Origin of the sequence: Paraburkholderia bryophila (assembly GCF_013409255.1) — a bacterium.
Lineage (GTDB): Bacteria > Pseudomonadota > Gammaproteobacteria > Burkholderiales > Burkholderiaceae > Paraburkholderia.
The window spans coordinates 744,158-800,609 of the sequence record NZ_JACCAS010000002.1 but is presented as its reverse complement, the minus strand read 5'-3'; the positions used below and the strand labels follow the sequence as shown (position 1 = coordinate 800,609).

The window sequence follows — 56,452 nt, the reverse complement described above, 5'->3', positions numbered from 1 at the left end:
TTGCCCGCGCAACTGCCGGTCGATCTGCTCGGCCGCCGTCCCGACATCGTGGCGGCACGGTTGCGGGCCGAAGCGGCGCTCGCGAATACCGACGCGACGCGCGCGCAGTTTTATCCCGATGTGAATCTGGTGGCGTTTGCCGGCCTAACTGCGTTGACGCCGGCCGCGCTGTTCTCGCGTGCCGCGTTGACCGGTTCGGTGGGGCCGGCCATTTCGCTGCCGATCTTCGACAGAACGCGGTTGCGCGCGCAACTAGGCGGCGACTACGCCAATGTCGACGCGGCCGTCGGCCTCTACAACAAGACCATCGACCAGGCGCTCGGCGAGGTCGCGCAGCAGCTCACCTCGCTGCGCACCGTCGACACGCTCACGCTCGAACAGGCGCACGCGGTGGACGCGGCCTCGCGCATCGTCGCGATTGCCGAGGAGCGGCACCGGCGCGGTATCGGCATGCAGAAAGACGTGACGCTCGCGGATCTGTCGCTGCTCGACGAGCGCGCGCAGCAGGTCGATCTGCAAGGCCGCCGCCGCTTGTTGCAAGTGGCGCTGGTCGGCGCGCTCGGCGGCGGTTTCGACGAACGCAACGTGGCCGGTGCACCGATCGCGCATTCGCAGCCGGCCTTTTTCTCCCACGCACGCATCATGGACACGCACTTCGATTGAATGCACAACGATAAACAGGCACAGCATGCCGCCGGCTGGACGCAGGAACAGCCCGACGCGGCCAGCATGGCGGACCACGCTGACACGCTGCACGACCGCAAACGCGCAGCACGGCGGCGCCGTTTCGCCATTTTCTTCGGCGTGGTGGCGCTCGGCGGCGCGGTGTGGCTCACGTACTGGGGATTAAGCACTCGCTTCTACGAAGAGACCGATGACGCCTACGTGGCCGGCAACATCGTGCAGATCGCGGCGCAAATACCGGGCACGGTCACGGATATTCTGGTGGACAACACGCGCCAGGTGCGAGCCGGTCAGCCGCTCGTCAAGCTCGACGATACCGAGGCCGCTGCCGCGTTCGCGCAGGCTCGCGCGCAACTGACGCTGGCCGTGCGCCAGGTGGCGAACGCGACGATCTCGCGCAAGCTGTACGTGCAATCCATCGACGCGCGCCGTGCCGAACTCGCTTTGGCGCAACGCGCGCTGGCGGCGCGCGACCATGCGTCGGTGGAAGTCGTGTCGCCGGAAGAACTGGCGCGTGCCAAAGAGACGGTGGCGGTCGCGCAGGCGAATCTTGCGTCCGCGCAGGTTCAGCTCGACGCCGCGCGTGCGTTAGGCGGCAAATTCCCGATCGAATCGAGTCCGACGGTTTTGCAGGCTGCCGCGCAATTGCGGCTCGCGTACCGCAATTTTCAGCGTACGACCGTGGTGTCGCCGGTGGACGGCACGGTCGGCCAGCGTTCGGTGCAGATCGGGCAGCAGGTTGGGCCCGGGCTCGCACTGATGTCGATCATTCCGCTCGAACGTTTGTGGGTCGAGGCCAACTTCAAGGAAGGACAGATTCGCAGCATGCGGGTGGGGCAGCCGGTGCGTATCGTGTCGGATGTGTATGGTTCGCAAGTGGTGTATCGGGGCCATGTGGAAGGTTTTTCGGCGGGTACGGGTAGCGCGTTTTCAATGTTGCCGTCGCAGAACGCGGCCGGCAACTGGATCAAGGTCGTGCAGCGCGTGCCGATTGTGATTTCGCTGGATGCGGCGGAATTGGCCGCGCATCCGTTGCGGCTGGGTTTGTCGATGCAGGTGTCGGTGGATACGCACCAGCGCGGCGGTCATCTGATCGGCAACGACACACCGGCGGCGGCACAGACGACCCGGGTGCACGACAACGTCTCGCGTGATGCCGACGCATTGATCGCGCGAATCATCGGGGAGAATAGCGACCGCGGTGGCGCAGCGGATTAGTTAATTGCACGCGCTGGATAAGTAGGCTTCGACGCTCGATGCGAAGACTAAGTCTTCGTTGCGACTCTGTGTCGGCGCAGTGAGCAGCGTTCTGGCGCGCTGAAACGCGCTGGCGAAGCCGCGCAGTTCCTGCGTGACCGGGCGATCATCGAGCCGGCGGCGCAGCAACGCTTGCGCGATGCGGCGATCGATCAACGCGAGTTGACTGTCGATATAGTCGAGACACCACTCACGGCAGCGCACGGACGCGCCGGCTACGGCCAACAGCGCCGGCACGATCGAAATCGTCAGAAAACCGCCTGCGGGAATGCGGGCCAACGCGGCGGGCGACTCGAACAGATCGTTACGCAGCGATTCGAATACGGCGCGACCCCACATCGCCTTTTCCTGTTCGAGCGCGTGGCGGCGACGCGCCAACGCGTGTTGAGCGTTCGCGTCTTCGATGCGGCCCTCGGCGACCAGCAGCGTCGCATCGGCGCGTGGTCCTTCCTGAATGCAATCGGTGCCGAGATAGAGCGCGCTTTGATTGCGCCCAGCCAGCACCAGATGTTGCAGCGTGTCCGGCACGAGCGGATCGAGCGGGACCACTTCGCAAGTGACGGGTTTGCCCTTCAGGTGGATGCCGCAGCGTCCGTCGTCTTCGAGCGCAGGGCAGCGGGCGAGAGACGGGTAGTCGTAGCCCTGCGTGACGATGCTGAAGGTATCGCCGGCACCATGCAGCAGCGTATCTGCGAGTGATGCAAATGCGGCGGCATCCGTTTCGTCGAGTACGCTTTCATGCTGACCCGCACGCAGCCGCTCGCCGGCCCGCCTGTGCGGCACGCGGCCAATCGCCAGACAGCCGATGAACAGATCGCGATGCCGGAACAACTCGGGCAACGTCATCGCTGGTGGACTATTGCAGCATTTGCCGCACGCCGAGCACGCGAACGAGAAGGTGTTTACCACGGTCGGCGCACCGAGTCCTGATAACGCGTCAGGATGAAATGCGCGACGTCGTTCGAGTGATACGCGGCGACCAGTTGCGAAACCCACGGCTGCGTGCGGTCGGGGTCGCGCACCGTTAGCACGTTCGCGTAGGGCGAGCGCGCGTCTTCGATGCCGAGACCGTCGCGTGCCGGATAAAGACCTGCGCGCGCGGCGTCGTCGCTATCGATCACGGCGAAGGCCACGCTATTCAACGTATCGAACAGATGCGCTCGCGGCACGCGACGAATCTTCAGATTCAGCCGGTTGCTGGTGATATCGCTGAGCTTGGCATGCAGGCCGGCGCTGTCCCTGAAGGTCAGCAGCGTGAAGTTCTGCAGCAGGATCAGTGCGCGCGAGGTGCCGTCGGCGTCGTCGGGAATGGCGATCGTCGCGCCGCGTTGCAACTGGCCGAGGTTGGTCAGCGTGCGCGAGTACAGCGCGATCGGAAACGTCACGGTCGTCGTGACGCGGGTCAGCGGATAGCCGTGCTGTTTGCGTTGCGCGTCGAGACTCGGGCCGTCTTCGAAACTCGCCGCGTCGATTTCTTTCGCAGCGAGCGCCGCATCGATGCGCTCGGGTTGATCGAACACGACGACGTCGAGCGTGAGTCCCTGGCTGGCTGCTACACGGCGTACTTCGTCCATGATTTGCGCCTGTGCGCCGGGAATCACGCCGATCCTGATGACCTGCGATTCTGCTGCTTCCGCATGCGGAAGCAAAAATGCCGCGCCCAGCAGCAGCGCGGTTGCAAATTTAAGGAGCTTCATGACGCGTCCCTCGACACAGTGCGAAAGCCGATATGCGAGGCCGGCAAATCCGCTTCCTGCTGTTCACGCGACGCCGCCCGATAACGCACGCAATAGTCGCGCGAGCACAGGAACGAGCCGCCTTTGATCACCATCGGCGTATCGTGCTTGCGGCCGAGCGGCGCGACCGCGGCCGTATCGCCATTGGTGTGCGATTGGTGCGGACCCGTGTAGACGTCACGCGTCCATTCCCATGCGTTGCCGATCATGTCGTAGAGCCTGAAATCGTTAGCGGCATAGCAGCCGACTGGCGCGAGTCCGACGTGGCCGTCTTCATTCGTGTTCAAGACGGGAAACACGCCTTGCCAGTAATTCGCGCTCGGCTTGCCGTGTTCGTCGCGCGGCGCGGTATCGAGGTCCGCGCCTTCGTGACCGGCTTTGCCCGCGAATTCCCATTCGGCTTCGGTCGGCAGATCGCGGCCGAGCCAATGTGCGTAGGCGAGCGCGTCGGCTTGCGTGACCATCGTGACGGGCTGGTTCAGGCGGCCGTCGAGCGTGCTGCCGGGCCCGCTCGGATGATTCCACGCCGCGCCCTTCACCCACGTCCACCACGCCAGATCGCGTGCGTTCATCTCGTCGCGCGTCGGCGTGTGAAACACCACGGCGCCGCCCTGGCGTTCGGAATCGCTGACATAGCCGGTCGCTTTGACGAAGGCCGCGAACTGCGCGTTCGTCACGTCGGTCTGATCGATCCAGAAACCGGCGACATGTGTTTTACCGCCGCCGGCAGGGCGCTCGTCTTCGTAGCCGAGTTTGCTGCCGAACACGAAGTCGCCGCCACGCAGATGCACCATGCCGGCTCGCGGATCGTCGCGCCAGCGCGCGGGCAAACCGCCGTAGCGCTCGCATTGCGATTCGGAGCCGAGTGAGACCAGCGGGCGCGAGCGATTGAGGTCGTCGAACGCGCTCGTCTTGCCGCTGCCGAATGCCGCCGAAGCGGCCATGGCAGCGGTAAAAGCGGCGGCGAACGCGGCCACGGCGATCGCGGCGTAAGTGCCGTAAAGCGCCGTGGCGCGCTTCAGCCTGAAACGTACTGTCATGGCGCGCTCGTGACTCAATAGTAGCCACGCGGGCGCAACGGCTCGACACCGCCGACGCTGCTCATATAGCTGTTCCATTGCTGAATGAGACCGTCGATCACCGAGGGATTCTGCGTCGACACGTCCTGCGTTTCGCCGCGGTCGGCGCTCATGTCATACAGTTGCCAGTGACCATCCACGGGACCGAGCGGCGGCTCCGTCCACAGTGCTTTCCAGCGACCGTCGGCGCTGCGCAGATAGCCGCGCCCGTACGCTTCGTCGCCGAACGACGCGCTGTGTACCGCCGCCGTGCTCTGATCGTTCAGCAGCGGCAGCAGCGACTGCCCGGTGATCGGATACACATAACGATTGTTGTAGACCACCTTGCCCTTGTTCTGATCGACGCCGGTCAGCGTGTTGATCAGCGGCGGCGCGGCTTGCGTGGGCGGCGAAATCTGCGCGACGGCGAGGAACGTGGCGGTGTTATCGGTCACGTGCGTGAAATCGCGCAGCGTCGGTTTCTGCGTGGTCTGGCCAGGCAGATGCACGACCAACGGCGTGGACACGCCGCCTTCGCCCGAATAGCCCTTGGTCAGCCGGAACGGTGTCGCGCTCACTTCGGCCCAGCGCAAACCGTATTGCAGACGTTGCGCGTTCTGCTTGCCGTTGTCGGTGCCGAGTTGCGAGTAGACCGGGTCGGCGGCATTGGCGGTGTCGGTGGCGGTCGGGTCGGCGCCGGAGTCGATCGGCCAGCCTTCCGCGCCATTGTCCGACTGGAACATGATGAAGGTGTTGTCGTACTCGCCAATGTCCTTCAGATGCTGGATCAGCAGGCCGATGTTGTGATCGAGGTTCTCGACCATGCCCGCGTAGATTTCCATGTAACGGGCCTGCGCTTTCTTTTCGGCCGGCGAGAGGCTCGCCCACGTTTTGTTCACCGTGCCCGGGCCGTAGTCGGTATAGCCTTGCACCGCGCTATGCACCGCGCTCACATACTTCGCGTTGACCGTGCCGTTGTTCGGCGTGGCCGCGCTCGTAACGAGCGTTTCCGATGCACCGCCGTACGGCACGAAGTCGCTCGGAATGATGCCGAGCGCTTTTTGCCGTGCAATGCGCGCGTTGCGAATCACGTCGTAGCCGGCGTCGTAATGGCCGACGTAGTTGTGCAGATAGGGATCGGGCACCTGCAAAGGCCAATGCGGCGACGTATAAGCCGCGTAGGCGAAGAACGGTTTGCCGTCGCCCTTGTTCGAATCGATGTACGAGATCAGGCGTTGCGTGTAGAAGTCGGTCGAGTAGAACACGGCGGGGCTGCCGCCCGCACCGCCCGGTTGTCCGGGTTGGCCGGGCTGAACGTACTTGCCGTCTTCGGTGTAGTTCTGCGAGTTCGCCAGTTCATGCGCGAAGTGATTGGTCGCGGCGCCGCCGAGCAGCGCATAGCTGTGCTCGAAGCCCCATTGATCCGGCGTCTGCCCGCCGCCCGTCGCGCTGCCGACAATGCCGGAACCGATGTGCCACTTACCGGCCATATACGTGTGATAGCCGCCGTCCTTCAGCAGTTGTGCGACCGACAACGCGCGGTCGTTCAGATAACCCTCGTAGCCGGGCAGTCCTTTGCGTTCATCGGTCGGCACGCCCATGGTGCCTTCGCCGACCAGATGGTGATCGGTGCCGGAGATCAGCATGGAGCGCGTAATCGCGCAGACCGTGCCGGTGTGATGATTGGTCAGAATGCGGCCCGATTGCACCAGCGCGTCGAGGTTCGGCGTGTTGATTTCGCCGCCGAATGCGTGGATGTCGGAGTAGCCGAGATCGTCGGCCATGATGTACAGAATGTTCGGGCGCTTCTGCGCGACGACGGGTGGGGTCGCGCCGCCGGGCACGTTGTTGTCGCCGCATGAAGCAAGGACGACGAGGCTGGCGACGGCTGCGCCGATGATGCCGAGACGCAGAACAGGGCGTTGCGATCGATGTGTTGTCATTGTTGTGGTGACCGAGTGTGTCGGGTCGCCGATGTTAGCAATGACGTCAGGACGGCCAAAGATCGATTTCTGCGTTGCTATGTTCGATTGCCGATATAGGTGTTGCAGCGAAATAGTGGGTATGGCGCGTACGGTGTTTTCGCGTGTATTAACTTTTGTTAGTTACCGGGATCGAGCACGGGCTTGTCCGGATCCGCGAGCGTTTTGTATGGCAGTTGTGCGGCATTCGGGTTGTTAGTGGTGTCGTCGATCACGCGCTCGACGTCCGCGGTTTTGCCGAGTTCGGTGAGAAAGGCCTGCTTGTCGAAGCCGGGTGCCACGCAGCCTTGCACGTAGATAAAGCGGCGTTGCAGCGTGAGCCACAAGGTCGACTGTTCGCGCCAGTGCGTCGCGTAATTGATATTGGTGAGGCGCCGCTGCACGGCGTCGGCAATTTCCGTGTCGTAGAGATAGCCGTTCGATAAACGGCAGCGTCCCTCTATCCAGCAACTATTGCCGCGCTCGATCCGGTAATGGCTGTCGTCGAGCCATTCCTGCTCGGTTTCGAGCGGACCTAACGGGATCGGGCAATGATCGATTGCTTTGGAAATCTGAAAGAACGGGTCGTGCCCGCGATTGATGCGAACCGGCTCCGCATGGGCGTGAAGGGTTGCGGCAAAGAACATCAGACTGGCGAGCCGCACTGCGATCCGACGGGTCATCCTCATACGCTCACCTCCGTTTACCTCTTGGTGCGCCGGTTCTCCACCGCGAACTTGATCAACTCCGCCTGCCCTTCGATATCGAGCTTGCGCTTCAGATTCAACCGATGCGTCTCCACCGTTCGCACCGACAGGTCGTTGCGTTGCGCGATCTGTTTGCTCGACAGACCTTCCGCGAGCGCGTCGAGAATATCGCGTTCGCGCGGCGTGAGCCGTTCAACCGGCGACTGGTTGGCCGACGCCTGAATCAAACGCGCGCCGAGGCCGGCGCTGAAAAACTGTTTGCCGTCGAGCACCACACCGATCGCCTGAATGATCTCGGTGGCCGGCGAATCCTTGAGCACGTAGCCGCTGGCGCCCGCGCGCACGGCTTGCGTCACGTATTCGAGGTTGTCGTGCATGGACAGCATCAGCACCCGAATCGCCGGAAAGCGCTCATGGAACATGCCGGCCAGCGCGATGCCGTTCATCCCGTTCATGCCCACGTCCATCAGCACGAGATGAGGCGTTGCTTCGGCCGCGAGCGCGAGTGCTTCCTGCGCATTGCCGGCTTCGCCGACTACTTCGAAATTGCCGCCTGCTTCGAGCCGGGCGCGCAAACCGTCGCGCACCAGCGGGTGATCGTCGACGAGCAGCAAACGGGCGATAGCGGATGAGGAGTCGGTCATGACGTGATTAACTTTCCTGCAAGTCGGGCGCGTGACGCACCGGCGTGTCGAGCGGCACGCGCGCGGTCACGAGCGTATGGCCGGTTTGCGAACTGAGCGACAGCTTGCCGCCCAAAGCTTCCAGCCGTTCGCGCATATTACGCAAACCCACGCCCGAGCGTCGGCCGACGAAGGCATAGGCGGTGTCGAAACCGCGTCCATTGTCGGCGATCGTCAGCGTGACGGCGTCGTGCGAGACTTCCAGCGTGAGCGCCGCGCTCGACGCTTGCGCGTGGCGCACGATATTCGTCAGCGCTTCCTGGGCGATCCGGAACAGCACGGTGTTGACCGCGTCCGGCAACACCGCGGCGTGGGTGTGCATGATCTGCGTGAAGCCGATCTCGATCGCCGATTGCTCGCCGAGTTCGCGCGTGAGTTGCTCCAACGCAGCGGCTACACCGAGGTCGTCGAGCATCGACGGACGCAGCGCATGCGAAATGCGCCGCACTTCGCGCAACGTATCGCCGAGTCGCGTCAAGCTGGTGGTGAGCGCGGCCTCCGCGGCAGGCACCCGCACTTCGCTGCGCTCGAAGCGCGCCAGCGCGGATTCGAGCAGCAGCTTCACGGACACCATCATCTGACTAATGCCGTCGTGCAATTCACGCGACAGGCGCGCCCGTTCGTTTTCCTGCGACTCGACCACCTGTTGCGCGAGCCGCTTCAGTTTCGCGTCGGCGCTGCGGTATTCGGTGACGTTGAGCACGAGCGCGCACAGCGCGATCACCGCGAGTCCGGCCATCGCGATCGCGTCGATCCATTTCATCGTACGGTCGATATTCGCCGCCGCGCGCGCGTCGATATCCGCGAGCGCCGCATCCACGTCGTCGAGATAGATGCCGGTGCCGATCATCCAGCCCCAGCGTTCGAGCGGCACCACGTAGCCGAGTTTCGACGCGAGCTTGCCGGTGGACGGCCGATGCCACACGTAGCGCACATAGCCGCCGCCTCGCGCGGACGCCGCGAGCAGTTGCTGGATGGTCAGAATGCCCTGCGGATCGCGCAGTTCCCACAGATCGCGCCCAACCAGATCGGGTTCGCGCGGATGCATCAACGAGCGGCCATGCGTGTCGTAGACGAAGAAGTAACCGTCCTTGCCGTAGTCCATTTTTCGCAGCACGTCGAGCGCGCGGGTGCGCAGCATCGCGTCGTCGCGCGCATTCTCCTGGCCGGCGTTATACAGCGGCGCGATCGCCGTGGAGGCGAGCTCGACGTAGTGCTTGAGTTCGAGTTGCTTGCTGGCCAGGTAGGCGGCCTGCGTGGTCGCGTGCTGCGACTCGGCAAGCGCCATGGCTTCCTGGCGCACGCCGATTTCGATGCTGGCGATAGCGGCCAGAAAGGGCACGATGGCCAGCAGAACAAGCTTCGCTTTGAGTTTCATGGTTGAAGAGACCGCAACGCACTGTGCGAGGCCGGCTACGTGGTATTACGTAGCCGGCGTACGTAGTCGCGCGCTTGTGAGGACGCTGACGAAGGCGAATACTACATCCCCGCGGCGAGCGGCGGCTCGCGGGCCGCCGCGCCGGCTGCAAACTCCGGGTTTGCCGTCTAATATCAGGTAACCGGTTTCCGCGTGCCGGGCCACGAGTCGTGGCGCGCGGTTTCAATAATAGACTTAGGAGAAGTGTGTGGAGACCTCCCCAACCGCCGGCCGTTCATGGCTCTGGCTCATTCTGTTGATCCCGTATATCGCGTTGTTATGGCTGCCGTTCTATAACGACACACGTCCGTCGTTCGCGGGCTTTCCGTTCTTCTACTGGTATCAGTTCTTGTGGGTGCCGTTGACCTCGCTCCTGATTTACGTCGTGTACCGAGGTGTCAAATGAGCGATGCGAACCCCGTGAATCCGGTTGCGATGACCGTCTTTATCGCATTCTTCGTGCTCGTCACCGTGATCGGCTTTTTCGCCGCACGCTGGAAGCGCGGCGACCTGACCCAATTGCACGAATGGGGTCTCGGCGGCCGCCAGTTCGGCACGGTGATTTCGTGGTTCCTCGTGGGCGGCGACTTCTATACCGCCTATACGGTGATCGCGGTGCCCGCGCTGGTTTATTCGGTGGGCGCATATGGCTTCTTTGCGTTGCCTTACACCATCATCGTTTATCCGTTCGTGTTCGCCGTGATGCCGAAGCTGTGGAAAATCGCGCATGCGAAAAACCACATCACGGCGGCGGATTACGTGCAGGGCGAATACGGCGGCAAGTGGTTTCCGGCTGCCATTGCGATCACCGGTATCGTCGCGACCATGCCGTATATCGCGCTGCAACTGGTGGGCATGCAGGTCGTGATCAAGGGGCTCGGTGTGACCGGCGAAATGCCGTTGATCGTGGCCTTCGTGATTCTGGCGCTCTACACGTATGCAAGCGGCCTGCGGGCGCCGGCCATGATCGCGTTCGTCAAGGACATCATGATCTATATCGTCGTGATCGCGGCGGTGTGGCTGATTCCGGCGAAGCTCGGCGGCTATGCGCACGTGTTCGACGCGGCCGATACCTACTTCAAGGCCAAGGGCGGCGCGACCGGCATCATTTTGAAGCCGACGCAGTTCACCGCTTACGCTTCGCTCGCGTTGGGCTCGGCACTGGCTGCGTTCATGTATCCGCATACGATGACGGCGGTGCTGTCGTCCGCGTCGGCGAACACGGTGCGCAAGAACGCGATTTTCCTGCCGGCCTACACGTTGTTGCTCGGCTTGATCGCGCTGCTCGGCTATATGGCGATTGCGGCCGGCGTGCATGTGAAGTCGGCGTCGGACATGGTGCCGGCGTTGTTCAACTCGATCTTCCCGTCGTGGTTCGTGGGCTTCGCGGCGGCGGCGATTGCGATCAGCGCGCTGGTGCCGGCCGCGATCATGTCGATCGGTGCGGCCAATCTGTTCACGCGCAATTTGTGGCGTCCGCTGGTGTCGCCGAATATCTCGCCTGAAGGCGAAGCCTCTACGGCAAAGATCGTGTCGCTGGTCGTGAAGTTCGGCGCGCTGCTGTTCATCGTGTTCCTGCCGACGCAGTACGCGATCGATCTGCAACTGCTGGGCGGCGTGTGGATTCTGCAGATTTTCCCGGCTATCGTGTTCTCGCTGTACACGCGCCGGTTGAATACGCCGGGTCTGTTCCTCGGCTGGCTGGTGGGCATTGTGATCGGGACGAGCCTTGCGATCATTCAAGGGCTCAAGCCGGTGTACGCGCTGCATCTGGGCGATGCGGTCTATCCGGTGTATATCGGTCTGATCGCGCTGACGGCGAATATCGTCGTGAGCTTTGTGGTGTCGGTCGTGTCGCCGCGTAGGGTAGTGGCGGCTGCGTGATGGGTCGTTGTTAAAGGCGTTGGTGGGCTAAGGCCGATTCGCTGAAATCCCCCGAAACGTTACGTTTCGGGGGATTTTCTTTTGGCGGTAATGTTTGCGGAGACGGAGACGGAGACGTCGACGAATCAGAGCAGGTTCGGGTTCACTTTCGGCACTTCGCGAGCGAGCCCGCGCAAACGCGTCGCCTGGACGCAGGCGAAATCAGAAATCCGCTTGACATGTGCGCGTTCGTCTTCTGAGTAAACAGCGGAGGCCGCCTGCTCTGGCGCGTGCCGGAGAATGGCATCCGCCATGCGCACTATCTCGCGTGCGAGTGTCGCGGGCGGCGTATTCGTACGCTTTGCGAAATCGGCGAGTGCGTACGGTGTGATGTCCTCCAGAACGAAAACATCGCCGTAGGCCATCGCCATGTCAGCCTCCACGTCGCGGCCATAGACGTTGACCGAGACGATGTCATACATGGGCGCGGGCGTGAGTCCCGCGGGACCCGCAAAGAATGAGATGTTTTTTCCGTGCGCGTCGCTGTTGCCTAGCATCAGTTGAAGCAAGGCCCATCGGAGCAGGAAAGGACGCGCGGTCGCCGGGGTCACCATTTGGTCGAGCAGCGTGAAGAGCCGCTCGAAACTCACGCCTTCGCGGATGTTGCGAACGTTTTCGCCGGCGCCGAGGTTGCGCTCGTATTTGAAATCGCGCGGCAAATCGAGTGCCTGGCACGAGTCGATCACGTGCAGACGATGAACCTGGTCAACCTGCCCATCCCGCCATTTCACCTCGCGGTCGAAGCGCTCGATGAGCAGAATCGGCTCCGGAATCCGGCGAATGGCGACCGGGGCAACTGGCATGCGTAAACGCGCGGCGACGCTCATGCAGAAGTGCTCGTTGGCCACCATGAAGGGCATGCGCGGATTGAGGCTTTCCGGCTTGAGAAGGTGCGTCGAGCTGAGCGAGCCGTCGGCCAGCGAGAGCTGCGAATCTTCAACGAGAACCTGGAGCTTGTCCTGATATCCCGCGAGTGACAGGCGAACCTTGCGGTCCCAAACCGGGAAGGGGATCGCGTCGCGCTCGCGGATGCGCTGACTCAATTCCTCATCGGGCAGCGGTCGGCGGATGGGTTCAAGCAACTGCTCGCGCATGATGCGCGCGGCCTTCTCCTCACTCGCGTCTAATGCGACGAAACTGAATGCGCCGACGGGTTCCTTTCCCAGCACGTTGATCAGGGCGAACGTATTGCCCTTCGACACCTGGTTGAAGACGGAGGCAATATCGAGCGCACGCCCTTCGGGCAGCAGGTTTTCCAGAAACCGCTGCACGGCCCCGGGGCTTTCAGGTTCCCGGTGTAACGGAATGGCTGGCGAGAGATAGAACGACTGGTGCGCCGCCGCCCATGCGTCGGCATACTGGAAGCTGTAGCGGCCTGCCTGGGCGTCGTGACTGAGTTTCCCGACCGGCAGGGTTTCCGTGAAGGCATAAAGCGAATGTTCGCTCATGGTTTATGCCCCTTGTCGTTATCGAGCCCGACGGAAGTCGGCAAGCTGTCGTCGCCGGATTGCTCCGGCATGTACCGCAGCGCCTGTTCCTTACCGGTGATGAGCATTGCGAGCCCAAGTCCGGAGAGCACCAGAAGAAGGCGGTCGACTCCTACGGAATTGCCGTTCTCCAACCGTGAGAGGACATTGGCCGCCACCCCGCAGGCGTGTGCAGCATCGTCGATGCGCAGCGCCAGTGCCAGGCGACGGTGACGAACGAGCTCGCCCAAGGTGCCGAGGTCGAGCACCTGTGGGCCGGGTTGAGAGCTTGGGGTTTCGAGAGAGCGAGCCATAGTTTCCCATATTGGAAATAATCAAAGATTCGCGGAGTGTCTTTACCTATGTTTCCAATATGAGAAACAATAACAGAAATCTTTCGCGTGACCTAATTATTTCCCATATGGGAAACTATGACTGTCGAGGAAGACGACTAGCCGATGAGGCCAGCGTTCCGGCAGTTGCCGGCGCTTTTGCCTCCCACCCCCTCACGCATCCGCCCAACGCCGCAGCAGATTGTGATAAACGCCGGTCAGGCTGATCACCGTCGCATCGTTCGAGCCTTTCTCGGTCGTGAGACGCTGCACGTCGTTGTCGAGCTGGAACAGCAGTGCGCGCTCGCCGTCGTCGCGTACCATGCTTTGAATCCAGAAGAACGACGCGACCCGCACGCCGCGCGTGACGGCGCTGACGTGGTGCAGGCTCGACGCGGGGTAGAGCACCATGTCGCCGGCCGGCAGTTTGGCGCGATGCACGCCATACGTATCTTCAATGCAGAGTTCACCGCCGTCGTACGACTCCGGCTCGGCGAGAAAAAGCGTGGCCGACAGATCGCTGCGAATCCGGAAGTCGGTGCCGCGCAACTGGCGGATCGCGTTGTCCACGTGCGTGCCGAAACCATCGCCGCCGGCGTAGCGGTTGAAGAGCGGCGGAAATACTTTGAGCGGCAACGCAGCGGAAAAGAAGCGCGCATGGCGCCCGAGCGCGTCCTGAATCGCATCGCCCACCGCGCGTGCGGCGGGCGAGCCTTCCGCTAGCTGCTGGTTGCGTTTCGCTTGCGCCGACTGCGCGCCGGACGTCGCGTTACCGTCGATCCAATCCGCCGCATCGAGAACGTCGCGGCATTGCGCGACCTGCTCTTTGCTGAGCACGCCGGGAAGATGGAGCATCATGCGCGCGACTCCCGTGTCAGGTTCATCGTGGTAGCGAACGTTGCCAGGCTGCCCGCGTGGCTTTCCGTATTGAAGTCGTCCGCCAGGGCCTGAAACGCCTTCACCGGCGAAGCGGCCAGCCACGTCCGCATCTTCGCGACGAACGCCGCGGTGCCCGTTTGCGGCACCCGCCGCAGCCAGTGCAACGCGCTTTCGATCTCACCGCGCGCGGCCAGCAGTCGCGCGTAATTGAACTGTCCGCGAAAATCACCGCCTTCCGCCGCGCGGCGGTAGTAGTCGAACGCGATGCTTGCGTCCGCATCGACTTCCCAGCCGTCCTCGTAAAAGCTGCCGATAAAGTTGAGCGACTTCACATGGCCGAGTTCGGCGGCACGCTGAAACCACTGCAACGCCTGCGCCCGATCGGCTTCAACGCCATGGCCGAGCGTCAACGCCGACGCATAGTTGTACATGCCCCAATCGAGTCCGGCTCGCGCAGCGAGCCGGTACCAATACACGGCGACCGGCGCGCAGGCGGCGGTGCCCCAGCCGTGCTCGTAGCAGCGGCCGAGCATGTTCATCGCCATCGGATGATCCCGGCGCGCCGCGTGGGTGAACCACGTGAAGGCTTCGCCGGCATCGCGCGCCACGCCGTGTCCGTCGAGCAGATACTGACCGTACACGGCCTGCGCCTCGAGAATGCCGTTATGCGCCGCCGCCGCGACCCACGCAGCGGCCTGCGCGGGCGGGCCGGCGAGGATCGCGGCGAGTTCGTCATGCGACACGCTCGCCAACGCCTTCACGCTCACCTGTTCCATCGCGCCACTGCCTAGTAATGCGCGTTGAGCGTCAGGAACGCCGAACGCCCGGCCGCGATCGACGCATAGTGCGCCGGATACGCCTGGTCGTAATACGTACGGTTGAAGATGTTCTGCACGTTCAGTTGCAGATCGACCTTCTTGTTGATCCGGTACGTCGCCACGCCGTCGAAGCGCCAGTAAGACGGCACCGCGCGCAGGTTCGCCGTGTCGCCGTACACCTGCGACATATAGAACGCGCCGCCGCCGATCGTGAACTTCGGCAACACGTCGTAGCTGGTCCACAAACTGATGCTGTTCTTCGGCGTGTTCGGGAACTGATGGCCGTTGTCCGACGTGGTCTTGCCGTTGTCGCGCAACTCGCTCTTCATGTACGTGTAGCCGCCGAACACTTGCCACTTGTTCGTCAATTGACCGGCCACGCCGAATTCGACACCTTGCACGCGCTTGTTGCCCACCATCGCGTATTCGTTGTTCGGCAGCGTGACGCGCGCATTGGTCGTGTCGATCTGGAACAGCGCGCCGGTCAGCGAGAGCTTGTTGTTCAGCACGTTCCACTTGGTGCCGAGTTCGATGCTGCGGTTCTTTTCCGGCACGAGCTGGGCGGCGTTTGCGCCTACCCCGCCGCGGCCCGGCGTCAAGGACTGCGTTTCGCTGCCCTGGCCGAGCAAGGCGCCGGCCGGCGTCGACGACGTCGCGATCGACGCATAGACACTGCCGTTCGTGGCCGGTTTGAAGACGAGGCCGAACTGGTAGTTGAACAGCGTGTCGTCGCGCGAAACGCGATTGCCGCCGTTGGCCACCGTGTTACGCAGATCGGTCGAGTAATCGTCGACGCGCAGGCCGACGTTCGCTTGCCAGCGCTTCGTCAATTCGATCGTGTCGAACGCGTACACCGATTTGGTGACGGTGCGCTGTTCGCTCGGGTCGTTGGTCTGACGCACGGAACCGGCCCACGGGTCGTTCGGATTCGGCGACCACAGGCTCGTGCAGTTATAGCCCGACGCCGCGCCAATGCCCTTGGTCTTGCAGATCGCGCCGGTCGCCGCGGCCACGGTGTACGAATCGTTCACGCTGGTTTCGCGCGACACTTCGAGGCCGGTGGTGAAGCTGTGCTTGAGGAAACCCGTCTTGAACTCGCCGAACAACTCAGTCTGATTCGCGAGACTGTAGACGTCGCTCGCCCGCGTATTCGCGCGGCGCCACACCATGCCGTTCAGCACGTTGCCCTGGCTGTCGTCGGGCTGGGTCCAGATGTAGTCCTGGGTCGCCTTCGTATAGCGCGTGGTGTTGCGGATCGTCAGATTGCTGTTGATGTCGTGCTCAATACGCACCGTGCCGATGTCCGAAGTCGTCTTGCGAAAATCGCGGTCGATCAGGCCGTAGAAGTTGTGACGGTCCACGTTGGCCGGAAAGATCGTGCCGACGTTGGCCGGCTTGTTGGTGGTCGTGTAGAAATACGGAATGCCGCTGTCCGGCAGGTCGTCGGTGGCGAGGTGGTAGTAGCTCGCGGTGACGCGGGTCGGCGTGCCGAGCCCGTAGGTGAACGACGGCGCGATGCCCCAGCGCTCGTTGTTGACCGAGTCGCGGCCCGGCACGTCGTTGTTGTGGCTCATCACGTTCAGGCGGAACGCCGCGTGATCGGCCATTTGCCAGTTGCCGTCCGCGGTGAAGCGGCGGTAACGGTCGGTGCCGAGGCCCGCGCTGCCGTCGGCGGAATTGCCCAGATGCGGCGCCTTGGTGATCAGGTTGATGCTGCCGCCCGCGCCGCCACGGCCGCCGTAGGCGCCGTCCGAACCCTTTGTGACTTCGACGCTTTCGATGTTGAACACTTCGTGGGTGGTCGCGCCAACGTCGCGCATGCCGTCGATGAACGTGCTGCCCTGGGCGTCGTAGCCGCGAATGAACGGCCGGTCGCCGAGCGGATTGCCGCCTTCGCCGGCGCCGAAGGTGATGCCCGGCACGGTGCGCAGCGCTTCGGTCAGCGTTGCGGCGCCGGTGCTTTTGATCAGTTCCTGCGGAATCACGGTCACCGACTTCGGCGTGTCGACGAGCGGCGCGGTGAATTTGTCCGACGCCGAGCGATCGGTCTTGAAGCCGTGGTCCGCCTGACCCTGCACGGCGATCGGCGCGAGCTGACTCTCCTTGTCGGGCGGCGCCGTGCCGGCGGTGCCCTGTGCCAGAGCAGGGCCGGCGGCCAGCATGCCGCACAGTGTCGTGCTGATTTTCCCGAGCTTAGGTTCGTCGGACCGCAACTTCATTTTTTTCCCCGTCGAGTGCTGGCGACCTGGGATGTTGTTTCATCAACCTTACCCGGCCATTCCATGTTTATTACAAAGTGTTTTCGGCGTGCATTCTATGCAATGTAGTTGTAATTGAGAAGCGTTCTCAACGAAAAACGTGCGGGGAGGACGGGGAATGGGGGATTTGATTCGGCGTATTAATTCGACGATGGCCGAATTTGAGCGAGGAAGGGCGAGATTTGATACGGTCTGTAAGGCGCGTGGCACCGTCTGCTTGTCTAAATATCTGGTGTGGTTTTTTGCCACCCGCCACCCGCCACCCGCCACGCTTTCAACGCGGCCTAAGCCTAAGCCCGCGTCGGGAATCTAGAACCGCTCCACCCTGAACGGCCGCGGATCCACTACCGTCTCCTCGCCCGTCATCATTTCGGCGATCAGGCGACCCGTGATCGGGCCAAGCGTCAACCCGTGATGCGCGTGACCCAACGCGAGCCACAAGTCCCGATGATTTCGCGCGGGCCCGATGATCGGCATCATGTCGGGCGTGCAGGGACGGCGACCCATCCACGGTTCGTCGTCCAGTCGCTCGCCTAGCGGGAACAGCTTGCGTGCAACCGGTTCGACCGCGGCGAGTTGCGCCGGCGTTTTGGGCGCATCGTACAAGGCGATTTCCGCACCGGTGGTCAGGCGGATGCCGCGCGCCATCGGCGCGAGCACGTAGCCGGTCTCGGCATCCAGCACCGGATGATTCAAACGGGCCGCTCCTTGCGGCGCGTAGTGCATGTGATATCCGCGTTTGACGGCGAGGGGCAGGCGGTAACCCAGTCGTGAGGTCAGCGGATCCGACCACGGTCCCAACGCGACGACCGCCGATTGCGCCGCGATCGTTCCCGCTTGCGTATCGACCTCCCAACCCTCGCGAAGCGTGTCCGCATCGCCGATAAAAAAGCGGCCGCCCAGCGCTTCGAAATATTTCGTGTAGGCGGTGACGAGCGCATGCGGATCGCTCACCGAATCGGACTCCGGATAGCGCACCGCGCCGAGCAGGGTCCCGTCGAGATCGGGTTCCATCTGCTGCAGACGAGCGGCGTCGAGCGCGTCGAACTCGACACCGTACTCGGCGTGCCAGCGTTCGGCGACGCGGATTTCCTTGTCGTGAGCCGCTGCGCTGCGAAACACCTTCATCCAGCCGATCGGACGCAACAACGCGCTTGCGTCGGCCGCGGCGGCCAGCGCACGGTGCTCGCTCACGCTGCGCTCGATCAGCGTCGAATACGACTTGGCGATCGCCGCGTGCGTGGCGGGGTGCGAATTGCGCCAGTATTGCCACAGGAACGGCGCCACCTTGAACAGCGCGGCGGCATGGTAACGAACGTCCGGCGACTGGTTGCGCGCGTAGCGAAGCAAGGTGTCCAGGTCGCGCGGAAACGCGTACGGATAGACGCCTTCGCGCTGGATCAACCCGGCGTTGCCGAACGACGTCTCATTGCCCGGCAGCTTGCGATCGACCAGTGCGACCTGGCGGCCGCGCTTCTGCAGATGCACGGCGACGCACACGCCGACAATGCCCGCGCCGAGTACCACGGTGTCGAATGGAATGCGGTTCATTGGCCTCGCCCCAAGTCGCTGTGTTCGAACAATTCCACGACCCACTCCACGAACGCCCGGGTCGCGCCGCTCGCGTTGCGGCCATCCGGATAGACGATAGAAACCGGCACCGGCGAGCTCCTCGCGTCGGCCAGCACTTCCTTCAAACGGCCCGATTGAAGATACGGCAACGCGACGAACTCCGACAGCTGGATCAACCCCAATCCTTCGAGACCGCACTGTAGATAGGCCTCGGTTTCGTTGACGGCGAAGCGGCTCGGCATGCTCAGCGTGAGCTGCTCGCCATGAACGTGAAAGCGCCAGTCGAGCGGCCGGCCGGTCGCGTTCGAGATGTAGTTGACCGCACGGTGATCCACCAGCGAGGCCACGGTATCGGGTTCGCCGTGCTCCTTCAGATAGCGCGGCGACGCGCAGGTGATCCAGTTCAACTGCCCGACGCGACGGCCGGTCAGCGTTGAATCCGCCAGCGCGCCGGTGCGAATCACGCAGTCGATGCCGTCGTAGATTAGGTCCGCGGGGCGATCGCTCAGACCGAGCACGAGTTCGATGCCGGGAAAGCGCTGCTCGAAATCCTTGAGCCGCGGCAACACCAGGCCGCGGCCGATCACGCCCGGCATGTCCGCTCGCACGCGTCCGCGCGGCGCGGTGGCGTCGGTCGACAGTTCGCTTTCCGCGCGCGCGATTTCCGCGAGGATCGCGCGGCATGACGCGTAGTAGCGCTCGCCCGCGTCGGTCAGACTGAGCGTTCGGGTGCTGCGGCGAAGCAGCGCGGCGCCTAGTTCGCGCTCCAGTTGCTTGATGATTGTCGTGACCGACGAACGGGGCAGCGCGAGCGTTTCGGCTGCCTTGCTGAAGCTTTGAGCCTCGACGATGCGCACAAACGTGGTCATCGCTTGAAGTTTGTCCATGAGCCGGGCACCTGTGCGGTTCGTGTCGCGCTGTCCGTGAGCGCGTTGAAGCGGGATTCATCTTACAGGGATACCCCGGCGCGTTGCGCCTGGCCGGCGCGATGTCCGCGCGCGCCCGAACCCGGCGTTCGCGAGGCTCGCGTTGTCAATTCCGTAGCGGCGAACAATGCCGATGCCTCGCGCCACTAGACTCCAGATCGTCAGGCTGACTCCTGCCTGAAGCCACTGCGAAATACCGCGCCGGTCACGGCGGATCACGTTCGCGCCCGCACGGTTTTCAAACCTCGCTTTTCCACTTTATTGCCTGTCAGAAAAGGTCACCACCATGTCGCATCCTCAATCCATTCTCGTCCTCGGCGCCGGTGAGCTCGGCATGGCCGTCTTGCGCAATCTCGCGCGCCTTGCCGCCGTGAAGACGGGCGTGTCGGTCGCCGCGTTGCTGCGCCCATCGGCGCTCGATTCGAACGATCCGGCCAAGCAGAAAGATGTTGCCGAACTGCGCGCGCTGGCTATCGAACTCGTGCCGGGCGACCTCAACGCGCTGTCCGATGCGTCGCTTGCCGACCTGTTCCGGCGCTTCGATACGGTGATTTCGTGCACCGGGTTCGTCGGCGGCAAAGGTGTGCAGCTCAAGCTCGCGCGCGCCGCGCTTGAAGCTGGCATCAAACGCTATTTCCCGTGGCAGTTCGGCGTCGACTATGACGTGATCGGCCGGGGCAGCGCGCAGGATCTGTTCGACGAACAACTCGACGTGCGCGATCTGTTGCGCGCGCAACAGAACACGGAATGGGTGATCGTGTCGACGGGCATGTTCACGAGTTTCCTGTTCGAGCCGTCGTTCGGCGTGGTGGACTTCGAACGCAACACGGTTCATGCGCTCGGCAGTTGGGACAACGCGGTGACTGTCACTACCGCCGACGACATCGGCATGCTGACCGCCGAGATCGTTTTCACCGAACCGCGTATTGCGGACGAAATCGTCTACGTGGCGGGCGATACCGTCACCTACGGCCAACTCGCGGACGGCATCGACGCGATGCGCGGCGTGAAATCGCGGCGCGTGGCATGGAGCGTGCCGCAATTGATGAGCGAACTCGCGACGCAGCCGGGCGACTCGCTGTGCAAATACCGCGTGGTGTTCGCGGAAGGGGCCGGCGTGTCGTGGCACAAGGCGCGCACCTTCAACGCGCAAAAGCAGCTCGCCGTCTGCTCGATGGAGCAATGGATGCGCGACAACCTGCGCTTCGACGCGAGCGTTTCGCCCCAGTAAAGCCGGGTTGTCACCCACCGGCGCGGCACCTCGAAGCAGGCTTCACGGCCGCGCCGCGTCCTTCGAAAACCCTCTCTTGCGGGCCCGCTAAATCGCGCGGCGGCAGCTTCCACCCCGGCAGCGTGTAAACTGCTGACTTTTTTGACTCCGGTGGTATGTTGCAAGCCCCCCAGCGCACAGCTCTTAGCGGCCCGGCGCTCATTCGCCTGTTGGCTCGTCTGGCGGATGTCGATGTCCCCGAATCCCGGCAATCGCTCTCGGACCGGCTTAGCCAATGGCTCGGCTGGACCGACGCTATTGCGCTGTCGTCGGCGCTGAACGGCGCGCCGCCGGCAGTGCCGGCCGGGGCGCGGGCGTTCGGCCGCGCCGAAGAGGACGAATGCGCACGCGTGCGCGTTTCGCTGACGAAGTCCGTGGCGGGCGACAGCGTGCTCGTGGCGAGCAAGCGGCGCGGATTTGCCCACCCGCAGGCCCATCCGTATGGAAACCCGCACGCCCACATGCCGTCGCAGCCCGCGCCGGCCGACGCGGCGCCCGATTACGCGGTGTTCCGGCAGCGCTACCAGGCGTTGCAGCAGTCGATGGAAACTGCGGTCGGCACGTTACGCGTGCGCCTGCGCAGCCTGCTGGCCGCCAAAACGCCCGCACTGGCGCGGCTCGCGGTGCTGGACGCCGTCATGGAGCGCGCGCTCGGCGAGCGTGAGCGGAACCTGCTGGGCAGCGTGCCCGGTCTGCTGGCCGGGCACTTCGAGCGCTTGCGCGCGGCGGAGCAGGCGGCGCTGGCCGCCGCCGTGGCCTCGGACGACGTCGCGGCGGTAACGCCCGGCGCATGGCTGGACGTGTTCCGCAAGGACATGCAGAGCGTGTTGCTTGCTGAACTGGACGTTCGTTTTCAACCGGTCGAAGGGTTGCTCGCGGCTCTTCGCACCAGCTAACTGGGACACTATGTCCAGATATCGTATTGATCTCGTTGTATTTCTGGCCGGCCTGGCCGCCGTGTGCTGGATCGCCGTGGGTTACCTCGGTTCGAACCCGCTGGCGCTGGCCGTCACCTTGTTGATCGGTGTGTGCTATCTGGCGGGCTCGCTCGAACTGCATCGTTACAACCAGGCGACCGGCACGTTGACGCGCGCCGTCGCGGCGCTGTCCGGACCGCCGTCGAGCCTGGGCGGCTGGCTCGACTCGTTGCATCCGAGCTTGCGCAACGCGGCGCGTTTGCGCGTCGAAGGTGAGCGGGTGGCCTTGCCCGGACCCGCGCTCGCACCGTATCTGGTCGGCCTGCTGGTGCTGCTGGGCATGCTCGGCACGCTGCTTGGCATGGTCGCGACGTTACGCGGCACCGGCCTCGCGCTGGAAAGCTCGACCGATCTGCAGGCGATTCGTGCTTCGCTGGCCGCGCCGGTCAAGGGCTTGGGATTCGCATTCGGCACGTCGATCGCGGGCGTGTCCACCTCCGCGATGCTCGGGCTGCTGGCCGCGTTGTGCCGTCGCGAACGGTTGCAGGCGGCGCAAGCGCTCGACCTGAAGATCGCGACGAGCTTGCGCATCTATTCGCAGGCTCATCAGCGCGACGAGAGTTTCAGGCTTCTGCAACGGCAGGCCGATGTGATGCCCGCACTGGTCGACCGCCTGCAGTCGATGATGTCGGCGATTGAACAGCAGAGTCTCGCGTCGAGCGAGCGTCAGGTGGCCAGCCAGGAGGCGTTTCATGGCAAGGCCGAGGCCGCTTATACGCGGCTGGCCGCGTCTGTCGAGCAGTCGTTGAAGCAGAGTGTTGCCGACAGCACGCGCGCGGCCGGCGCGGCGTTGCAGCCGGTGATGGAAGCGACGATGGCCGGTCTCGCACGCGAGACCACCGCGTTGCACGCCAGCGTTTCGCACGCCGTGCAGCGGCAACTGGACGGGTTGTCGAACGGTTTTGAAGCGACGGCCGTGAACGTGGCCGACATCTGGAACAAGGCGCTGGCCGGACATCAGCGTTCGAGCGAGGAACTGACGGAGCATCTGCGGGCAACGCTAGATCGCTTCACGGAGACGTTCGAGCAACGCTCGGCCGGTTTGCTCGACGGCGTGTCCGCGCGACTGGATGCCACCGCGCAGGGCGTGTCGCAGGCATGGAACGACGCGTTGTCGCGGCAGGAGCGTGTCGGCGAGACGCTCGCGGACAACAATCGGCAAGCGCTGGCGGCGGCCGCGGCGAGTTTCGAGCAGCATTCGGTGTCGTTGCTCGCCAATGTCGGCGAGTCGCACGCGAATCTGCAGACGGCGCTGGGCTCGCGGGACGAACAACGGCTGGCGGCCTGGACCGAACAGCTCGGTTCGATGGCCGCTGCGTTGAATGAGAAGTGGGAGCAGACCGGCGAACGCACGGCGAACCGTCAGCAGGAAATCTGCGCGACGCTGGAACAAACCGCGCGCGACATCGCGGCGCAAACGCAAACGCATGCGAGCGCAACGATCGCCGAGATCGGTCGCCTCGTGGATGCAGCAGCCGAAGCCCCCAAAGCCGCCGCGAACCTGCGCACGGAACTGGCGGCGCAAGATGAACAACGTCTGGCCGCATGGACCGAAAAACTCGATTCGATGGCCGCTGCATTGAGCGAGAAGTGGGAACAAGCCGGCGAACGCACCGCGAACCGTCAGCAGGAAATCTGCGCGACGCTGGAGCAAACCGCGCGCGACATGTCGGCTCAGACGCAGGCGCACGCGAGCGAGACGATCGCCGAGATCGGGCAACTGGTGCAGGCTGCGTCGGAAGCGCCGAAGGCCGCGGCTGAAGTCGTCGCCGAATTGCGGCAGAAACTGTCCGATAGCATGGTTCGCGATACCGCGATGTTGCAGGAGCGCGCGCGCTTGCTGGAAACGCTGGAGACGCTGCTCGATGCCGTGAATCACGCGTCCACCGAACAACGTACGGCCGTCGACGCGCTGGTTTCGACGTCGGCGGATCTGCTGGAGCGGGTGGGCACGCGCTTCACCGACAAGGTCGAACTCGAAACCGGCAAGCTCGGCGACATCGCCGCGCAGGTGACCGGCAGCGCCGTCGAAGTGGCGAGCCTCGGCGAAGCGTTCGGCAGCGCCGTGCAGGTGTTCGGCGAGTCGAACGACAAGCTGGTCACGCATCTGGAGCGGATCGAAGCCGCGCTCGATAAGTCGCTCGCACGCAGTGACGAACAGTTGGCGTATTACGTGGCGCAGGCGCGGGAAGTCGTCGACCTGAGCGTGATGTCGCAGAAGCAGATCGTCGAGGATCTGCAGCACCTCGCCGGGCAGCGCGCTTCGGCCGGAGCTGACGCCGCATGAGCGAGGAAATCGACGGCGGCGTAGAGACCACCGCGCCGATCTGGCCGGTCTTCGGCGATTTGATGTCGGTGCTGCTGGGCGCCTTCGTGCTGATCCTGGTGGGCGTCATCGGCGTGCAACTCGAACTGTCGACCAAGCTGGAGCAGGAGGTCAAGCAGCGTCAGGTGGAAACGCAGCGCCGCAAGACCCTCGAGCAGGCGCTCGCGGGACCACTCGCGGCAGGTCGCGTGACGCTGGTCAACGGACGTATCGGCATTAGCGGCAATGTGTTGTTCGCGCTGAACTCCGACCAGTTGCAGCCCGAAGGCCGCGAGTTATTGAAGAGCCTGGCCGGACCGCTCACGGCGTATCTGCATGCCCGTGACGAGATTCTGATGGTGAGCGGTTTTACCGACGACCGGCAGGTGCGCGAGGCGAACCGTCGCTTTGCGGACAACTGGGAACTGTCGGCGCAGCGCGCGCTGACGGTGACGCGGGCGTTGATCGATGACGGCGTGCCGGCGGCCTCGGTTTTCGCGGCCGCGTTCGGTTCGCAGCAGCCGGTGGGCTCGAACGCCGACGATCAGGGGCGTGCGAAGAACCGGCGGGTGGAAATCGCGCCGGTGCCGGGGCCGGCGAATGCGGCGGGGAAGGCGCGTGAGTGAACGAGAAGGGGTGCGCGGCGCGGTGAACGCGATGAACGCGGTAAGCGCCGCGCTCGACGCATGGCGCGAGTGCCACGCCGATCGCTTCGACCCAATCCGCTTCCATTTCATCGATGCGCTGGCACGTCGCGCGGCGAATCATAGCGGCGCGGCGCGGCGGATCCTGGACGCGAAGCTGGCGACGTTGATCGAAGCCTATGCCGCGGATTTGGAGCGAGCCGAAACTTCGGCAACTGAAAGCGGCACTGCGGCGACCGTAGCGGCGGCGAATGAACACGCTCGAAGCGCGCTCGCCGAATTGACCGAACACATCGTCAGGCACGCGCCGACAGAAGGCGAGCAGCGCGTCGTCGCACACGGCCTGCCTACCGCCGCGTCGTATCCGGAACTGGCGGCGCTCGATCACTTCAGGGAAATCTGGTCGAAAGTTCGGACCGAGAAACAGCTACGCCAGTCGTTGGAGCAAGTCCCTGGCAATGCCGGACCGCTCAATTCGAGCAGCCTGGTGCATCGTTCGCTTTCGCTGATGCGCGAGTTGTCGCCGGGCTACCTCAAACAGTTTCTGGCTTACGTCGACGCGTTGTCGTGGATGGAGCAGATGAACGGTGGCCTGCCTGCGGGTAAAGACGCGCCTCGCGCAGCGAGCGCCGGTAAGAGCGCTCGCGGCAAAGCACGCTGACTACGCGTGCGGCACCGCGACGTGCCGCGACGCCCGACGCGTCGCAACCGCGCCGCGTAACGCGCAACGCTGAACCCCACGCTCAATCGAAATCGAACACGTCGAAGATCGAGCGCTTCTTCTTATATCCCCGATACCCCGTACGATGCTCGTCGCGTCCGCGATGGTTATCGTACGCGTGCTCCCTGTCGCGCTCGCGATGGTCGTCCCGGCCCGCGCGTACCGTTGCGGGCGCATCGAGATTCGCGTCGTCCTGCGCAATCAGTTTGTCGAGTTCACCGCGATCGAGCCAGACACCCCGGCAGTCCGGGCAGTAGTCGATTTCGATCGAGCGGCGCTCGGTCATCAGCAAATCGGTCGTTTTGCAAACGGGGCATTTCATGGTGTCGCTCCTCAAGAATACAAAAACATAGATCGCTCAGGCTCGCGGTCGATCATTCGCTGCTGCTAATGGTCTGCTTCGATTTCGCCCGGCGCACCAGCATGTTCATCGCTTCGACGAACGCGGAGAACGCCATCGCCACGTAGATGTAAGCCTTTGGCACGTGGGAGCCGAAACCCTCGGCGATCAGCGTCATACCGATCACGAGCAGGAAGCTGAGCGCCAGCATCACGATGGTCGGATTCCGCTCGATAAAGCGCGACAGCGGCTGTGCAGCGAACAACATCACCATGACCGCGGCGATCACCGCGATAAACATGATCGGCATGTGTTCGGTCATGCCGACCGCGGTAATGATGCTGTCCACCGAGAACACGATGTCGAGCACGAGGATCTGGCCGATCGCCGCCGCCGCGGTCAACTGGATCGTCGAACCCGCTTTGCCGCTGACGTCGTCCTCGTGAGTGACGTGGTGCCGGATTTCACCGGTCGCCTTCCAGACGAGGAACAGACCGCCGGCAAGCAGAATCAGATCGCGCCAGGAGAACGCATGGCCGAACAGCGCGAACGCGGGTGCGGTCAACTGCGCGATCCACGCCACCGTGCCGAGCAAAGCGAGTCGCAATACGAGCGCGAGCATGATGCCGATCCGTTGCGTGCGGGCGCGCTGCGCTTCGGGCAACTTGTTGCTAAGGATCGAGATGAAGATCAGGTTGTCGATGCCGAGCACGATTTCCATCACCACCAGCGTGAGGAGCGCGGCCCATGCGGCGGGATCGGCAAAGAGTACGAGCAGAGTGTCCATGGGAGTCGTCAGAAAATAGAGGCGTCAAACGTTGCGGTAGAGCTATCTTCGCCGTTATCGAGGTTCGGATAAATCAGTGATAAGCTGATCGATACATCGGTTTTTACGAAGTGTTTCCGACATGCTCAACTACCGTCATCTCTACTATTTCTGGATCGTCGTGAAGGAGGGCGGCTTTGCGCGCGCGGCCGAGCACCTCGACATGGCTGTCCAGACGATCAGCGCGCAGGTGCGCGAACTGGAAAAATCGATCGGCCGCCAGTTGCTGAAACCGGCCGGGCGCGGCGTCACGATGACCGAGGCCGGTGAAACGGCCTTCAATCGCGCCGAGCAGATCTTCCAGATCGGCGAAGCGCTGCTCGACGAGATGCGCGAGCCAGGCGGTGAAGGCCTGGCGCGGCTGGCGGTCGGCCTCTCCGACGGTATTTCCAAGCTTGCGGCGCACGCGCTCCTCGCGCCGGTGCTGGGCACGCCGTCGCTCAGGCTGCTATGCCACGAGGGCGAGCATTCGCAACTGCTGTCGGAGCTCGCGCTGCATCGGCTCGATCTCGTGCTCGCGTGCCAGCCCGCGCCGCATGACACCGACCTGCGGGTGTTCAGTCAGCGTCTCGTCGGCTCGCCCGTCGACTGGTATGGTCCCGCGGAAATCGTTCGCAAAGCCACGCGCGCAGGCTTTCCGCAATGTCTCGCGGAGATCCCTGTGCTGCTGCCCACACGGCACGCCGCGTTGCGCGCGCGACTCGACCGCTGGTTCGAGGCGGCCGGCATCCGGCCGCGCGTCGTCGGCGAATTCGAGGACAGCGCGCTAATGGCCGTATTCGCGGCGCGTGGGCTCGGTGTGTTCCCGCTCGCGGAACTGGGCGCGGAAGACCTGACGCTGCTGCGCGGCGTGCGCTGGCTCGGCCGCGCGGAAGGCGTGGTCGAAGAGATCCACGCGATCCGGTCGCGGCGCGGGCAACATCATGCGCTCGCCTCTCAGGTGCTGGCCGCCGTGCGTTCGTAAGCGCGCGGCGCGCGCAGCAGCGCGCCATGCCGGCTCAGCAGCGGGTTGGGTTGAGGCCCCCACGCGTTGAGAATGGCGGCGAGCAGGGCGATTTCGTCATCCGCCAGGTGGTTGTCCGCGATCGTGACGGCGATACACAGGCGGATCACCTTGGCGCGCAACTTGGGGTCGTCGATTTCGGCGATCAGCTCGGTGAGCATGGGTTCGTCGAGCGGGCCGACCGTGGGCGCGAGCGACGTTTGCGCGCCGGAGTGGTCTTCACACATCGCCTGAACGATTTGCGCGAATTGCGCCGGCGCGAGGCCGAGCTGACCGGCTATATCCAGTTTGTCGAGGGCGCGCTCCTCCGAACTGCAGACGTGGCCGTCGGCGGTGAGGGCGAGCGCGACGATACGGGCTGCGGCTTGAGGGCTGTTGCGGGGATAGGTTCGCATGATCGGGTTCCTTTCGCGGACGGTGTCCGCTGTGGTGATGAACCTCAGTCTGCGTGATGCGACGATTCGAATAAACCTGCTAATTACGAAGTGACAGTTCGAAAAAACCGAAGCGATGTCATTCAGTGTGATGCAGTGAAAACGGATACCAGGTCGAAACCCGGCAACCGTCTTCACCGCCTGCGCGTGACCAGCCGCTTGGAACGCGTGACGCATCCCGACCGTGACCGGCACTTGCGCGCCCGTGGGCGTCTTCCATTAAGATTCCCGCGATGGTCCGCCGGATGCTTCGATACGGATCGAAACGTGCGACTATGTCGTCGCGCTATGCTCGATCCGACAACCCGGAGACCGTCATGCATGCCCAGCCCAATTTGTCCGCCACTGCTTTTCTGATCGCCGACGCCGCGCGCGCCTCGATGCTGATGGCATTGGTCGACGGCCGCGCGCTGCCCGCCGGCGAACTCGCTTATGCGGCCGGCGTCACCGCGCAGACGGCCAGCAGCCATCTGGCGAAGCTGCTCGATGGTGGTCTGGTCGCCGTGGAAAAGCAGGGGCGTCACCGTTACTACCGGCTCGCGAATCCGCATGTCGCCGTGGCGCTTGAAAGTCTCGCGTCGATCGGCACGCAACGGGTTGTGCGTCGCAAATCGCTCGGCCGCGAAGCGGGCAAGTTGCGTTTTGCGCGCTGCTGCTACGACCATCTGGCCGGGCAGGCCGGTGTGGCGATTACGCAGCATCTGATGCAGCGCGGTTTTCTTTCCGCCGCGGACGACAAACGGTTCGAGGTCACACCGGCCGGCGCGGCATGGTTCTGTAAGCTGGGACTCGATATCGCTGCAGTGAAGCCCGGGCGGCACGGCATTGCGCGTCAGTGTCTCGACTGGTCGGAGCGCCAGCATCATCTGGCCGGTCCGCTCGGTGTGGGTTTTCTCGATCTGTTGTGCGCCAAAGGCTGGTTGCGGCGTGCCGACACCTCGCGGGCCGTGCAGATCACGCAGGAAGGCTGGGTGGGATTGCGGGATCATCTGGGGCTGACGCCGGAGTCGATCGAACGTTGCGCGCCGGTCGCCGAGTGTCCTTGAGTTTCCTCTACCGGCGCGTTAAATTGCGGCTCGCAGTGCAGAGCGGTCTAGTTCGGAGAGGCAGTACGTCATCCGGTTTGTAACTCATTGGTAAGGATTGCAGATGTCGGATCAGGCTGGACGCGAAGACAGCGACATGCGTGCGCGGCTGGCCGAACGTAACGACGTCGCGCTGCTCGGCTGGGTCGCCGCAGCATTCGCTGCCGTGCTCGGCGCGTTGAGCCTGACGAAACGCTTGCCGGTCGATCCGCGCTGGTGTGCCGTGCTGGCGAGCGCCTTTGTCAACGTCGTCGTCGTCGCGATCTGGCGACTGCCGGCGGCCCGCCGAGCGGCGGCGCCCGTCGAAGGACCGGCCTGGAAGCGCGGCGTCGGGTACCTCCGGCGATTCGTCTGGCACGACGCCGAGACGCCTTCCTTCGCCGGCCTGCTGCGTCAGCTTCGCTGGCAACCGTGGTGCGTTCTCGCCGCTTGCTGCCTGGCCGTGGCGCTCGCGCTGACGGCGTTGAAACCCGTCGACCCGGCCATGCTGATTCACGCGATGGTCTCGCCGTCGCTCGTGATCGTCAGCGGCGCGGCTGCGCTGACGCTCGCGTTTCTCACCCTCGTCGCCGAACGGTTTTACGCGCATGCCGCCGAGCGGCCGGGCGCGTCGCGCGCGGTATCGCTGGCCGGCATGTTGCGCGTGTTGCTGCTGTGCGCGCTCGCGGCGGCGTTGTCGGCGGCATGGTTTATTTACGCGCACAGAGCGCTCGATCTGGTCGTGCAGGCGGCCGCCGTGTTGTGCGCGGCGATTGCCGTCGAGATGGCGTTGCGCATGCTGTTGCTGTGGCTTTTCATGCCGCGTGCGGCCGACCGCGCGACCCATGTTCCAGCTAGCCTGCTGGCCGGGCTATTGCGTTTTGGCCGCTCGCCGCTGGCGTCGCTCGGCGCCGAATTGCACGACCGCTACGGCATCGATCTGCGGCAGAACTGGGTGCTGCGCAGTTTCATGCGGCTACTGCCCGCCACGATCGCGACCATGGCGGTCTGCGCGTGGCTGCTGACGTCGGTCGTCGTCTTGAATCCGGCCCAGCGCGCGGTGTATGAACGATTCGGCGCGCCGGTCGAGGTCTGGTCGCCGGGCTTGCATGCCGGCTTGCCCTGGCCGTTCGGCAAGACGCGCATGGTCGACAACGGCGCCGTGCATCAACTGATCGTGTCCGGCGGCGCGGACGACAGCAGCGTCGCGGCGCCCGCCGCTGCGGCTGACGGTCCCACACCCGAGCAATTGAATCGTCTCTGGGACGCTCAGCACCCGTGGGAGACGAGTCAGGTGATCGCCGGCGCGAGCGGCGATCAGCAGAGCTTCCAGATCGTCAATGCCGACGTGCGGCTCGATTACCGCATCGGTCTGAGCGACGCGGCCGCGCGCGCCGCGCTGTATCGCTCGGTCGATCCGGAGAGCACCGTACGGTCGATCGCCAATCGCGAGGTGATGCATTACCTCGCGTCGCATACGCTGGCGTCGCTGCTCGAAACCAGCCAGACCGTGATGGCGGAAACGGTGCGCAATGCCGTTCAGTCGCAACTCGACCGGCTCGGCAGTGGCATCGATGTGGTCGCGGTCGTGATCGAAAGTGTCCATCCGCCGGCGGGTGCGGCCGCGGCCTATCACGACGTGCAGGCCGCGCAGATTCGTGCGCAAGCCAGCGTCGCGCAGGCGCACGGATTTGCCGCGCAGGTACTCGGCACCGCGCAGCAGCAGGCGCTGACCCAGGTCGCGAAAGCGAGCGCGCGGGCCGGCGACACGCTGGCGTCGGCGCGGGTGCAGCAAACCAATTTCTCGGCGGAAGCCGTGGCTTATCGCCTGGGTGGTCCCGCTTTCACGTTCGAGTACTACCTGGCCAAATTGCAACAGGGATTGCAGAACGCGCGCATTACCGTGATCGACGACCGGCTCGTCGCCGATCATCGCGCCACGCTCGATCTGCGCACTTTCACGGCCGGCGATCTCGCCGGCCTTCCTCGCGGCAATTGAGGCACGCGCCGCATGCCGGCGAGGCTGTTTTCAAGGTGATTTCATGAGTTTGTTGCATTCGCATGCAGATGGTCACGGGCATCACCATCACCACCACCATGGCGATCACGGTGACGCGCAAAGCAAACGGGGTGGCCCGTTCTATCTGCGTGTGCTGCTCGCGTTGCTGTGCGTCGCGATCGCGATCGCGGTGGCGAGCTTCATTTCCGTTCGGGCGGGCGAAGCGTCGGTGATCACGCGTTTCGGGCAACCGGTGCGCGTGCTGCTCGAACCCGGACTCGCGTGGCGCCTGCCCGCGCCGATCGAAGCGGCGGTGCCGGTCGACCTGCGTCTGCATACGACATCGAGCGGCTTGCAGGACGTCGGTACGCGCGACGGCTTGCGGATCATCGTGCAGGCCTACGTGGCGTGGCGCGTCGCCGCCGATCCGAACGACGTGCGCCGTTTCGTGCGCGCCGTGGGCAACCGGCCTGACGAGGCCGCGCAGCAGATTCGCTCGCTGCTTGGCTCGTCGTTGCAGACCACGTCGGCGGGATTCGACCTGGCGTCGCTGGTCAATACCGACCCGTCGCGGGTTCGCGTTGCCGCGTTCGAAAACGCATTGCGCACGCAGATCGACGCGCAGCTTTACTCGGCCTATGGCGTACACGTCGTGCAAGTGGGATTAGAGCGGCTGACGTTGCCCGCCGTGACGCTCGCGGCCACGGTCAGCCGGATGAGCGCGGAGCGCGAGACGGTCGCCGCGCAACGCACCGCGGATGGCAATCGCGAGGCCGCGCAGATCCGTTCGGATGCGGACCGCGACGCTCGTCTCGCGGTGGCCGACGCCAACGTGAAGGCCGCGCAGATCGAAGCGCAATCGCGTCAGGACGCCGCCGCGATCTACGGCGCCACCTACGCGGGCAATCCCCGGCTTTACACGATGCTGCGTTCGCTCGACACGCTCGACACCGTGGTCAGCGCCAACACGAACCTGATCTTGCGCACCGATGCGGCGCCGTTCCAGGCGTTGGTGCAGGGGCCGCAAGACCCTAGCGGCGCAGGTGCAGCAGCCGCGCCGTCGGCGAAAAAATCCAGGGCCTCGCGATGAGCACCGACGCCGGCTTGCCGCCGCTCGGACCCGGCGCACAGGCGGTCCGCCTGTCGTTCTGGTTCGTCGCGGCCATAGCGGTGCTGGCCGCGTGCGCGTGGGCGAGCTCGAACATCCAGCGTATTCCAGCCGACAGCCGCGCGGTCGTATTGCGCTTCGGCGCGTTTGTCCGCACGCAGGACGCGGGCTTGCTGATCGCGTGGCCGCGTCCGTTCGAGACGACGTTGCTGGTGCCGGGCAGCGCGCGGGTGCTGGAGCAGCGCATTCAATCGCTCGAACGCGACCCGCGCGCGCGCGATGCGGATGCCCACTTGCCGGACGCGTCGTCCCTGTCGCAAGGTTTGCCCGATGCGGATAGCGGCGCGGCCGGCCCGACGGATGTGCCGCCCGGCGGCATACCCGCTGTGTCGGACGAGAACGCCGCTCCGGAAGGTGCGCCCGCGCCCGGCACGTTGTTGTCCGATGCGCTCGCCGGCTCGGGTTATCTGCTCACCGGCGACAACGGCGTTTTGCAGTTGCGCGCCACGCTTTACTACCGCGTCGTCGACGCGTACGCGTACGTGCTGCAAAAAGACCGGCTCGATGCCGCGCTCGAACGGATCGTGTCGGCGTCCGCTGCGGCCGTCGTGGCGAAGCGGAATCTGGATGCGATTCTGGTCGCGCGGCCGGAGTTGTTGTCGGCGGATCAGCAACTCGCCGTGAAGCGCGAACGCTTGCGTGGCGATCTCGCGCAGGAGGTGCAGCGACGTCTGCGGCAACTCGATGCGCAGCATGCGGGGCTCGGTGTCGAAGTGGCGCGTGTCGACGTCGAGGCGGCGTTTCCCGCTGCAGCGGTCGGTGCGTTCAATTCGGTGCTGACGTCGTTGCAGGTGGCCGAGCGCAGCATGGCCGAAGCGCGCACCGCCGCCGAGAAGATCCGTCAGGATTCGGAGCAGGACGCCGACCGGATCGTGCAGAACGCGCAAGCTAGCGCGGTCGAACGGGTGGCGACGGCGCGGGCGAAAACCTTGACCATTCAGCAACTGGAAGAGCCGGTGCGCAGCAATAGCGATCCGGGTCTGCTGGCGCGCGTGTATCGGGATCGCGTGCAGTCGATTCTCGCGAAAGCGGCCAGCGTGACGACGGTCGATCCGCACAACACGTCCAACCTGATTCTGCCGGGGAACGCGAAATGAGCGCGAGTATTGGACCTGTGAGGGGCGGGGAAGGGCGTGAGGGACATGCGAACGCGGAGCATGCTGGGCATTCGCACGCAGAGCACTCGCACGCAGAGCACACGCACGCGGCACACAGCCCACATCGCCCAGCTTCCGCGCCGTCCATTCCCCTCTCGGCCTCCGAGCAACGCACGGTAACGCGGCAAATCGCCCTGGCGCTCCTCGCCGGCGGTCTGCTGATACTGTCGACCGCCTGGCACGCGTTCGCGCCCGCCGATGAAGCGCTGTCGCAGGTGCTCGCGGGACTGGCGTCGCTGGTCGTCGCCGGTCCGGTGTTTGCGGGCGCGTGGCACAGCCTCAAGTCGCCGAGTCTGCACGGTGTGACCGACCGCCTGATCGCGCTCGCGATGCTGGCGGCCTGGGCAGTCGGCGACATGGCCACTGCCGCCTTGCTGCCGATCGTGATGACCTTCGGCCACGCGCTCGAAGAACGCAGCGTGCTCGGCTCGCAGGAAGCGATCCGAGCGCTCGGCCGCTTGACGTCGGGCAAGGTGCGGCGCGTCGGCGCGGACGGCTCGCTCGAAGAAGTGCCGTATGAAGCGTTGCAAGCCGGCGACCGGATCGAAGTCGCGGCCGGCGAGCGTATCCCCGCCGACGGTGTGGTGCTGCATGGTCAATCGAGCGTCGACAATGCGGCGATCACCGGGGAGTCGGTGCCGCTCGATGTCGACACGGGCGCGGCGGTGTTCGGCGGCGCGATGAATCTCGACGGTCCGCTGCGAATCGAAGTACTGCACGCGGGCAAGCAATCGACGCTCGGCAAGATCATCGAACTGATGCAGCGAGCCGAGCAGGCCAAGCCGCCGATCACGCAAATGCTCGAACGTTACATGGGCGGTTATTTGTGCCTCGTGTTGCTGATAGCGGCGATCGTGTGGTTCACGTCGGCGAATGCATCGGCGATGCTGGCCGTGATAGTCGCCGCGTGTCCATGCGCGCTGGTGCTTGCCGCGCCGTCGACGGCGATCGCCGGCATCGCGGTCGGGGCGCGGCACGGCATTCTGTTCAGAAGCGCCGCGTTTCTCGACAAGTTCGCGCAGATCGATTCGCTCGTAATCGACAAGACCGGCACGCTGACTTACGGCGAATTGCGCGTCGAGCGTGTCTTGCTGCAAGAGGGCGTCGACACGGCACAGGTACTGGAACTGGCGGTGCGCCTGGGCGGCAGTAGCGCGCATCCGGTGAGTCGCGCGCTGGTTCGCTATGCGACTGAGGCTGGGCGGGGCGGCGGGGGTGTCGGTGTCGGTGTCGGTGTCGGCGAAACGCCGTTGGAACATGCACGCGAGTTGCGCGGGCTCGGCGTGGTGGCGGATACGGTCGACGGCGTCGCCGTGCTGGGTCGCCACGGCTTGCTCTCCGACTACGTACAGGATTTGCCGGAGCCGCCACGCGAGATCGACGGCCCTTGCGTCGGTCTCGCGTTGAACGGCCGTCTGCTCGCATGGTTCGGTTTCGCCGACGCGCTGCGTGCGGAGGCGAAACACGCGCTCGAAGATTTGCGCGCACTCGGGCTGACGCGTCAGACGCTGTTGACCGGCGACCGCGCGGCCGTCGCTCGCAAAGTAGCGGCGCAAACCGGTATCGAGATTGTCGTCGCGGAGGCTTTGCCGCACGACAAACTCGACTACGTGGTGCAGGAAATGGCGCAGGGCTATCACCCGCTCGTGGTCGGCGATGGCCTGAACGACGTGCTCGCGATCAAGGCCGGCCCGACGAGCGTGGCGATGGGCGAGCGCGGAATCGACATCGCGGTCGCCTCGGCCGACGTCGTTCTGTTGGGCGACGACCTGCGTCGCATTGCGACCTGCGTGCGGCTCGGCCGGCGTTGTTTGCAGACCGCGACGATCAACGCGGCGATCGGTTTGGCGTGGACCGTCGCGGTGATCGTGCTCGCGGCGACGGGCACGTTGGGCGCGGTGTGGATCGCGCTGCTGCATAACCTCGGCACGTTCATCGTGATCGCGAATGCGGGGCGGCTGCTGCGCATGGATGAAGATAGCGATTCGGCCGGCCTTGCACACGCCGGTGTCGCGCAAGAATCGGGCAGCACCAGCGTTTCCGCGTGAGTGCGGGCTGGTTCACGATGCAAAGCTGAAGTGAAGATGGCACATCGGGGAAGCCCGCGGCCCGCGCTGGGATCCTGCCGTCGGCGAGGAGATCGCCGCGGCGGTTCGCAAGGCCGCATGGCAGCCTTGCGGTCATCAGCAGGTGGGCTGCGAGGCGGCTAACCCACCGGCTCGCGCCGTTCGTTACAGCCGTTACCGTGACTGCACGCCGGAATTCATCGCCGCGCGCATGAACGCGAGCATCGACTCGTCCGTCCATGAACCCAGCATCAACTCGGGCTCGGTTTGAAGCGCGTGACGCAGCCGTCTATGCGTCTCCGGATCGTCGCCCGCATAACTCCTGAATAGATCGAGCCAACGTCGGGCGAGTTCGCGCCCTGCTGGCGATTCGGGCGTGGCGCCCGCGTCCATCGCGTCGCGCACGTCGGCCATTAGCTGCGGCCATTCCATCGCGCGCTTGCCGTAGTTCGCGCGCATGAAGCGAATCTCGCCGGGCGTCAGATACTTTTCGTAGACCAGCATCTTCGTTTCACTGAACGCGAGCAGCACATAGTCCCGTAGCTGGGTCGAAATGCCGATGTGCACCTGCATCGACGGTTCGTTGTTGTGCATCTGATTCAGCTTCGCGACGAGGCGCGGGTCGCCGCCTGTGTCGCGCACCAGCATCGTCATCCAGCGCTTCGACAGCGTGCGTGCCGCTTCGCTTTCGGGCGGCACGCCGCAGTCCATCAACGCGCGGACCTCGGCGATCAGCGTCGTCCATTCAGGATCCGGCGCCTGCGTATTGCGGTACATCGGCAGGCGGGCAAGTTCGTCGGTAGAAAAATACTTGTCGTACATGGTCATCATCTCCAACGTGGTGAGCCAGTCGGTCAACTCCGGTTCCTCGCCGTGAAGCAGCATGCCATGCAGATCCGCAAGGCGTTCGCGCAAGCGCGCCGCCTGTTGAATCTGACTGTCGAGCATGGCGATCTGACGCTCGACGATATTAGCCAGCGGAGTTTCGGGCTGAGCCAGATAGGTCTGAATCTCGGCGAGCGCGAGTCCGAAACGACGCATTGCCTGGATCTGATGGAGCCGGGAAACGTCGTGACGGTCGTACAGCCGATAGCCGTTGTCGGCGCGTGCCGATGGCCTCAGCAAGCCGATTGCGTCGTAGTGGTGCAGCGTACGGACGGTGAGCCCGCTGCGCTTGGCAAGTTCGCCCACTTTCAACCGCATTCGAGCCTCCTGTCAGGGTTCACGATGAAGGTTAGAACCTTACGCTACGTGAGGGTCAAGAGGAATGAGCAGAGCATTCAGGGGAGTGCAATAAACAAATTGTGGTTGTCTTGCTAACCAATTTGCGATCTAATCTAGCCATGTTCGATCACTGCCTTTACTTCAACTCTTCGGCACTCGCCCGGCTTACCGAGCGTGAGTGGACGACTGCGTACGCGCCGTTCGGATTGACCCCGGCTCAGGGTTTTGTATTGCGGGTGGTGCTGGCCTCCCCGGGTTCGCTCAGCAGCGAGGTGGCGAGCCTGTTGGGCATCGCACGGCCCACTGCAACCAGGTTGATCGACAACCTGTGCGACAAGGAACTCGTCGAGCGTCGCCAGGGGGAAGCCGACGCCAGGGAGTGGGGCGTTTATCCGACGCAGGCAGGCAAGGCGCTGGATCGACCCATCACCGAGGCCAGTGCGCAGATTGCCAGAACCTTGCGCTCGAAGATCGGGCGGGAGTTGTTCGAATCGACCGTGTCAGGCATGCATGACGTGAGAAAAGCCCTCTCCTGAGGGGTTTTTTATTCCAGATGGTTGTCTTGCTAATCAAAAAGGAAGGCGTAATGAAAAGCAGCGCGGTACACAGTGCAACGACGCGCCCACGCACGCAGTCGCCATCGTGGATATCGGAAAGCGGCTTGCGCTGGGCATTGGGCGCGACGATCTGGCTGGTCGCCATGGTTCTGGTCGTGGTGGCGATCATTTACGCGCCGGACAGCACGCGCGCCAATACTCGACTATGCCTGCAACAGATCGCGAACGAAGAACACTCGAGTCTCGAAGCCTTCTTCCAGAACCCGGCGCAGCAAGATGCGTTCGCGCAGGCCGTCACGATCTGCTCGCGTTGAGCGTTGCAGAAGTCGTTGCCCGCGCGATTCAAAACCGACGCCAGGCGACCTGATTTGCTAGCTAACCTGCGCCGGCATAGCCAGCGACTGATGTGCACTCACACCCGCCATCGCGCCCGCCGCCGAAGCAAACGTCGCGTTGGTCATCGCGTTGGTGGCGTCGCCTGCGGCATAGACGCCGTCGACGGTGGTTCGCTTGAATCCATCCACTCGGATGATGCGGCCGAGCGGCGCGTCGTCGAAAGCACAACCCAGTTGCTCGGCGAGCGGACTCGTCATGTGCGTTTTCGGCGCGACGAATAGCGTATCGATCGAGATCACGCGTCCGTCGGCGAGTCTCAGCGCGTCGAGATGTGGCGCATCGCCGAGCAGTTCGACGACCGGCGAGCGTTCGATCCGAACGTCCCGCGCAGCCAGATGGGCGATCTGTTCCGCTTCGGGTTCGAAGTGGTCTTGCGTGAAATAGGTCGTCGGCCCCCACTCCGGAACGAGCAACGCTTGATGAATCGACAACGCGTGACTAGCCAGCACGCCGAGACGCCGATCCCGCACTTCGTATCCATGACAGTACGGACAATGGACGACCGTCATTCCCCAACGTGCCTGAAGTCCGGGAATGGCGGGCAATTCGTCTCTCACGCCGGTCGCGAGAATCAGGCGTGAAGCTGACTCGATGCGACCACCCGCCAGCGTGACTTCAAAACCATCCGCGACCCGTTCAGCCGCAACGGCCTCGCCTTTGACTATCTGAACCGTCGGGTACAGCGCAAGCTGCGCCGCGGCCTCGCGGATGATCTCGGCCGGCGGCTTGCCGTCCTGGCCAAAGAAGCCGTGCGCATGCGCGGCAAACCGGTTGCGCGGCAAGCCCGCGTCCACCACCAGAACGCGGCGTCTGGCGCGCGCCAACTGCATCGCCGCCGACAGCCCCGCGAAACTCCCTCCCACAACGATTACATCGTGCTCGGTCTGCATGTTTTCTCTCCAATGTTGCGCGTGCGCCGCTCCGCCAACCGGTTCGAGCGTCCGTTCGCATCTCATGAAACATCACGAGTTGCATGATAGGGCGGTGCTATACTTCTTGCAACTTTAAATGTTGCGTGAGTTGATTCCACGCGACGCGGTTCGATAACGAGGTGAACGATGAGAACCGACAGCCGGCTCTCGCGGATGCTGCACGTGCTGATTCACATGGATCGGCACGACGGCCCGCTGACGTCCGAAACGATCGCGCAGATGCTGCGCACGCACGCCGTGGTGGTGCGCAGAATGCTGGCGGGTCTGCGGGATCAGGGCTACGTACGCTCTGAAAAGGGCCATGGAGGTGGTTGGGTATTAGCCGAAGATCTCGACAAACTCACCTTGCTGGACGTCTACCGCGCGGTGGGCGAGCCGCCGCTTTTCTCCGAACTCCTGACGGACGACGACCCGCAATGTCTGGTCGAACAGGCCGTCAACGCGGGCTTGTCTAAAGCGATGCAGGAGGCTGAAACCGCGCTGCTTGCACGCTTCGGCGAGCTGACGGTGGGCGCGCTCGCGCGTGATTTCGACGAACGCTTCGCGCGCGTCAAACAAGGCGAACAGGGCGGTTGAGCAGTAGACGAACCACCCGCTACAACGTCGTCCCGTTTCAACGCAAACGCCTTCGCACCCGCCCGCAAAGGGTAAACACCCACAACATTTCCACGCGACGGAAAGCAGCCAGAAGGCGTTGGTTTTTTATACTCCTCGGCAAGCGCGGCACGAGACGATCCGTCAACATCGGACGAGTGCCCGCATATGGAGACCGTTTGACATGCCACCGTTCGCCCGCTTCACGGCGCTCGCCTCGACCGCCTGCGCGATCCTGCTCTGGACGCCCTATGCCCAGGCGGAAAAGCTGACGCTGATGACGGGCGGTGCCACCAAGATCGTCTACCTGCCGGTCACGCTGGCTTCGCGGCTGGGCTACTTCCGCGACGAAGGGCTCGACGTCGACATCCTGTCCGAACCCGCCGGCGTCGATACCGCGACCGAACTGATTGCCGGCGCCGTGCAAGGCGCGGTGGGTTTCTACGACCATACGATCGATCTGCAAAGCCGCGGCCTCGAAGTCGAAGCGATCGTTGTGCTCGCACGTTCCGCGGGACTGGCCGAACTCGCGTCGACGAAGGCGGCGAAGCCGATGCAGAGCATGGCCGACGCGCGCGGCCGGCGGCTCGGCGTAACCGGCTTCGGCGCGTCCACCGATTTCCTGAGCCGCTATCTGGCGCAACGCGCGGGTCTGCCCGCGAACGCCTATACGGTCGTGCCGCTGGGTTCCGACAACAGTTTCGCCGACGCCATGAAGAACGGATCGATCGATGCCGTCATGGTCGAGGAACCCACCGCGTCGAAACTGCTCGCCGCCGGCACGGCGCAGGTGCTCGTGGACATGCGCAGTATCGAAGGCACACGGCTCGCGTTGGGCGGCCCCTACGCCAGTTCCTGTCTGTACGCGCAGCGCAAGTGGGTCGCCGCTCATCCGGACGAAAGCCGCCGGCTGGTGCGCGCGATGGTGCGCTCGCTCGCGTTCATCGCCACGCACAGCGCCGATCAGATCATGGCGGTGCTGCCGCGCGATTTCGTCGGCGCGAACGAATCGCTGTACCGGCAGGCGCTTGCCGCGACGATGCCGTCGTTTTCGCGTGACGGCAGGATGCCCGACGGCGCACCGCAGACCGTGCTCGGCGCGCTCGCCGCGGTGAATCCGGAGATCGTGCCGCGTCACGTCGAACTGAGCCGGACCTATACCAACCGGTTCGCCGACGAAGTCAACGCCGTTGCGGCGCATTGAGCCGCATCCTCTTCTTCAAGAACACGGAACACGACCTATGAAGGCCATTCGCATCGAGCAATACGGCGGTCCCGAGGTGCTGCGCCGCGTCGATATCGGGATTCCGTCGCCGGGGCCGGACGAGGTGCTGATCCGGGTGGGTTGCGCCGGCATCAACTTCATGGACGTCCATACGCGGCAGGGCAAGTACCGCGAGTCGCGCACCTATCCCGTCCGTTTGCCGGTCACGCTCGGCATGGAAGGCGCGGGCGAGGTCGTCCAGACCGGTTCGAACGTCACCTCGTGCGAGCGCGGCGACCGCGTTGCATGGTGTATCTCGTGGGGCGCGTACGCCGACTATGCGGTCGTACCGGCGGCGCGTGTCGCGCGCATTCCTGACGCGATCCCGTTCGATCTGGCCGCCGCCGCGATCTTCCAGGGTTCGACCGCGCACTATCTGCTCGAAGACGTCGCGCGACTCAGTGCGGGCAGCACGTGTCTCGTGCATGCGGCGTCGGGCGGCATCGGCCAGTTGCTGGTGCAACTCGCGAAGCGGCGCGGCGTGACGGTGTACGCCACGACGAGCAGCGAAGCGAAAGCCGAGGTGGCCCGTGCGCACGGCGCGGACCACGTGATGCTCTACGAAGACGGCGGTTTCGCCGACCGCGTGCGCGAAGCAACCCAAGGTCGCGGCGTCGACGTGGTGTTCGATGCGGTGGGACGCGCGACGCTGCGCGACAGTTTCCGCGCGACCCGCACGCGCGGCCTCGTGGTGAATTACGGCTCGGTCTCCGGCTCGCTGAACGATCTCGATCCGATCGAACTGGGCGAAGCGGGCTCGTTGTTCCTGACTCGCCCGCGTCTCGCCGATCACCTCGCCGATGGCGCAACCGTACAGCGCCGCGCGGATGAAATATTCGCCGCGCTGCAGGACGGCACGCTGAAAGTCGAGATCAGCGGCCGCTACACATTCGACGACGTCGAAGCGGCGCATGAAGCGCTCGAGTCGCGCAGTCAATTAGGTAAAGCCGTGATGACGATCGGCTGATCCAATCGCGTTTCCCTGAATCATGAAGCCGGACCCGGCGGTCACGCTGACCGCCGAGGACGTGTTCGTCCCGCACTACCGAGATCAACCCGACGATCGACGCCGGGCTCAACTAACGAGGTCACTATGACATCACCCTCCACGATCGACGCCACGGCGCCCGCCGACGCACCGCCCAAGCCGAGGGAATCGCGCGTCAAAGCGGTGTTCCGCGTCACCAGCGGCAACTTCCTCGAGATGTACGACTTCACCGTGTACGGGTACTACGCGGCTGCAATTGCTGCGACGTTCTTTCCGACGGGCAACGAATTCGCGTCGCTGATGCTGGCGCTGTCCGTGTTCGGCGCGGGCTTCCTGATGCGTCCGGTCGGCGCGCTGGTGCTCGGCGCGTACATCGACCATCACGGCCGCCGCAAGGGTTTGATTCTGTCGCTGACGCTGATGGCAATCGGCACCGCGTGCGTCGCATTCGTGCCGAGCTACGCGGCGATCGGCTTGCTGGCGCCGGCTATCGTGCTGTTCGGGCGCTTGCTGCAAGGCTTTTCCGCGGGCGTCGAACTGGGTGGCGTGTCGGTCTATCTGTCCGAAATCGCGACCAAGGGCAATCGCGGCTTCTATTGCTCGTGGCAGTCGGCGAGCCAGCAGGTCGCGGTGGTGTTCGCGGCGTCGCTCGGCGTGCTGTTGAACCGCCTGGTTCCGGCTTCGGAAATGAACGCATGGGGCTGGCGCATTCCGTTCATTGTCGGCTGCATGATCGTGCCGTTCCTGTTCTACGTGCGCCGTTCGCTGCAGGAGACCGAGGAATTCGCCGCGCGCCGGCATCGTCCGAGCATGGGTGAGATCGCGAAGTCGATGGTGCAGCACTCGCGTCTGATTCTCGCCGGCATGGGCCTCGTGATCATGACGACCGCGTCGTTCTATCTGATCACCGCGTACACGCCGACCTTCGGCAAGGTCGTGCTCAAGCTGTCCTCGCTCGACGCGCTGCTGGTGACGGTCTGCGTCGGCGTGTCGAACTTCATCTGGCTGCCGATCGCGGGCGCCGTGTCGGATCGTATCGGCCGTCGCCCGGTGCTGCTGGCCTGCACGGTGCTGGCGATTCTGACGGCCTATCCGGTCATGCAATGGTTGGTCGTGCAACCGTCGTTCGAGCGTCTGTTGATGGTCGAACTCTGGCTGTCGGTGCTGTACGCGTGGTACAACGGCGCGATGGTCGTCGCGCTGACTGAATTGATGCCGGCTCATGTGCGCACCACGGGCTTTTCGATGGCCTACAGCCTTGCCACGGTGATCGGCGGATTCACGCCGGCAATCTCGACGTGGCTGATTCATACTACCGGCGATAAGGCTTCGCCGGGCGCGTGGATGTCGTTCGCCGCCGTGTGCGGCGTGGTCGCCACGCTGATCCTGTACCGTTCTGCGCCGGCGCGGGAGCAATACAAGACCGCATGAACGCTTTGGGGAGGGAAGGAATGAGGCTACTGCTCGTAGAGGACAATGACCAGCTCGCGCACTGGCTCGCGCGTATTCTGCTCGACGACGGCTTCATGCTCGACCGTGTCAGCGACGGCGAAGCGGCGGAAAGTGCGCTGCGCGCCGTCCCCTACGACGTGGTGCTGCTCGATCTGAATCTGCCGCACCTGTCGGGCAAAAGCGTGTTGCGCCGCATGCGCGAGCGCGAGGACACGACGCCGGTGCTGATCCTCACGGCCACCGGCGCCGTCGACGAAAAAGTGGTGCTGCTCGGTGCCGGCGCGGACGACTACATCGTCAAGCCGTTCGACGCGCGCGAACTGGTCGCGCGCGTGAAGGTGCTGGCGCGTCGCCAGGCGCCTTCTCGCTCGAACAAACTCAAATGCGGCAATCTCACCTACGACATGGACCGCTGCCAGTTCGCGGTGGAAGGTGAACCGCTGGCGCTGACGCCGCGCGAACATGCGGTGCTCGAAGCGCTGATACTGCGCGCCAAGAAGACCGTCGCGAAGACCATGCTGGCGGATTCGCTCAGCAAAGGCGACGCGATGACCAGCGAAGACGCGATCGAAATCTACGTCTCGCGGCTGCGCAAGAAGCTCGAAAAGAGCACCGCGACGATCATCACATTGCGCGGTCTCGGCTATCTGCTGGAAGACGGCGCCGATGACGAATAGCCTGCGGCTCAGGCTGCTGCTATGGCTGCTGCTGCCCATGACCGTCTACGTGATCGCCGCGGGCCTGATCGCCCACGACAACGCCGCGCGCACCGCGCGGCTGTTGCAGGACGAAGCGCTGCTGTCGTCCGCGCGCGTGATGGCGGGCGACATCGAGTGGACCAACGGTTATCTGCACGCGGAGATATCGCCTAGCGCGATCGAGATTCTGAGCTCGCCGGCCGGCGACCATGTCTATTTCAGCATTCGCGAAGTGGGCGGCGCGACGATTGCGGGCACATCGGATTTCCCGCTGCGCGTGCCGGACGAATCGCCGCTCTGGTACGACGCGACGGTGAGCGGTCATCCGATCCGCGCGGTGTCGCTGATCCGGCCGATGTACGACGCGGGCGCTATCAAACACGTGGTGGTGTCGGTCGGACGCACGCTGCTGCAGCGCGACGCTACTGCCGCTGCGCTATGGCAACCGCAGATGCTGCATTTCGCCGGCATCGTCGCGATTGCGGTGGTGCTGGTGTGCGTCGGTCTCACGTTCGAACTGCGTCCGCTGATGCGACTCGCCAACGACATGCTCGCGCGCGCGCCGGATGCTGCGGTGCGGGTGCGGGCCGATCCGTTGCGCAACGAGTTGCGTCCTATTGTCAGCGCGTTCAATCAGTGCCTCGATATCATCGAGCGTAAGACTGCGATGCAGCGGCGCTTTATCGCGGACGCGGCGCACCAGTTGCGCACGCCGCTCACGCTGCTCGGCACGCAGTTGCAATACGCGCGCCGTCAGGACGATCTCACGCAAATCAAGGAGACGCTGCTGGCGATGCATCGCAGCAATCTCTCGCTGGTGGCGCTCACGAATCAGTTGCTGTTGCTCGCGCAAGCGGAAGCCGCGGACTATGCCGACTTTCAGGGCGTGCCAGTCGATCTGCGCGCGGTCGCGACCGGCACGATCGAACAGTTGGCGTTGCTCGCGCAGCGGCGCGGCGTCGAATTGTCGGCGCAACTCGACGAACCTGCGGAGGTGATGGGTAACGAGCCGTTGCTGTCCGTGCTGCTGTTCAATCTGTTGGACAACGCGATTCGCTATACACCGTCAGGCGGCCATGTCGCGCTCAATCTCGCCGCGAAAGACGCGCGCTGGGTCGTCACGATCACCGACGAAGGGCCGGGCATCAGCGCCGAACTGCGCGAGCGCGTGTTCGAGCCGTTCTTTCGCGCGTCCAGCGAAGAGGGTAGCGGTCTGGGACTTTCCATCGTGCGGGAAATCGCGCGGGCGCATCTCGCCGAAGTCACGTTGGAAGCGGGTCACGGTGGACGGGGTTTGAGCGTGTCGGTTATGTTTCCCGCCGTGCAGACATGATGTGACGCGGTCGATTGCGTGACTGTTCAAGCGACGCGCGTTTCGATTACTCACGCGTCGAGTCGACGGGAACCCCGGCTTCGGTCTCGCCCTCGGACGCTCGCCCAGGCCGCTGCACCACTCGCACTTTTCCACTATTCCCGCCGCCGCAGAAGAAACGATCGGCGCCGTCGGATTCGAGCCCCGACACACCGACGCCCGTCGGCAACTCAAGACTCTCCAGCACGTCTCCGGTGTTGGGATCGATACGCCGCAACTCGCTTGCGTCGTCTTCCCAGGTGGCATGCCACAGGTCGCCCTCGACCCAGGTCACGCCGGTCACGAAACGATTGGATTCTATGGTGCGGAGAATCGCGCCGGTCTGCGGATCGATCTGATGGATCTTGCGGTCCCGATACTGGCCGACCCATAACGAGCCTTCCGCCCACGCCAGTCCCGAATCGGCGCCGGCGCCGCCGGGCGCGGGAATCGTGCCGAGCACCTGGCCGGTTTGCGGATCGATCTTCTGGATGCGATCGGCTGCGATCTGGAACAGATGCTGACCGTCGAAGGCGGTGCCCGCGTGCGCGGCAACGTCGATCGAGTGCAGCGTCTCGCCGCTCGATGGGTCGAGCGAAGTCAGTGTGTTGCCGGCGGCAAGCCAGACATGCTGACCGTCGTACGTGACGCCGCCCACACTGTCGACGCCCGGAAAGGGTCCATATTCACGAAGGATTCTGGCGGCTGATCGGTTCATGCTTCCATCCTAATCGTTGGAAAAAAGCGAGGGGAGTAACAAAGCCGTCGCGAATCCCGGGATAGGCGGCATCATCCAGCGGCGCGCCCGGCCGAATCCGATCGACTGCACCTTGCCGGCCGCGGCCAGCGAATCCAGCGTTCGCTGCACGGTGCGCTGGCTGGCGCCGAGCGCCAGCGCGAGCGCCGAGCTTGCCCACGATTCGCCGTCGGCGAGGCACGCGAGCAGCGCCGCGTGCGCTTCGTCGACGGGTCGCGCGAGCACCACGGCCGCGGCGGCTTCGCGCGGCGCCAACGCGAAGCCACGCTGCGTCGCGTTCACTTCGGCCAGCGTGCCCAACAGCGCACGAAGCCGCCCGACTTCGACCCGCAGGCGCGCCCGGTGCGATTCGTCCGCGTGCTTCGCCCGGAATGCACGTGCGACGAGCGCGTCGCGCGGCACATCGTCGGGCCACGCTTCGGCCAGCATGCGTGCGAGCGTGAACAGCACCGGGCGGCTGGCGAGCGGGATCGTCGTGTTCGCGCTTTGTATGACGTGACGGCAGGCGTCCACCACCAGCACATTCGACGCGGCCAGCAGCGCTTCGACTTCGTCGAGCAGAAGGAGCCGTTCTTCGCCGCGTTCGATCAGACGTGCTGCAGGCGTGGTCAGCGCGAGGGCCGCGTGGTCGACCTCGGCGATCAGCGTGGGAATACCGGTTTGACACGCGGCGTGTTCGGCGCGCGCAAGGGCGGCGCGCGCCGTTGCGGTCCGCACACGGCGCAGCGCGATGCCGGCCACCATCAGTTCGTGGGCGGCGCGCGTCGAAGGTGGGAAGGGTGTGGGATCGAGTCTGGCGAGCGCGCGTTCAGCTTCGTCGAGTTGTCCGATCAGCAGCAGGCGCCGCACTTGCAGGTAGCGCGCATGCGCGGCGTTCAGCCGGTCGCCGTGCGCGTCGAGCAGAACGCGCGCGGCATCGAGCGCTTTTACTGGCCAGTTCAGATCGCGCGACGCCAGCGCGATTTCCGCCTCGGCGATCACACAGCGCGCGCGGGCCAGCGGCGCTTTCGCTCCGAACGCGCGCGCCGCGCTGCGCACCAGCACCTTGGCGCGCGGCAAGTCGCCGAGTTGCGCCATCGCGATGCCGCGCAATGCAAGCGCGGGCGCATCGTCTCGCAGCGCAACATGGTTCAGCGCGCCGAACGGATCGCCCGCCGCGAGCGCGCGCGCCGCAGCCGTGACTAGCGAGTCCATTGCCGATCCGAATCACGCCACACTTGTCACTCCCATCGAACGATTGCTCGCGACTAATCTAGCACGACCGACAACCCCTACGCCGTACCGGCCGCTGAGCGACCGGACTCACGGCGCAGGATACCTAACGGAGTGAAACATGATGACGACGCATCCGACTGGAACCCGTGAACAATGGCTGGCCGCGCGGCTCGAATTGCTCGACGCGGAGAAGGCGTTCACGCGGCAGGGCGACGAACTGGTCCGGCAGCGCCAGGCGTTGCCGTGGGTCCGCATCGACAAGGCGTACCGGTTCGACACGCAACAAGGCAGCGCGTCGCTGGCCGAGCTGTTTCGCGGCCGCTCGCAACTGCTCGTTTACCACTTCATGTTCGGACCGGACTACAAGGCGGGATGCCCGTCGTGCTCGGCGATCGCGGACGGCTTCGATGGACTCGTGGTCCACCTCGCGAACCACGACGTGACCTTGTCCGCGATATCGCGCGCGCCGCTCGCGAAGCTGCTGGCGTATCGGCAGCGAATGGGCTGGACGTTTCCGTGGGCCTCGTCGTTCGGCAGCGATTTCAATTTCGACTTCAACATCGCGTTCACCGACGCGGAGCAGCGCGAAGGGCGCGTCGAATACAACTACCAGCGCGGCGGACATGCGATGGACGCGGCCCAGGTGCCCGCGCCGGTCGCGCAATTCGCGGCCACGTGCGGGACCGATCCGGCGACCTATACGCAGGACCGGCCGGGGCTGAGTGCATTCGTGCTGGAGGATGGCGTCGTGTATCACACGTATTCCACCTACGCGCGCGGTGTGGATGGTATCTGGGGGATGTACTCGTGGCTCGATCGTGCGCCGAAGGGGCGCAACGAAACGGGCGTCTGGTGGAAGCGGCACGACGAGTACGCCACGCGCTGAGGTGGGGTATGGCTTATGCGAGTGCAACCGGCAGCGGGCACTTGATGCGAGCCCGGGTCGGCGAGCTGGTCTTCGTGATCGTCATTGCCGCGCTTTTCGCCGCTAGCGTGGCCGTGACGATTGTCTGGTGCGCGTCCATGTCGAAGATGGGCGCGATGCCGATGCCCGGCGGCTGGACGATGTCGACGGCGTGGCGGCCGATGTGCGGACAAACCTGGGCGCGCGCCGCGGCATCGTTTGTCGGCATGTGGGCCGTGATGATGGTGGCGATGATGCTGCCGTCGTTCGCGCCGGTGTGGTGGCGTTATCGGCGAGCCGTCCGTGGTACTGGCGAGGCCGGCGGCGCTGGTCGCGCTGGTCGCGTTGGTCTCGCTGGCGAGTTACGGGCAGGTGGGTTGAGCGCGCTGATGGGCATCGGCTACTTCTTCGTGTGGGCCGTTTCCGGATGCGCGGCCTTTGCGCTGGGCGCCGCGCTGACGGCGCTTGAAATGCGCCGGCCGGTGCTAGCGCGAGGCGTTCCGCTCGCAATCGGCCTGGTCGTGCTGAGCGGCGGCGCGCTTCAATTCAGCGGATGGAAAGCGCGTCGTCTTGCCTGCTGCCGTAAAGCGCCGACGTGCGCACAGACTCAGCCGGTCGACGCCCGTTCGGCCTGGCGACATGGCGTGAGCGTCGGTCTGCATTGCAGCTATTGCTGCGCCGGCTTCACGGCGATCCTGCTCGCGAGCGGCGTAATGGATCTGCCCGTCATGGCGGCCGTCACGGCGGCGATTACCGCCGAGCGCGTCGCGCCTGATGGCGCGCGCGTTGCTCACGCCATCGGCGTTGTGGTGCTTGGTGTGGGCGCGTTGCTGATCGCGCAAGCGCTTGGGTTTGCATGACACGTCACGCCTGAACGCGCGCTTTCGATCACCAGCTTCCCTGCGTCGGAATCGAATCGACCGACCCCGTCGCCAGCGCAAGCGCCGCGGCCGCCGACAACGCGCCGCTATAACTATCCGCATCGGCATTCTTTGCCGCCAGCAGTTGATTCTGCGCGAGCAGCGCGTCGGTGACCGAGCCGACGCCGTGGCGGTAGGCGTCGAACGCGGCGTCGTAAGTGGTCTGCGCGGCGGCGAGCAACTCTTTCGCGGCAGCCTGCGCGCTCAGGCTAGTCTGCAACGTGTTCTGCGCGGCGACGATCTGCCGGACCGCTTCTTCACGACTGCGGGCGAGGCGGGTGGTCGCGCTGTCGGCGTCGTTGCGCGCCTGCGCGAGCACCGCCGACCGCAAACCGCCGTCGTAAATCGGAATCGTGACGCCAACGATCACACTGCCGCCGTAATGCCCGCCGCTCAGGTTCACGGTCGGCAGTTGCTGACCGATGGCCGGCACCGCCGAGATCGACGAGCTGCCGGTGTGGTACGCGCCCGACGCCGACACGAACACCTTCGGCATGAACTCCGATTCGGCGGCCTTCACCCTCGCGAGATTGACCCGCTCGGCCGCGTACGCGCTCAAGACGTCGGGGCGTCGCGCGATCGCGGACGACACGATCTGTTCGATCGAGTCGTTCATGGTGGCGGGTAGCGCGTGGGTGGGCAGCGTCGCGATTCTCGGTTTCGACAGCGGCGAGATGCCCATCGCGGAGATCAGCATCAGATAGCTGTTGCTTTCGGCGCCCTGGGCCTGGACCAAGGCGAGCTTCGCCTGGGCGCGGTTCTGATTGGCCTGCGCGACTTCGATGACGGTGCCGACACCATGCTTGTAGCGCGACTGCGCGGCGGCGAGGATCGCCTCGGCGTTGTCGAGCCCTTGCCTTGTCGTGTCAATGCGGGCGCGTGCCGCCTGATAGCTGTAAAACGCGACGCTGACGTCGAAGATCACTTGCTGGTGAACGGCCGTGAAACCGATGTTGGCGATCACCGAGCCCTGCGATGCCGCCTCGACGCGCGCGGCGCGTCCGCCGAAATCGAACAGCAGCCAGTTCAACGCGAGCACCGAGGTTTCGCCATGCCCCGATGCAGTCGCCGACGAATCGCCGAGCGCCGACGTGGAGGAGCCGTGCGCGTCGGCGTACAGGCCCATCGCTGCCGCCGACAGTTGCGGAAGGTAGGCGCTCTTCGCGATGCCGGCCGCGAGCGCGGCGTTGCGCGCGTCGTTCCACGCGATGCGGGTCAGCGGATTGGCCGATTCCGCGAGATCGATGAGTTCCGGCAGGCTGTAGTCGTGGGCCTGCTCCAGCGCGGGCGGAGGCGGCACGGCGGCGAGTGCGGGATTCGCGGGCAGTGTGTAGCCGCCTGATGGCGTGGCTGAAACGCCTGAGGCACCTAAGGCATGCGAGGCACCCGCAGCGCTTGAAGCACCCGCAGCACCCGCAGCACCCGCAGCACCCGCAGCGCCCGAAGCACCCGAAGCACCCGCCGGCCCCGGCACGATTGCGCCGGACGCGTCCGTGCGTGGTTGCCAGGGACGGTCCGGACTATCCGGCGCCATGTCCAGCGACGACGTCGCGCAGCCGGCCAGACTCGCCGTCGCCAGGATCGCCAGAGCGAATGGTGCGTTAAACCGGCGCATGAGTCGCAAGGCCTTTCGCTGCATCGTCCGATGCGGCGTGTTCGAGTTGAGTGAGACGTGCTTCGCCGAGTTTCAATAGCGCGGCGCGCGTGTCGTCGGGCGTGGGTTCCGGCGGCGTGGGGTGAGCGACTGCCGCTTCGCTACTCGCAACCTCAGCGTGACTTTGCGGCATTTCGCGCGTGATCCGCCGAAGCCAGCTATCGATCGCGACATCGCCCGGCCGTTGTTCGGCGAGCAGGAACATCGGTCCTTCGAGTGCGCCGAAGCCGGCCAGCACGTCGCGCCGTTCAGCGATCCACTCGGGTTCCGGCCGAACCCACGACGGCTCGTAATGCATCAACGCGAGGTCCTGTTGCAAGGCGCCGTATTGCGCCATCGCGCTCGCGGCCTGAGTGCGTCGCGCGCCGCTTTGAGCGAGCGACGTCAGCCGTTGCCACTGCTGCTGCAAGGCGGCGAGCGCGACATCGACCCGGGTGGCGACGCTCACCGGCCAGACTCGCGTGAAGACCAGATAGACGACCACATTGCCGAGCAGAATGCCGATCGTGCGATCGCGCGCCACCGTCAGATCGAAGGCGGGCGCCGCGCCCTGAACCACGCACAGGAAAAACGCGAAGGCGATCTGGAAGCCCGCATAGCCGATCCGCGGCGAACCGAACGCAACCCATGCCGCCAGCCAGGCGCCCACCATCACGAGCGCCATCAGGCCGACGATCGAGGTCAGCGCGGGCGTCACGAACACAATCGCCGCCGTGCCGACGAACGCGCCGACGAGACAGCCGGCGATCCGCAACGTCAACTTCTCGACGGTTTCGGCGGTGGTGCCGAGCGACACGATGTAGACCGTGATGAAGCAGGTATGAATACCCGGCCAGTCGATCTGTGAGTAGAGCAGATAGCAGAACAGCGCGGCTACGGTGGTCTTTAGCGCGTAGCGGACGTGGTCGGGGTTGGTGAAGGCGTCGGGCAGGAAGAAGCCGCCGGGTTTGGCAGCGGGTGTTGCAGGTGCCGAAGCCGGAGCCGGAGCCGGAGCCGGAGCCGAAGCTGATGCCGTGGCCGACGTCGCCGTGTCACCTTCCTGCACCGCTTCGACAACAGCAAAACCCGTGATAGCCGCGCGCAGATTGTCAGCGACCATCCGCGCGATCGGCGGCAATTCCGTCGAACCAGGCAACGCGAGTTCGATCTCCACCGGATACCCGCCGGCGTCGAACATTCGCGCCATATTCTCCAGCGTCTCCGCCAGCGGCGCGGCAAACGTCGCCGGCAAGCGGGCCGACGGTTCGCGAGCCACCAGATCCGCCGCGACGAGAATCGCCAGCGTCGACGATACCGCTTGCCGCAGCGCCGGAATATCGGCGCGCGCCGACGAGCCGTCCACCACCGACAGCTTCAGCCACGTTCCAAGTTGCGCGTCGCCGTCACGCAGGCAAGCGGTCAGCGCGGCGCGCGCGGCATCGTCCGGCTCGCTCAGACCGCGTGCCGCCGCTCGCAAACGCTTCGCCAGCTCACGGCCGGCCAGCCGTCGCGGCGAGGGCGCCAGCAGCATGTTCACGCAGATCGATACGCCGACCGGAATCGCAACAAACAACCACGTATAGAGCAGCGCGCGCGTCGCCACTTCGCCGAACGGCACGCTGCCGAGCTTGTCGAGCCCAAAGCCGACGATCATCGCGAGGATCGCGCCCACCGGCCGCAGCTTGCTCGCCGAGGTCACGAACAGCAGCCCGAACGACAGCCCCGCGATACACGCGACGCGCCACAACGGATCGTCGAGCGCGAAAATCGCCACGCCGAGCACGAGTCCGATCACCAGCGTGACCAGCACCATCAGCGCGGCGCTGAGCAGCACGCTCGTCACCCGGTCGGGCCGGTTGAGAAAGAACACGATATACGCGGAGAGGGCCGCTTCCGGCGTGCCATAGGCGCTCGTCACGAACACCGTCAACGCGCAGATCAGCGCGATGCGGGTCGCCATGGCCGCGCGCCCCGGATACGGCGCGAGCAGCTTCAGAATGTCCGCGGCGCCCGGGCGGGCCAGTTCACCGGCAGGCTGCGCCATGCCGGACCTCGACTATCGCGCTCGCGCCGACCCGCACCAGCCGGGCGGCCGGTTCGTCGAGACGCACCCGCACGGGGAACCGCTGGGCGACCCGTACCCAGTTCACGGACTGCTGGACGATCGGCAAGGTGCGCGGCAAGTTGATGCGGTCCGAATCCGCGATGCCGGCGCCGATGCCGACCACCTTGCCGTGGATCGCCTGGCTGCGGTCGATCATCGAATAGACGGTCGCGCAGTCGCCCGGCGCGATGTGCGCCAGCGACCCTTCGCGGAAGTTCGCGACGGCGAACCATTCGTCGGCGTGGACCAGCGTGAAGATCGACTGGCTCGGCGCCACCGTCTCGCCCGCCAGCACCGACAGGCCGGTCACGAAGCCGTTGTGCGGCGCGCGCACGACGGTGTCGTCGAGACCGTGCTGGGCCAGCGCGACGGCCGCCTCGCGGGCATGCACCGAGGCGATCGCGTCGGCTTCTTCGCCGATGGTCTGCGCGCTCGCCTGCTTCTGCGCCCGAGCCTGCTGCAGCGACAGCGCGGCGTCGCGCTGCGCCACCTGCGCCTGGTCGAGTTGCTGCTGGGGTACGTAGCCCTTCGCGGCGAGCGGCGTGAGCCGCTGCACGGTACGCGTCGCCAGTTCGTAGTTGTGGGCGGCTTTGCCGGTCTGGTCGCCGGCAATGGAGGCGTTCGCGCGCTCGCCGACGATCGTCTTGCGACGCGTGTCGAGTGAGGCGCGCGCCAGTTCCAGGTCAGCCTGGGTTTGCGCCAGCGCGAGACGGTAGGGCACCGGGTCGATCTCGAACAGCACGTCGCCCTTTGCGACCCGCTGGTTTTCCTCGACCGGGAGCCGCACGATCCGGCCGCCCACGGGCGACGCCACGTGGACGACGTCGGCGTCGATGGTGGCGTCGTCGGTCGAGGGGAAACGGGTGGAGCGGTCATACGCGTAGTACGCCGCCGCCAGACCGAGCACGACGATCACGCCCGCGATGACGCGGCCCTTGGACGAGGCTTTGCGCAAGCCGGCGATTTTCATAGGAGCAGTCCTGTTGCCGAAAGCCAGAAAAGAACCGCGACCGTCAGGCCGATGGCCACGCAGACAAAGAGAAGGTACGGAACGGTCCGGGCCCAACCGGTGGTCACGAAAATCCGCTGGGCGATCAGCGCGCCGACAAGCCCGAGCAACCCGCTCAGCAGCCAGAACGGAAAATACGCACCGAAGATTTCAAACGATGGCGCGCCGCGCAGCGCGCATCCCTGCAAGGACAGGCTCAAGGCGGCGACGGCCGCAAGCGTGCGGCCGTGGCGCGGGCACGGTTCGCGGGCGTTTCGTTGGTTTAGTTTAAGCAGCATGGCGGCGTGGCCAGGGTGGTCAGTTGGTGGACGCGTCACGGAAGCAACCGGATCACGCGCACTTTACCAGCGCCGCCGTCGCGACCGACGTTTTCGTGTACATGGCGTTTTTTGCTCGCGACCGGCCGTAAGCGGTTTGTCGGCGGGCGGTTTGGGCGCATGCCGTTTGCCCCGGTTCAGCGCCGACTATTCGATCGGCATATGCCCGATCGCAAGCCGGCCGGCAAGTTTGTGCCGTTACCTGAAGAGCCCTGTACTATATGGTCCACAGGCACCGGCCCGGCGGCCAGCAGGCAATCCGGCGCGCAGCAGGTGCGCGGCGCGCCAGCATCGTCCCCATGAGCTTATGAACCACTTTATTCGCCCCCCCGTTTTCCATCCGGCCACGGTTGTCTTCGTCGACGACAACGACAGTTACCTCGACGCGTTGCGCCGTTTCTTTCCGGATACGTCGACCAATCTGTTTTTCTCGCGGCCGCAAACCGCGTTGGCGTTCATTCGCCAGCATGCGCGCGAGAATTCGCTGGAGTTCGCGTCGGCGTCGGCGTGTCTGAGCGAGACCGGGATCGAGCGGCTGGTCGAAACGTCGGCGGAGCGGGATCTGCTCGCGCGCGGCGCGCGCTTCGCGGAGGTGGCGGCGGTCGTGGTGGACTACGACATGCCGGGCATGAGCGGTGTGGAATTCCTCGCGTCCATCGCTCATTTGCGCTGCGCGAAAGTGCTGCTGACCGGCGTCGCGGATGAAACCGTCGCGGTGAAGGCCTTCAATGCCGGCATCGTGGATCTGTATCTGCGCAAGACCGATACCGATTCGGCCAACCGGCTGGTCCATTTTCTGAACGACGCGAAGAACCGGCACTGTTTGGAAGGCGGTTGGCTGGCGTTGGGCGAGAACGGGTTGACGTACTGCGACCCGCGCACGAAAAAAGTGATCGGCGAGGTGGTGGCCGCGCACGGCATCGTGGAGTACTACTGGCGTCCCGAGCAGAACGCGATTCTGATGTTCGACCGTGCCGGCAATCCGAGTGTATTCGTCGCGTGGGCGGAGAACGACTGGATCTCGCAGGGCGAGATCGTCGCGGACGAAAGCGGTCCAGTCGAGCTGTTGCGGCAAATGGCGGTGCGCGAGGCGATGCCGTTATTCTGGCCGCACCTGGCCTATCGCGTGGGACTGAATTTCCGCTCGCTCACGCCGCAGAAGATTCCCGGCTGGGAAGACGCGTTCTACTGCTGGACCCGGATCGAAGCGGCGGAAGTCGGCATGGACATCGTTACGTATTCGCAGTGGCGCAAGGAGAGCGCCCACTGATTTGCGCTTGAGCGGCGGTCGAGTTGCGGCTAACGGCCGTGAACGCTGGAAGCATGCGCGTCGAACACCGGCGCCGCGTGTGCGGACAGAAAATCGCACACCTCGCGATGCAGCATCCGCACACCCGGGCTCGATTCGAGCGCCCGCCAACATCCATGCACGAGCCCGGCGCCGATCCAGAGACGCGCGTCGCCACCTGCCGCCTCGATGCGTTCCACGAATACGCGCGCGTCATCCCTTAGCGGATCATGTTCGACCCCGATCGCGAGCGTCGGCGGCAGGCCGTCGAAGCGCGTGGCCTCGAGCGGAATCGTCCATGCCGGGTAGGGCGGCTGCTCTCCCCAATACAGATCGCGAAACGAATGGACGTCGCTCAGCTTGAGCATGGGCGCTTGCGCTTCGGTGTCGCGCGCGGGCGGTTGGGGATCGGTGCCGAGCATCGGATAGACCAGCGCGAGCCCTTGCACGCCGCCAACGCCGTCGTCGCGCAGGCGCATCGCCACGCTGGCTGCAAGCGTGGCGCCGGCGCTGTCGCCGGCGAGTTGCAATGTCGTGCCGCTGTTCAGATTGAACGGTAGCCGTCGTTCCAGTGCGGCGAGCGTGACTTCGAGACAATCGTCATGCGCGGCCGGCGCGCGGTGTTCCGGAGCCAGCCGGTAATCGACCGCGATGACATCGAGCCCGGTGTCGGCGGCAATGCGCGCCGTGACGAGCTGATGACTGTCCAGCGAGCCGAGCACGAAGCCGCCGCCGTGAAAGTACAACACGGCGCCGTGAGCCGCCTGCTCGCCGCGCGCGCGATGGCGGTAGAGCCGCAGCTTGAGCGCATGGCCGGCGCGGGTTTGGAACTCGGCGTCCCTGACGCTCAATTCGTCCGGCAACGCGGGGGTCAGCGTGGCCGCGTAGCGGTCATAAAGCTCGCGCTGCTCACGCGGCGATAGCGACGTAGTGTGCGCGGGATAAATCGCCACGGCCCGTTCGATGAATGCGGCAATTTGCGGTTCGAGCATGTTGACTCACTGGTCTAGGTCTTCACCGGCAGGCCGATAACGCGCCCCGCGTATTTTGCCGCGGGCCGTTCGGCATGCGTATCGGCCAATGATCGCACGTAGGCTGCGATGTCGGGGTCGAACGCGACGGCGCGCGGGCCGCTGGTGTCGACATGCAGCAGCATCTGTTCGCCGGCGGCGACCGGGTCAGCGCCGTCGCTTGCGAA

At 64.8% G+C, this 56,452-nt stretch carries 53 protein-coding genes (2 of these 53 cut by a window edge); 26 read left to right on the top strand and 27 right to left on the bottom strand.

Annotated elements, in window-relative coordinates; translation table 11 throughout:
- Together GGD40_RS24925 and GGD40_RS24920 are read left to right on the top strand one after the other, a co-directional pair.
- A protein-coding gene (locus GGD40_RS24925) for an efflux transporter outer membrane subunit (protein ID WP_179745444.1) crosses the window boundary here: on the top strand, positions 1–663 show its 3' end. 885 nt of this gene lie to the left of the window's left edge; 663 of the gene's 1,548 nt are visible here — the last part of the coding sequence; its start codon lies beyond the left edge, outside the window; it ends in the stop codon at positions 661–663.
- Between the two features lie 66 nt (positions 664–729).
- Positions 730–1,902: an HlyD family efflux transporter periplasmic adaptor subunit gene (locus GGD40_RS24920; RefSeq protein WP_257030706.1), complete on the top strand. Its 1,173-nt coding sequence runs from the start codon at positions 730–732 to the stop codon at positions 1,900–1,902.
- On the opposite strand, the gene GGD40_RS24915 is transcribed toward GGD40_RS24920, so the two are convergent.
- The 7 genes from GGD40_RS24915 to GGD40_RS24885 form a co-directional block, all read right to left on the bottom strand.
- Positions 1,903–2,850 carry a hypothetical protein gene (locus GGD40_RS24915; protein WP_179745442.1) on the bottom strand — a complete coding sequence of 316 codons (948 nt, stop codon included), beginning with the start codon at positions 2,848–2,850 and terminating at the stop codon, positions 1,903–1,905. It abuts the gene before it with no gap.
- Positions 2,844–3,638, bottom strand: a complete 795-nt coding sequence (locus GGD40_RS24910; protein ID WP_179745441.1) for a MetQ/NlpA family lipoprotein — start codon at positions 3,636–3,638, stop codon at positions 2,844–2,846. Before GGD40_RS24910 ends, GGD40_RS24915 begins: the two co-directional genes overlap by 7 nt.
- Positions 3,635–4,717 carry a formylglycine-generating enzyme family protein gene (locus tag GGD40_RS24905; protein WP_179745440.1) on the bottom strand — a complete coding sequence of 361 codons (1,083 nt, stop codon included), beginning with the start codon at positions 4,715–4,717 and terminating at the stop codon, positions 3,635–3,637. Before GGD40_RS24905 ends, GGD40_RS24910 begins: the two co-directional genes overlap by 4 nt.
- Positions 4,718–4,731: 14 nt before the next feature.
- Positions 4,732–6,678 carry an arylsulfatase gene (locus GGD40_RS24900; RefSeq protein ID WP_179745439.1) on the bottom strand — a complete coding sequence of 649 codons (1,947 nt, stop codon included), beginning with the start codon at positions 6,676–6,678 and terminating at the stop codon, positions 4,732–4,734.
- 158 nt (positions 6,679–6,836) lie between these two features.
- Complete coding sequence (locus tag GGD40_RS24895) at positions 6,837–7,379, bottom strand: hypothetical protein (protein ID WP_179747041.1); 543 nt, start codon at positions 7,377–7,379, stop codon at positions 6,837–6,839.
- A 20-nt stretch (positions 7,380–7,399) separates the two neighbouring features.
- Entirely contained in the window at positions 7,400–8,047 is a 648-nt protein-coding gene (locus tag GGD40_RS24890) for a response regulator (protein ID WP_179745438.1), read from the bottom strand.
- Positions 8,048–8,054: 7 nt separating this feature from the next.
- Positions 8,055–9,464 carry a cache domain-containing protein gene (locus GGD40_RS24885; RefSeq protein ID WP_176057586.1) on the bottom strand — a complete coding sequence of 470 codons (1,410 nt, stop codon included), beginning with the start codon at positions 9,462–9,464 and terminating at the stop codon, positions 8,055–8,057.
- A gap of 247 nt (positions 9,465–9,711) precedes the next feature.
- On the opposite strand from GGD40_RS24885, the gene GGD40_RS24880 reads away from it, so the two are divergent.
- Positions 9,712–9,909, top strand: coding sequence for a DUF3311 domain-containing protein (locus GGD40_RS24880; protein WP_035559097.1), 198 nt, complete (start codon positions 9,712–9,714; stop codon positions 9,907–9,909).
- Complete coding sequence (gene mctP, locus GGD40_RS24875; protein WP_179745437.1) at positions 9,906–11,387, top strand: monocarboxylate uptake permease MctP; 1,482 nt, start codon at positions 9,906–9,908, stop codon at positions 11,385–11,387. Before GGD40_RS24880 ends, mctP begins: the two co-directional genes overlap by 4 nt.
- 125 nt (positions 11,388–11,512) lie before the next feature.
- Here the strand turns inward: mctP and GGD40_RS24870 are convergent, their stop codons facing one another.
- From GGD40_RS24870 to GGD40_RS24840, 7 genes are all read right to left on the bottom strand, one after another.
- On the bottom strand, positions 11,513–12,874 hold the full coding sequence (locus GGD40_RS24870; protein WP_179745436.1) for a HipA domain-containing protein: 1,362 nt from the start codon (positions 12,872–12,874) through the stop codon (positions 11,513–11,515).
- The gene (locus GGD40_RS24865) at positions 12,871–13,161 is read right to left on the bottom strand and encodes a transcriptional regulator (RefSeq protein ID WP_373565355.1); all 291 of its coding nucleotides are present in this window, start codon (positions 13,159–13,161) and stop codon (positions 12,871–12,873) included. Before GGD40_RS24865 ends, GGD40_RS24870 begins: the two co-directional genes overlap by 4 nt.
- A 237-nt stretch (positions 13,162–13,398) precedes the next feature.
- Complete coding sequence (locus tag GGD40_RS24860; RefSeq protein WP_179745435.1) at positions 13,399–14,082, bottom strand: Fe2+-dependent dioxygenase; 684 nt, start codon at positions 14,080–14,082, stop codon at positions 13,399–13,401.
- Positions 14,079–14,879 (bottom strand): tetratricopeptide repeat protein, encoded by an 801-nt coding sequence (locus tag GGD40_RS24855; RefSeq protein WP_179745434.1) that lies wholly within the window; start codon positions 14,877–14,879, stop codon positions 14,079–14,081. The genes GGD40_RS24860 and GGD40_RS24855 overlap by 4 nt, the downstream gene beginning before the upstream one ends.
- A gap of 11 nt (positions 14,880–14,890) precedes the next feature.
- Positions 14,891–17,140, bottom strand: coding sequence for a TonB-dependent receptor (locus GGD40_RS24850; protein WP_179745433.1), 2,250 nt, complete (start codon positions 17,138–17,140; stop codon positions 14,891–14,893).
- 348 nt (positions 17,141–17,488) lie between these two features.
- On the bottom strand, positions 17,489–18,721 hold the full coding sequence (locus tag GGD40_RS24845; protein WP_179747040.1) for an NAD(P)/FAD-dependent oxidoreductase: 1,233 nt from the start codon (positions 18,719–18,721) through the stop codon (positions 17,489–17,491).
- 5 nt (positions 18,722–18,726) lie between these two features.
- Complete coding sequence (locus GGD40_RS24840) at positions 18,727–19,638, bottom strand: LysR family transcriptional regulator (RefSeq protein ID WP_179745432.1); 912 nt, start codon at positions 19,636–19,638, stop codon at positions 18,727–18,729.
- Between the two features lie 325 nt (positions 19,639–19,963).
- Between GGD40_RS24840 and GGD40_RS24835 the strand changes: the two genes are divergently transcribed.
- The 5 genes from GGD40_RS24835 to GGD40_RS24815 all read left to right on the top strand — a co-directional run bounded on the left by GGD40_RS24835 (position 19,964) and on the right by GGD40_RS24815 (position 25,534).
- On the top strand, positions 19,964–20,908 hold the full coding sequence (locus GGD40_RS24835; RefSeq protein ID WP_179745431.1) for an aromatic alcohol reductase: 945 nt from the start codon (positions 19,964–19,966) through the stop codon (positions 20,906–20,908).
- 155 nt (positions 20,909–21,063) lie between these two features.
- Positions 21,064–21,843, top strand: coding sequence for a DUF3348 domain-containing protein (locus GGD40_RS24830; protein ID WP_179712174.1), 780 nt, complete (start codon positions 21,064–21,066; stop codon positions 21,841–21,843).
- A gap of 10 nt (positions 21,844–21,853) precedes the next feature.
- Entirely contained in the window at positions 21,854–24,211 is a 2,358-nt protein-coding gene (locus tag GGD40_RS24825; RefSeq protein WP_179745430.1) for a DUF802 domain-containing protein, read from the top strand.
- A complete protein-coding gene (locus tag GGD40_RS24820) occupies positions 24,208–24,855 on the top strand; it encodes an OmpA family protein (protein WP_035559073.1) in 648 nt (215 codons plus the stop codon). Before GGD40_RS24825 ends, GGD40_RS24820 begins: the two co-directional genes overlap by 4 nt.
- Positions 24,856–24,886: 31 nt before the next feature.
- Positions 24,887–25,534, top strand: coding sequence for a DUF2894 domain-containing protein (locus GGD40_RS24815; RefSeq protein ID WP_257030704.1), 648 nt, complete (start codon positions 24,887–24,889; stop codon positions 25,532–25,534).
- An 82-nt stretch (positions 25,535–25,616) separates the two neighbouring features.
- Here GGD40_RS24815 and GGD40_RS24810 read toward each other — a convergent pair whose 3' ends face one another.
- Both GGD40_RS24810 and GGD40_RS24805 read right to left on the bottom strand, forming a co-directional pair.
- Positions 25,617–25,916 (bottom strand): TFIIB-type zinc ribbon-containing protein, encoded by a 300-nt coding sequence (locus GGD40_RS24810; protein ID WP_179712181.1) that lies wholly within the window; start codon positions 25,914–25,916, stop codon positions 25,617–25,619.
- Positions 25,917–25,968: 52 nt separating this feature from the next.
- On the bottom strand, positions 25,969–26,721 hold the full coding sequence (locus GGD40_RS24805; protein ID WP_179745428.1) for a TerC family protein: 753 nt from the start codon (positions 26,719–26,721) through the stop codon (positions 25,969–25,971).
- 121 nt (positions 26,722–26,842) lie between these two features.
- Here GGD40_RS24805 and GGD40_RS24800 point away from each other — a divergent pair, with 121 nt between their 5' ends.
- On the top strand, positions 26,843–27,724 hold the full coding sequence (locus tag GGD40_RS24800; protein ID WP_179745427.1) for a LysR family transcriptional regulator: 882 nt from the start codon (positions 26,843–26,845) through the stop codon (positions 27,722–27,724).
- Here GGD40_RS24800 and GGD40_RS24795 read toward each other — a convergent pair.
- Complete coding sequence (locus tag GGD40_RS24795) at positions 27,697–28,158, bottom strand: TerB family tellurite resistance protein (protein WP_179745426.1); 462 nt, start codon at positions 28,156–28,158, stop codon at positions 27,697–27,699. The two genes, GGD40_RS24800 and GGD40_RS24795, sit on opposite strands and share 28 nt — an antisense overlap.
- A gap of 356 nt (positions 28,159–28,514) precedes the next feature.
- Between GGD40_RS24795 and GGD40_RS24790 the strand changes: the two genes are divergently transcribed.
- From GGD40_RS24790 to GGD40_RS24770, 5 genes are all read left to right on the top strand, one after another.
- Positions 28,515–29,243, top strand: coding sequence for an ArsR/SmtB family transcription factor (locus GGD40_RS24790; RefSeq protein ID WP_179745425.1), 729 nt, complete (start codon positions 28,515–28,517; stop codon positions 29,241–29,243).
- A gap of 103 nt (positions 29,244–29,346) precedes the next feature.
- A complete protein-coding gene (gene hflK / locus GGD40_RS24785) occupies positions 29,347–31,260 on the top strand; it encodes a protease modulator HflK (RefSeq protein ID WP_257030573.1) in 1,914 nt (637 codons plus the stop codon).
- A gap of 43 nt (positions 31,261–31,303) precedes the next feature.
- On the top strand, positions 31,304–32,350 hold the full coding sequence (hflC, locus tag GGD40_RS24780) for a protease modulator HflC (RefSeq protein WP_179745424.1): 1,047 nt from the start codon (positions 31,304–31,306) through the stop codon (positions 32,348–32,350).
- Positions 32,347–33,525 (top strand): SPFH domain-containing protein, encoded by a 1,179-nt coding sequence (locus GGD40_RS24775; RefSeq protein ID WP_179745423.1) that lies wholly within the window; start codon positions 32,347–32,349, stop codon positions 33,523–33,525. Before hflC ends, GGD40_RS24775 begins: the two co-directional genes overlap by 4 nt.
- Complete coding sequence (locus tag GGD40_RS24770; RefSeq protein ID WP_179745422.1) at positions 33,522–35,633, top strand: heavy metal translocating P-type ATPase; 2,112 nt, start codon at positions 33,522–33,524, stop codon at positions 35,631–35,633. The genes GGD40_RS24775 and GGD40_RS24770 overlap by 4 nt, the downstream gene beginning before the upstream one ends.
- Positions 35,634–35,825: 192 nt before the next feature.
- Here GGD40_RS24770 and GGD40_RS24765 read toward each other — a convergent pair whose 3' ends face one another.
- Positions 35,826–36,854: a MerR family transcriptional regulator gene (locus GGD40_RS24765; RefSeq protein WP_179745421.1), complete on the bottom strand. Its 1,029-nt coding sequence runs from the start codon at positions 36,852–36,854 to the stop codon at positions 35,826–35,828.
- A 140-nt stretch (positions 36,855–36,994) separates the two neighbouring features.
- Here GGD40_RS24765 and GGD40_RS24760 point away from each other — a divergent pair, with 140 nt between their 5' ends.
- Positions 36,995–37,411, top strand: coding sequence for a MarR family winged helix-turn-helix transcriptional regulator (locus GGD40_RS24760; RefSeq protein WP_035563673.1), 417 nt, complete (start codon positions 36,995–36,997; stop codon positions 37,409–37,411).
- 50 nt (positions 37,412–37,461) lie between these two features.
- Entirely contained in the window at positions 37,462–37,746 is a 285-nt protein-coding gene (locus GGD40_RS24755) for a hypothetical protein (RefSeq protein ID WP_179712200.1), read from the top strand.
- 57 nt (positions 37,747–37,803) lie between these two features.
- Here the strand turns inward: GGD40_RS24755 and GGD40_RS24750 are convergent, their stop codons facing one another.
- Positions 37,804–38,718, bottom strand: coding sequence for an NAD(P)/FAD-dependent oxidoreductase (locus GGD40_RS24750; protein WP_179745420.1), 915 nt, complete (start codon positions 38,716–38,718; stop codon positions 37,804–37,806).
- Positions 38,719–38,886: 168 nt separating this feature from the next.
- Between GGD40_RS24750 and GGD40_RS24745 the strand changes: the two genes are divergently transcribed.
- From GGD40_RS24745 to GGD40_RS24720, 6 genes are all read left to right on the top strand, one after another.
- Positions 38,887–39,336: an Rrf2 family transcriptional regulator gene (locus tag GGD40_RS24745; protein WP_179712204.1), complete on the top strand. Its 450-nt coding sequence runs from the start codon at positions 38,887–38,889 to the stop codon at positions 39,334–39,336.
- A gap of 202 nt (positions 39,337–39,538) precedes the next feature.
- Positions 39,539–40,558, top strand: a complete 1,020-nt coding sequence (locus GGD40_RS24740) for an ABC transporter substrate-binding protein (protein WP_179745419.1) — start codon at positions 39,539–39,541, stop codon at positions 40,556–40,558.
- 37 nt (positions 40,559–40,595) lie between these two features.
- The gene (locus GGD40_RS24735) at positions 40,596–41,585 is read left to right on the top strand and encodes a quinone oxidoreductase family protein (RefSeq protein ID WP_179712206.1); all 990 of its coding nucleotides are present in this window, start codon (positions 40,596–40,598) and stop codon (positions 41,583–41,585) included.
- Between the two features lie 126 nt (positions 41,586–41,711).
- Positions 41,712–43,037, top strand: a complete 1,326-nt coding sequence (locus GGD40_RS24730; protein ID WP_179712208.1) for an MFS transporter — start codon at positions 41,712–41,714, stop codon at positions 43,035–43,037.
- Positions 43,038–43,057: 20 nt separating this feature from the next.
- Entirely contained in the window at positions 43,058–43,735 is a 678-nt protein-coding gene (locus tag GGD40_RS24725) for a response regulator transcription factor (RefSeq protein WP_035559022.1), read from the top strand.
- The gene (locus tag GGD40_RS24720; RefSeq protein WP_179745418.1) at positions 43,725–45,089 is read left to right on the top strand and encodes a sensor histidine kinase; all 1,365 of its coding nucleotides are present in this window, start codon (positions 43,725–43,727) and stop codon (positions 45,087–45,089) included. The genes GGD40_RS24725 and GGD40_RS24720 overlap by 11 nt, the downstream gene beginning before the upstream one ends.
- Positions 45,090–45,135: 46 nt before the next feature.
- On the opposite strand, the gene GGD40_RS24715 is transcribed toward GGD40_RS24720, so the two are convergent.
- Both GGD40_RS24715 and GGD40_RS24710 read right to left on the bottom strand, forming a co-directional pair.
- Positions 45,136–45,825: a Vgb family protein gene (locus GGD40_RS24715; protein WP_179745417.1), complete on the bottom strand. Its 690-nt coding sequence runs from the start codon at positions 45,823–45,825 to the stop codon at positions 45,136–45,138.
- 9 nt (positions 45,826–45,834) lie between these two features.
- Positions 45,835–47,058, bottom strand: coding sequence for a helix-turn-helix domain-containing protein (locus GGD40_RS24710; RefSeq protein WP_179745416.1), 1,224 nt, complete (start codon positions 47,056–47,058; stop codon positions 45,835–45,837).
- 142 nt (positions 47,059–47,200) lie between these two features.
- On the opposite strand from GGD40_RS24710, the gene GGD40_RS24705 reads away from it, so the two are divergent.
- A complete protein-coding gene (locus GGD40_RS24705; protein ID WP_179747038.1) occupies positions 47,201–47,965 on the top strand; it encodes a DUF899 domain-containing protein in 765 nt (254 codons plus the stop codon).
- Between the two features lie 8 nt (positions 47,966–47,973).
- Complete coding sequence (locus GGD40_RS24700; RefSeq protein ID WP_179745415.1) at positions 47,974–48,843, top strand: DUF2182 domain-containing protein; 870 nt, start codon at positions 47,974–47,976, stop codon at positions 48,841–48,843.
- A 28-nt stretch (positions 48,844–48,871) separates the two neighbouring features.
- Here GGD40_RS24700 and GGD40_RS24695 read toward each other — a convergent pair whose 3' ends face one another.
- Genes GGD40_RS24695 through GGD40_RS24680 form a run of 4 tightly spaced genes read right to left on the bottom strand, consistent with a single transcriptional unit; the run spans position 48,872 to position 53,927 of the window.
- Complete coding sequence (locus GGD40_RS24695) at positions 48,872–50,518, bottom strand: TolC family protein (protein WP_179745414.1); 1,647 nt, start codon at positions 50,516–50,518, stop codon at positions 48,872–48,874.
- A complete protein-coding gene (locus GGD40_RS24690; protein WP_179745413.1) occupies positions 50,505–52,580 on the bottom strand; it encodes an FUSC family protein in 2,076 nt (691 codons plus the stop codon). The genes GGD40_RS24695 and GGD40_RS24690 overlap by 14 nt, the downstream gene beginning before the upstream one ends.
- Positions 52,561–53,610 (bottom strand): multidrug transporter subunit MdtN, encoded by a 1,050-nt coding sequence (mdtN, locus tag GGD40_RS24685; RefSeq protein WP_179745412.1) that lies wholly within the window; start codon positions 53,608–53,610, stop codon positions 52,561–52,563. Before mdtN ends, GGD40_RS24690 begins: the two co-directional genes overlap by 20 nt.
- Entirely contained in the window at positions 53,607–53,927 is a 321-nt protein-coding gene (locus GGD40_RS24680; RefSeq protein ID WP_257030572.1) for a hypothetical protein, read from the bottom strand. Before GGD40_RS24680 ends, mdtN begins: the two co-directional genes overlap by 4 nt.
- 346 nt (positions 53,928–54,273) lie before the next feature.
- Here GGD40_RS24680 and GGD40_RS24675 point away from each other — a divergent pair, with 346 nt between their 5' ends.
- A complete protein-coding gene (locus tag GGD40_RS24675) occupies positions 54,274–55,236 on the top strand; it encodes a response regulator (RefSeq protein WP_179712224.1) in 963 nt (320 codons plus the stop codon).
- A gap of 29 nt (positions 55,237–55,265) precedes the next feature.
- Here the strand turns inward: GGD40_RS24675 and GGD40_RS24670 are convergent, their stop codons facing one another.
- Both GGD40_RS24670 and GGD40_RS24665 read right to left on the bottom strand, forming a co-directional pair.
- Positions 55,266–56,246, bottom strand: coding sequence for an alpha/beta hydrolase (locus GGD40_RS24670; protein WP_179745411.1), 981 nt, complete (start codon positions 56,244–56,246; stop codon positions 55,266–55,268).
- A 14-nt stretch (positions 56,247–56,260) separates the two neighbouring features.
- Positions 56,261–56,452 carry the 3' end of a thioesterase family protein gene (locus GGD40_RS24665; RefSeq protein WP_179745410.1) on the bottom strand. The gene runs 294 nt beyond the window's last position, so 192 of the gene's 486 nt are visible here — the last part of the coding sequence; its start codon lies off the right edge, out of view — the gene reads right to left on this strand; it ends in the stop codon at positions 56,261–56,263.

Bases quoted from the DNA above. Each gene is read 5' to 3' on its own strand.
- GGD40_RS24920 (WP_257030706.1), top strand. From the start codon at position 730: ATGGCGGACCACGCTGACACGCTGCACGACCGCAAACGCGCAGCACGG.
- GGD40_RS24910 (WP_179745441.1), bottom strand. From the start codon at position 3,638: ATGAAGCTCCTTAAATTTGCAACCGCGCTGCTGCTGGGCGCGGCATTT.
- GGD40_RS24905 (WP_179745440.1), bottom strand. From the start codon at position 4,717: ATGACAGTACGTTTCAGGCTGAAGCGCGCCACGGCGCTTTACGGCACT.
- GGD40_RS24900 (WP_179745439.1), bottom strand. From the start codon at position 6,678: ATGACAACACATCGATCGCAACGCCCTGTTCTGCGTCTCGGCATCATC.
- GGD40_RS24895 (WP_179747041.1), bottom strand. From the start codon at position 7,379: ATGACCCGTCGGATCGCAGTGCGGCTCGCCAGTCTGATGTTCTTTGCC.
- GGD40_RS24890 (WP_179745438.1), bottom strand. From the start codon at position 8,047: ATGACCGACTCCTCATCCGCTATCGCCCGTTTGCTGCTCGTCGACGAT.
- GGD40_RS24885 (WP_176057586.1), bottom strand. From the start codon at position 9,464: ATGAAACTCAAAGCGAAGCTTGTTCTGCTGGCCATCGTGCCCTTTCTG.
- mctP (WP_179745437.1), top strand. From the start codon at position 9,906: ATGAGCGATGCGAACCCCGTGAATCCGGTTGCGATGACCGTCTTTATC.
- GGD40_RS24870 (WP_179745436.1), bottom strand. From the start codon at position 12,874: ATGAGCGAACATTCGCTTTATGCCTTCACGGAAACCCTGCCGGTCGGG.
- GGD40_RS24860 (WP_179745435.1), bottom strand. From the start codon at position 14,082: ATGATGCTCCATCTTCCCGGCGTGCTCAGCAAAGAGCAGGTCGCGCAA.
- GGD40_RS24855 (WP_179745434.1), bottom strand. From the start codon at position 14,879: ATGGAACAGGTGAGCGTGAAGGCGTTGGCGAGCGTGTCGCATGACGAA.
- GGD40_RS24850 (WP_179745433.1), bottom strand. From the start codon at position 17,140: ATGAAGTTGCGGTCCGACGAACCTAAGCTCGGGAAAATCAGCACGACA.
- GGD40_RS24840 (WP_179745432.1), bottom strand. From the start codon at position 19,638: ATGGACAAACTTCAAGCGATGACCACGTTTGTGCGCATCGTCGAGGCT.
- GGD40_RS24835 (WP_179745431.1), top strand. From the start codon at position 19,964: ATGTCGCATCCTCAATCCATTCTCGTCCTCGGCGCCGGTGAGCTCGGC.
- GGD40_RS24830 (WP_179712174.1), top strand. From the start codon at position 21,064: ATGTTGCAAGCCCCCCAGCGCACAGCTCTTAGCGGCCCGGCGCTCATT.
- GGD40_RS24825 (WP_179745430.1), top strand. From the start codon at position 21,854: ATGTCCAGATATCGTATTGATCTCGTTGTATTTCTGGCCGGCCTGGCC.
- GGD40_RS24820 (WP_035559073.1), top strand. From the start codon at position 24,208: ATGAGCGAGGAAATCGACGGCGGCGTAGAGACCACCGCGCCGATCTGG.
- GGD40_RS24815 (WP_257030704.1), top strand. From the start codon at position 24,887: ATGAACGCGGTAAGCGCCGCGCTCGACGCATGGCGCGAGTGCCACGCC.
- GGD40_RS24810 (WP_179712181.1), bottom strand. From the start codon at position 25,916: ATGAAATGCCCCGTTTGCAAAACGACCGATTTGCTGATGACCGAGCGC.
- GGD40_RS24805 (WP_179745428.1), bottom strand. From the start codon at position 26,721: ATGGACACTCTGCTCGTACTCTTTGCCGATCCCGCCGCATGGGCCGCG.
- GGD40_RS24800 (WP_179745427.1), top strand. From the start codon at position 26,843: ATGCTCAACTACCGTCATCTCTACTATTTCTGGATCGTCGTGAAGGAG.
- GGD40_RS24795 (WP_179745426.1), bottom strand. From the start codon at position 28,158: ATGCGAACCTATCCCCGCAACAGCCCTCAAGCCGCAGCCCGTATCGTC.
- GGD40_RS24790 (WP_179745425.1), top strand. From the start codon at position 28,515: ATGCATGCCCAGCCCAATTTGTCCGCCACTGCTTTTCTGATCGCCGAC.
- hflK (WP_257030573.1), top strand. From the start codon at position 29,347: ATGTCGGATCAGGCTGGACGCGAAGACAGCGACATGCGTGCGCGGCTG.
- hflC (WP_179745424.1), top strand. From the start codon at position 31,304: ATGAGTTTGTTGCATTCGCATGCAGATGGTCACGGGCATCACCATCAC.
- GGD40_RS24775 (WP_179745423.1), top strand. From the start codon at position 32,347: ATGAGCACCGACGCCGGCTTGCCGCCGCTCGGACCCGGCGCACAGGCG.
- GGD40_RS24770 (WP_179745422.1), top strand. From the start codon at position 33,522: ATGAGCGCGAGTATTGGACCTGTGAGGGGCGGGGAAGGGCGTGAGGGA.
- GGD40_RS24765 (WP_179745421.1), bottom strand. From the start codon at position 36,854: ATGCGGTTGAAAGTGGGCGAACTTGCCAAGCGCAGCGGGCTCACCGTC.
- GGD40_RS24760 (WP_035563673.1), top strand. From the start codon at position 36,995: ATGTTCGATCACTGCCTTTACTTCAACTCTTCGGCACTCGCCCGGCTT.
- GGD40_RS24755 (WP_179712200.1), top strand. From the start codon at position 37,462: ATGAAAAGCAGCGCGGTACACAGTGCAACGACGCGCCCACGCACGCAG.
- GGD40_RS24750 (WP_179745420.1), bottom strand. From the start codon at position 38,718: ATGCAGACCGAGCACGATGTAATCGTTGTGGGAGGGAGTTTCGCGGGG.
- GGD40_RS24745 (WP_179712204.1), top strand. From the start codon at position 38,887: ATGAGAACCGACAGCCGGCTCTCGCGGATGCTGCACGTGCTGATTCAC.
- GGD40_RS24740 (WP_179745419.1), top strand. From the start codon at position 39,539: ATGCCACCGTTCGCCCGCTTCACGGCGCTCGCCTCGACCGCCTGCGCG.
- GGD40_RS24735 (WP_179712206.1), top strand. From the start codon at position 40,596: ATGAAGGCCATTCGCATCGAGCAATACGGCGGTCCCGAGGTGCTGCGC.
- GGD40_RS24730 (WP_179712208.1), top strand. From the start codon at position 41,712: ATGACATCACCCTCCACGATCGACGCCACGGCGCCCGCCGACGCACCG.
- GGD40_RS24725 (WP_035559022.1), top strand. From the start codon at position 43,058: ATGAGGCTACTGCTCGTAGAGGACAATGACCAGCTCGCGCACTGGCTC.
- GGD40_RS24720 (WP_179745418.1), top strand. From the start codon at position 43,725: ATGACGAATAGCCTGCGGCTCAGGCTGCTGCTATGGCTGCTGCTGCCC.
- GGD40_RS24715 (WP_179745417.1), bottom strand. From the start codon at position 45,825: ATGAACCGATCAGCCGCCAGAATCCTTCGTGAATATGGACCCTTTCCG.
- GGD40_RS24710 (WP_179745416.1), bottom strand. From the start codon at position 47,058: ATGGACTCGCTAGTCACGGCTGCGGCGCGCGCGCTCGCGGCGGGCGAT.
- GGD40_RS24705 (WP_179747038.1), top strand. From the start codon at position 47,201: ATGACGACGCATCCGACTGGAACCCGTGAACAATGGCTGGCCGCGCGG.
- GGD40_RS24700 (WP_179745415.1), top strand. From the start codon at position 47,974: ATGGCTTATGCGAGTGCAACCGGCAGCGGGCACTTGATGCGAGCCCGG.
- GGD40_RS24695 (WP_179745414.1), bottom strand. From the start codon at position 50,518: ATGCGCCGGTTTAACGCACCATTCGCTCTGGCGATCCTGGCGACGGCG.
- GGD40_RS24690 (WP_179745413.1), bottom strand. From the start codon at position 52,580: ATGGCGCAGCCTGCCGGTGAACTGGCCCGCCCGGGCGCCGCGGACATT.
- mdtN (WP_179745412.1), bottom strand. From the start codon at position 53,610: ATGAAAATCGCCGGCTTGCGCAAAGCCTCGTCCAAGGGCCGCGTCATC.
- GGD40_RS24680 (WP_257030572.1), bottom strand. From the start codon at position 53,927: ATGCTGCTTAAACTAAACCAACGAAACGCCCGCGAACCGTGCCCGCGC.
- GGD40_RS24675 (WP_179712224.1), top strand. From the start codon at position 54,274: ATGAACCACTTTATTCGCCCCCCCGTTTTCCATCCGGCCACGGTTGTC.
- GGD40_RS24670 (WP_179745411.1), bottom strand. From the start codon at position 56,246: ATGCTCGAACCGCAAATTGCCGCATTCATCGAACGGGCCGTGGCGATT.